The sequence below is a fragment of the Rhodococcus sp. NPDC055024 genome, from assembly GCF_053608585.1.
Map to the genome: position 1 here is coordinate 1 of NZ_JBSGVT010000014.1, position 57,360 is coordinate 57,360.

Here is a 57,360-nt window from a genome sequence, read left to right on the forward strand (position 1 = left end):
GGGAAGCATTGCTTCCCCGCCCCTCGGACGTTTTGCTGCGCTACATGTCAGGCGTTTGGACGCTTGCCATGGTTAGCGGCGTTGCCCTTACGGCTGCGCTTCTTACGACCACGCTTACCCATGATTGGTCTCCCTTCTGTTTCTTTCGCGTCATTGTTTCACGCCGATGCCGGTGTGGTTCCATTGGCAGGTCGATCGAGTAATCCGTCGACGTATTTTCGTGGTCAGAGTGCAGTTCCGACAGAAGTGAGGTTCACGATGGCAGAAGACGTGCGCGCCGAGATGGTTTCGACGGTCTACCAGGTCGTCGTGAGCGAGGGAGACGTCGTCGCGGACGGCGACACCCTGGTCATCCTCGAATCGATGAAGATGGAAATTCCCGTCCTGGCCGAGGTTCCGGGAACGGTGACGACGGTGGGCGTCAAGGTCGGCGACGTGATTCAGCAAGGCGATCTGATCGCCGTGATCTCCTAAGTAAGCCGATGTCCACTCTCAGTGACCTCCTCGCCGAACACACCGATCTGCCGGGTGCGGCGGTCGACCATCTCCAGCGCGTCGTGGGGGAGTGGCAACTGCTCGCCGACCTCTCTTTTGCAGACGTTCTCCTGTGGGTGGGCACCGAATCGGAGAAGAACCGATCCGAAGGGACGGTCATCTGCGTAGCGCACTGCCGGCCGACCACGGCATCGACGGCTTTCCCGGAGGACGCGGTCGGAACGGTCGTTTCCGAGTCCGAGCATCCGCAGGTCCTTCGCGCTCTTGTCGAGGGGCGCGTCGTGCGTGGGGAAGACGAGACGTGGCGTGAAGGAATGCCGCCGCGAAAGGAAGCGGTTCCGGTGCGTCTGGACGGGCGAGTCATCGCGGTTCTGAGCCGCGACACCAACCTGTCGCACCAGCGAGCGCAGAGTCCGCTCGAGCTCGCGTATCTCGATTGCGCCGAAGACCTGTGTCAGATGATCAGCGACGGAACCTTCCCGATCCGAGAATCGCGCTCCGACACGAACTCGAGCCCACGTGCCGGCGACGGTTTCATCCGCCTCGACACCGAAGGCACCGTCGTCTACGCGAGCCCGAACGCTCTCTCGGCGTATCACCGGATGGGTCTGAGTTCGGATCTGGTGGGACAAGATCTCGCGGCGTTGACCCGATCGTTGGTCACCGATCCGTTCGAGTCTCAGGAAGCTGCGGGTTACATCCGAGATACGTTGGCGGACAAGCCTGGCCGTCGGATGGAGATCGAGGCGCGTGGGGCGACCGTTCTGCTGCGCGCTCTGGTACTCAAGCCGGGTGGTCGGCATGTCGGTGCTGCGGTCGTGGTTCGCGACGTCACCGAGGTCAAGCGTCGTGATCGCGCGCTCCTGAGCAAGGACGCGACCATCCGCGAGATTCATCATCGAGTGAAGAACAACCTGCAAACCGTCGCGGCGCTCCTGCGTCTACAGGCCAGGCGAACCGGCAACGACGAAGCGCGACAAGCATTGACGGAATCGGTGCGACGCGTGACGTCCATCGCCCTCGTTCACGACACCCTGTCGATGTCGGTGGACGAAGAGGTGGATCTCGACGAGGTGATCGACCGGTTGGTTCCCATGCTCTCCGATGTCGCGGGAGTGGGTGTGCCGGTGACGATTCGGCGCGAGGGAAGTTTCGGAGTGTTCTCCGCCGAGCGCGCCACCCCGCTGGTCATGGTGCTGACCGAGTTGGTGCAGAACGCGATCGAGCACGCTTTCGATCCGGGACTCACCGGCACGGTCACACTCAGCGCCGAGCGTTCTGCGCGCTGGTTGGACGTGATCATCCACGACAACGGGCGCGGCCTGCCGGAGAACTTCGACCTCGAGAAGTCCGATCGCCTCGGACTCCAGATCGTGCGGACTCTGCTGGGTGCCGAACTCGGCGGCTCGCTCGGACTGCACCCGGGAAGTGGCGGCGGCACCGACGCGGTTCTGCGTGTGCCGCTCGGTAGACGTACTGCGCGTTACTGATTCGAGCAGCGCCAGTAATTCGAGCAGCGCTGTTAATTCGAGCAGACAAAAAGCCCGGCACCATGTGGTGCCGGGCTGTCGTCTTCGACTGTGTGGAGGGGCTGTACTCCGCCGCGAGTCGAACGTCTCGGTTCTACCTAGACGGAAGTGCGTGCACGGGTACGTGCGTTACGACGCTTGAGTGCGCGACGCTCGTCTTCGCTCATTCCGCCCCAGACGCCTGCATCCTGTCCGGACTCGAGGGCCCATGACAGGCACTCGGCGGTGACGGGGCAGCGGTTGCAGACAACCTTGGCATCAGCGATCTGAGCGAGGGCCGGTCCGCTGTTTCCCACGGGGAAGAACAGTTCGGGATCCTCGTCGCGACAGATTGCGTTGTGGCGCCAGTCCATCTTTTTTCGCTCCTTAATTGGGTGTGTATTCACACCATTTGGTACCAATGAGTTTGTGTGTGCGTCATCAACGTTTCCGCACTGTTACTTGTGAATGCTTTCACGAACTCGCGGTATGTCAATAGGTTTGAACGGGTTCGTGGGCCAACTCACTAATTTGTGACACACCTGACGGCCACCTGGTCGTCACCGGCATTTTACCCGATTTTGGCTATTCGGCACCAGAGTTTTTGCAGGTCAAACGTGTTGCCTGACTCACGTCGTAATCGGCGCGAACACTTCCAGTGCATCCGGGACCGAGGTGAATTCGACCTTTTCGCGAAGTCCGATGTAGTCGCCGTCCATCTGGAGTCCGATCGGTCGCGACGATTCGATGGTGATTGTCGGGACGTCGTCGGTGCGTAGGAGGACCTTCGATTTCGGCTCTGCGCCGCGTGCGAGGAGCTGCCGCACAACCCGTAGGGACGGTAGGACTTTGGTGCTCGTCATGGCGAAGATTCCGAGTCCGCTGTCGAAGGTGGTTCCCGGATTGGTGTGTACGGGACGCTCTTCCAGATATGTCCACGGGCTCGAGTTCGACACGAACGCGTAGTGGACTCCGGAGACGGGATCCTGATCGGGAAGGTGGACTGTCAGGGCTGGTTCGGCCCGCTTCGCGCGGAAGAACGCGGCGATCGCAGTTCGGACATATCGGGCGGGAGTGGCAGCGTCACCATTCTTGCGGCTGGCGTCGACGGCTTCGCACACGTCGGCGTCGAGGCCCATTCCGGCATTGAACGTGAACCAACGGTTGTCGCAATGTGCGAGCCCGATTCGGCGTCTCGTCCGCTCCGAGAGTAGGTCGACGAGTTGGTTTGTGGCGTCGATCGGGTCGGCGGCAATACCGAGTGAACGCGCGAAAACGTTTGCCGAGCCCCCTGGAACGACCGCGATCGTCGGGATCGGACCGACCGGAACCGATTTCATCGACGCGGGATGCGGTGCCCCGAGCAGTCCGTTGACCACTTCGTTGACCGTTCCGTCGCCGCCGTGGACGATGACCGAGCCGAAGCCGTCTTCGTGGGCTTCGCGCGCCAGTTCGGCAGCGTGTCCACGATGTGTGGTGTGCGCCACAGTAAGTCGCACCCGGCTCTCGAGGGCGTGTGCCAACAGGTCACGACCGGCAGCGGTGGTGGAGGTGGCATTGGGATTGACGATCAGCAGTGCGCGCACGGGGCATGAGCCTATCCGGTGTCGTGTTCTAGGCTGGCCTCGTGCCGAATACCGCCAGTCCGAACGCCCTGCCCAAGACAGTCAGATGGGCAGGTGCCCTCGTGACGCTGCAAGGGCTGGTTGCCGCCGGGTTCGCGATCGTCGCGGTGATTCGCGGCGCGACCGGGCACGATCAGAGCATCACCAACGGGTACGGCTTCGCTGCCTGGGTCGCGATTCTCGGCGGCGCGGTGTTGGCTGCCGGTATCGCTCTGCTGAACGGTCGCCGATGGGGCCGGGCAATCGCCGTCGTCGCCCAGTTGCTGCTCCTGCCTGTCGCCTGGTCGCTGTTGACCGATTCGCATCAGGTGCTGCTCGGCGTCGTTCTGGGTGTCGTCGTTCTCGGCGCTCTCGGTTGCCTGTTCTCGGCGCCGACGTCTCGGTGGATGGCAGCGGAGTACGGCGCGTACGCAGACGAGGTATCGCCGGAAGAGGGAAATCCCGGCGCTGACGAGCCCGAAGAGCCGCAGGACAAAAAAGGCTGACCGCCAACTCTGCTTCAGACCTACTCAGCTTCGGCGGCGAGAGCTCCGAGGTGGGTGCCGGTCAGGCGATACGTGGTCCACTCGGTTTTCGCGTCAGCGCCGAGTGACTCGTAGAACTTGATCGAGGGGGTGTTCCAGTTGAGCACCGACCAGGACAGCCGCGTGTAGTCGTTGTCGGCGCACTCCTTGGCAAGTGCGGCCAGAAGGGCCTTCCCGTGCCCTGATCCGCGCTGGCTGGGCTTGACGTACAGATCTTCGAGGTAGATGCCGTGCGCGCCGTCCCAGGTCGAGAAATTGCGAAACCACAGCGCCATGCCGACGACGTCGTCGGCTGAATTCACAGCTACGTGTGCGAAGGCCGTCGCGGCCGGCCCGAACAGAGCCTCGCCGATCTGTTCCGCCTTCACGGTGCACTCGTCGAGGGCCTTCTGGTAGTCCGCCAACTCGTAGATCATGTCGGTGATCGGCTGGACGTCTGCGGGCGTGGCGCGTCGAATCATGGAGAGAATCTTAAGCCTCGACCAGCGGCGGCACATTGTGATGAACGAGGTGGGTGGCGCCGTGCTCGTAGCCGAGAACCGTGTATGCACCCGGGAACAACGCGAAACGCTTTCCTTCCGTCACCGGGAGCTCGAGCCAGCGGGCGATGAGTGCGCGCGAGAAGTGTCCGTGCCCGATCAAGATCACGTCCCGCTCGGGTAGTTGTGACCGCACCATCGACAGCACCATGTCGGTGCGGGCATGGATCTGATCCGACTGCTCGCCGCCGGGGCACGGGTGTGTCCAGACGGTCCAGTCGGGCACTGTTGCGCGGATCTCGGGCGTCGTGAGGCCCTCGTAGTCGCCGTAGTCCCATTCGGAGAGCGCATCCCAGGTTCGCTCCTCGGGAAGGCCGGCGAGATCACCGGTCAACTGAGCGCGCAAGCGAGGACTCGTGAGAATCATGGGATTGCGGAGGTCGAGTGTCCGCAGGCGGTTTCCGGTCGCGGTGGCCTGCATCTCGCCGAGCGGAGTCAGCGGAACCTCGGTCCGTCCCGTGTGTTTCCCGGTGCGCGCCCACTCGGTTTCACCGTGGCGCATGAGTACGACGCGAGCGTTGAGGGGGATAGCCGAGGGGGCGGACTGGGAAGCCATGTGGACCATCATTGCAGGCTGCCTCGCGTGTGTAGCTCGCCTCCTGGCGCGAAGTGCGCAAGGATCTACGTGTGACGACGGTTCTCGCAGTGGCGAATCAAAAGGGCGGCGTGGCTAAAACCACCACGGTCGCCTCCCTCGGTGCGGCTTTGTCCGCGCTCGGACAGCGAGTCCTGGTGGTGGATCTCGACCCGCAGGGCTGCCTGACGTTCTCGCTCGGACACAATCCGGATCGCCTCGAGCGTTCGGTCAACGAGGTCCTGGCGGGTGATCTCGACGCGGTTGACGCCGTGCTGCAGACGGAAGACGGCATGGACCTCCTGCCGGCGACCATCGATCTCGCGGGCGCCGAAGCGCTGCTCCTGATGCGACCCGGTCGCGAGTTCGCGCTCAAGCGGGCGCTGTCTCCGCTCCTGGGTAGTTACGACGTCATCATCATCGACTGCCCGCCGTCGCTGGGAGTGCTCACACTCAACGGATTGACTGCAGCGCAGTCGGTTCTGGTCCCGCTGCAATGCGAAACCCTCGCGCACCGCGGCGTCGGACAGCTGCTGCGCACGGTTCGTGAAGTCCAGGCCATCACCAACCCGGATCTTGTTCTGCTCGGCGCACTTCCGACTCTGTACGACGCTCGGACCACTCACAGTCGCGACGTGCTCGCCGACGTCAGCGACCGCTACTCCCTGGCCGTTCTGGCGCCACCTATCCCACGCACCGTCAAGTTTGCGGAGGCCTCTGCTTCGGGTGCGACGGTCCTCGCGGGACGAAAGAACAAGGGGGCGGACGCCTATCGTGAACTCGCCGACAATCTTTTGAAGCATTGGGCTGGAAACGAAGTCGTGACTTTCGCGCCCGAACTGACGCTCTGAACGCAGCGAGAAAATCTAGCGCAGCGCGAACACGGTGTCGCCGCGCTGTTCCAGAATCGTCTCGCCCGCACTGGCGAGCACGATCGGTGTCGTCGTCTCACCTCGGTCGACGGCGATCATGCGCTGAACCGTTCCGTCCGAAGGGCTGACGGCCGCAATGCCGCCCGGAACGGGGATGAGCATCTGACCGGCGACCATGCTTCCGGGCCCGGACGTTCCGTTGACGATCCACGTCGGAGCGAGATCGTTCAGGCGCAGGTTGACGGTCTGCGAGCCGGTCCACCACGTGATCGAAGCCTTGTCGGCGTGGGTGCGGGCGCCTTCGGTCACCGTTCCCTCGATCGGATAGTCGACGATCGGATTGCCGGATCCGTCGAAAATGCTGATGCGAGAAACGGTTCCGTTGGCTGCGGGGAGATAGACCGCCGTCTTCTCGCCGGCCACGGCAAGCAGGCGGGCGCCCTCCGAGTCGAGGAGAATCGCGGATCCGTACTCTTCGGGTTCCTGGGCGTCCTTGGGTGCGGGATTCATCACCGTCAACCTGTTGGAGGCTTCACCGGGGCAGCGCTCGAGTACCGAGACTCGGTTGGCGCTCGACGCAGCATCGAGCAGCGTGCATCCGCTGCGGGGTTGCTTGTTGGGGTTGACCTTCGCGTCGACCCGGCCGTACTCGAGGGTTCGGACGAGGTCCGAGCGCCACAGTTCCATTCGCTCACTGCCGCGCGAAATCAGGTAGGTGCCGTCCGCTGAAAGGCTGACCGCGGAATCGGCGTCGCTGTTGCGTTGGTCCTTGCGGGCACCAGTGTCTGCGACCAGTGACGTGACCTGCGAGCAACCACGATTGTCTTGGTAGACACCGACGACGCGATCCCACGAACCGATCGCGCCGCACAGAGGGATGTTGCGCGCGTACCGCCACACTTCTTCGCCCGTAGCCGGATCGCGGCCGATCACTTCGGAACCGTCGGCGGTGACGACGGCATTTCCGACGGTGATGGGCGCCGTCGAGGCGGCGCTGGGGGATTCCCACGTCTGCTTCAGGATGTCGGGCAACAACACCGACGTCGACAGAGGTGGGAGTGACGTGTCAGCGGTGACCGAGGTGGTTCCGTGCGCATCACTGCGCAACCACACCACGGTCACCGCTACGACTACGGCCAGCGCGAGAGCCAGCGCACCGATCAGATCTGAGCGAGTACGCCTTTCAGGAGCCAGCACATCGGCAGCTTACTCTGCGGCGCCTGCCGTCGCGGTAGCCGCGGGGCGACGACGCCGACGTCGACGCGGCTTGGCTGCTCCGTCGTCGTCCGTGTTCTCGGCACCGGTTGCGGCGGGTGCCGAAGGGGGAGCGGTGGTCGCGGTAGCGGTGGTGCCGGTCGCGGCGTCGGCCGAAGCGCCGGCGCGGGTGCGGCGACGGGTCCGGTTGCGGCGGGGAGCGGCCTTCTCATCGGTGCCGTCCGAGTCGGTCGTCTTCGGTGCGTCGGCCTTGTCCGTTGCGGCCTTCTCGGGCGCAGGCTTCGCCTTGCGGACAGTGCCCTTGGCATCGGCCGGAATCGACAGCTCTTCGTAGAGGTGCGGCGAGCTCGAGTACGTCTCGACCGGGTCGGGGATTCCGAGGCTCAGGGCCTTGTCGATGAGCTGCCAGCGAGGGATGTCGTCCCAGTCGACCAGTGTGACCGCGATGCCGGTGCGGCCTGCACGGCCGGTACGACCGATGCGGTGGACGTAGGTCTTCTCGTCCTCGGGGCACTGGTAGTTGATGACGTGGGTGACGTCGTCGATGTCGATACCGCGGGCAGCGACGTCGGTGGCGACCAGAACGTCGACCTTTCCGTTGCGGAAGCCCTTCAGCGCCTTTTCACGGGCGATCTGTCCGAGGTCACCGTGGACGGCACCGACGGAGAAGCCGCGCTCGGCAAGATCGTCGGCAACCTTCTGGGCGGTGCGCTTGGTGCGGGTGAAGATCATCGTCGCGCCGCGGCCTTCGGCCTGCAGGACGCGCGCGACCATCTCGGCCTTGTCGAGCGCGTGTGCACGGTAGATGTGCTGGCTCGTGCGGTCGTGCACGGCGGAGGATTCGGCCTCTTCGGCGCGGATGTGCGTCGGCTGCGTCAGGAAGGTGCGCGCCAGGGTGATGATCGGGCCGGGCATCGTCGCGGAGAAGAGCATCGTCTGACGCTTGTCAGGGACCATGCCCATGAGGCGTTCGATGTCGGGCAGGAAGCCGAGGTCGAGCATTTCGTCGGCCTCGTCGAGGACGAGGACGCCGACCTTGCCCAGGATCAGATGCGACTGGTTGGCGAGGTCGAGCAGGCGGCCCGGGGTACCGACGACGACGTCGACGCCCTTCTGGAGTGCCGAGATCTGTGCCTCGTACGGCCGGCCGCCGTAGATCGGCAGAACCTGAAGACCACGATCGCCGACGCGGAGGTACTTGCTGGCGTTCTCGAGGTCGCGGGCGACCTGGATGCACAGTTCGCGGGTGGGAACGATGATCAGGGCGCGGGGCGTGCCGTCGAGGACTGCCGTGCCGTTCTCGGCGGTGACGATGCGATGCAGAAGCGGGACGCCGAAACCGAAGGTCTTGCCCATTCCGGTTCGTGCCTGACCGATGAGGTCGTCACCGGCGAGAGCCAAGGGAAGGGTGAGTTCCTGGATGGCGAAGGTGCGCTCGATGCCGATCTCGTTCAGTGCGCGGACGATTTCGTCGCGGACACCGAGCTCGGCAAAGGTCGGGGGTACGTGGGTGTCGTCGAGCTGGACGGAAACGGTGTTCTCGGTTGCTTCGTCTTCGTGGTCGACAGTGATCTTGCTCAGGGGACTAGCCTTTCCTCGTGGCGGTACGCACGCACAAGGTAAGGGGCCAGGCCGTAAGTCGGCCGATGTCGATGCCCTCTTTTTCTTCGGTCATGCCTACGCCTCAGCACTGAATTCCACTCGGACGAATTCGAACCGTCCGGAGATCTCGGCGAAGCGGGCAACAACCGTCGATGCAGGTGCGCGCACATTATCGGTGGGGTCCGCGTGATCACAGTCGTGTCGGCTGGTCTAAAGCAGCCGTCCCGGCTAACCATAAGAGCCGGGGGAACTGGCGAACTCCCAAGACCATTGTAGCTGCACGTTGTCCGCCCCTCGCGATGACATGTCGAAGATCACCGAATCGGACATGCGGTCCTTGGCGGTCGCGTCGGCCGTCGAAGCACTACAGTTCGTAGTCATGGGCGCACACGATCTTGATGCTTCGACGGACGCTGGAACCGGAGGCCGAGTCGCTTCCGATCACCCTGGCGTGATCGATTTGTTTGCCGTTCTCGCGTATGGCGAGATTTCGGCGTTCTACCGTTTGGCGGAAGACGCACAAATGGCACCGGACCTGCGCGGCAAGGTGGCGTTCGCCAGCATGGCCGCCGCGGAGATGGACCACTTCGAGACTCTCGAAACAGCGTTGACGGAACGTGGGCACGAGATCTTTGCCGTCATGGACCCGTTCGTTCGCGCTCTCGACAATTATCACGCCTCGACCACGCCGTCGACGTGGCTGGAATCGCTCGTGAAGGCGTATGTCGGAGACGGAATCGCTGCCGATTTCTACCGCGAGATCGGACATTCACTCCCGGCGGATGTGGCCGAGATCGTGGAGGACGTGCTCTCTCAAACGGGCCACTCGGAGTTCGTGGTGCTCGAGGTGAAGGCTGCAGTAGAGGCCAGTACCCGCGCCAAGGACCGGTTGATGTTGTGGGGACGCCGACTCCTCGGTGAGGCGATCACACAGGCGCAGTTCGTGTTGGCGCAGCGTGAGGACCTCACGGATCTGGTTATCTCGGCCTCCGGCGATCTCAACGGAGTTGTTGCGTTGTTCGACGGTATGCAGGCCAAGCATGCCGAGCGGATGGCGATCCTCGGACTCGTCTAGGTGCCTGTTCGCTCTGGGCACAGCGTGCAGAGGAGCGTGGGCGGTCGCTGCTGCATTAGCCTTGCGTCGACAACGGATGTAATTCACGAACAGTTCGGAGGTTGACCGTGGAGGTCAAGATCGGTGTAATCGACAGCCCGCGTGAGCTCATCGTCAACAGCGAACAGACCCCTGACGAGGTCGAGACACAGGTCGCGGCTGTCCTCGGTGGCCGTGAGCCGGTTCTGGCACTCGTCGACGACAAGGGCCGCAAGTTCCTGGTGCAGGCTGCTCGTGTGGCGTACGTGGAGATCGGCCCGTCCGATATCCGCAAGGTCGGGTTCGCGCCGACCGTCTGACGCGTAGCTGTAACAGCAGAATGGGCGGGCAGTCGTTACGACTGCCCGCCCATTCTCGTTCTGGGGTTCGGTTACTTGGTTTCGGCCTGCAGCGGCACGTGGGAGAGACCGCCCCATGCCAGTGCCACCGTGATTTCGACGGCTTCTTCCTTGGGAATGGGCCGGGCAGCTTCGAGCCAGTACCGCGCGGTGAACTGGCTGGCACCGACAAGCCCGACGGCAAGGATGCGTGCGCGATACGGATCGAGGCCGGAATCCTGGCTGACCAGGTCGAACACGGCGTCGACGCAGGCTTCGGTGGCTTGTTCGACGCGCGTCTGCACCTGGGGCTCGCCCATGATGTCGGACTCGAACACCAGGCGGAAACCCTGCGAGTCGTTGTCGACGAAGTCGAAGAACGCCTGGACTGCGGCGCGGACACGCTGTTTGTTGTCCGTCGTCGATCGCAGAGCTTGGCGCACTCCCGAGATGAGACTGTCGACGTAGCTCTGGAGAACCGCTACGTACAGCTCGAGCTTGCCTGGGAAATGTTGGTACAAGACTGGTTTGCTGACACCGGCGCATTCGGCGATCTCGTCCATACCGGCCGAGTGGTACCCGTTCGCGACGAAGACCTCGCTTGCAGCTGCGAGGAGCTGGAGGCGGCGCGCATCGCGGGGGAGTCGGGTGCTGCGACGTGTTCCGGCAGGCTTGCCGGCCGTTGTACCGCGATCGGAGTCTGTCCGATCCGCGAGTTCTGTCATGTCGCTTCCAATCTGAGCAAAAGTAAAAGTCGGTCGGCGCGCGGATCCGCGAGTCGCGTGTGCGTACCCGCCAGTATCCTCCGTCACACCGGTCGTAGCCGAATGAACGATACCGTGTGTCGCCCGGGCGAGTCGCGTGTGCCTCGGTGAGCGAGACCGGCGGTCTTTCTCGTTACACGAGGGGTCGTCATGACACGCCAGGACCAGCAGGTTTCGGTCAGCCTGGGCGAGCGACTTGCCGTGTGTGAGATTCTGGACGACGTGACTGACCCAGGGGGACCGCGCATGCGTGGACGAACTACGCAGAACCCTGATCGTGAGGAACTTCGAATGCGCAGCGGAACTGGAGCACCCCGCGACGAACGTCGGCCGGAGGTGCCGGACGATCGTGCCTACGGCGAACGCGACTATCGAGGGATTTCTTCCCATCAGCCTTTGCGTGCCCAATGGGATCCGACCAAACGAGAAGTGGGCCGAACCCCGCGCAATCCGCGGCCGGACCGGGCAGCGCGAAAGCAGAGCAAACTCGGCCGCTTCGTCTCGACGTACGGCTGGCGGGCCTACGCGATTCCGGTTCTCGTGGTGCTCACCATTCTTGTGATCGTCGATGCGGTACGTCCGGACACCACCGAGTCCGCGAGTAAGACCTCCGCCACCGCCGACCTCGCGCACAGCACCGACGGAACCGACGTCATCGGCGCGCCACCGGCCGGAGACGGAACTTTTGCGTCGTCGATTCCGTCCGGTGCACTTCCCGACGGTGGTCCGTTCACCGTCGCAGGCGGCGGTACGTGGCATGTCGTACCGGGTACGACGGGCAAGGTCGGACAAGGAACCGAACGCGAGTTCACGTACACGGTCGAGATCGAGGACGGCGTCGACACCACCGGCTTCGGGGGTGACGAATCGTACGGACGCATGGTCGATCAGACACTCGCCAATCCGAAGAGTTGGACCAACGATCCCAAGGTCGCGTTCCGGCGCGTCGACGCGGGCGAGCCGGACTTCCGTATTTCTCTGACCTCACAGATGACTATCCGCGAAGGCTGCGGCTACGAGATCGAACTCGAAGGATCCTGCTACAACCCGAGCATGGACCGAGTCCTGCTCAACGAACCGCGGTGGGTCCGAGGCGCCATTTCGTTCCAGGGTGACATCGGTTCGTATCGCCAGTATCAGATCAATCACGAGGTCGGCCATGCCATCGGTTACGCCGCCCATCAGCCGTGCGAGACCGAGGGCGGACTCGCGCCGATCATGATGCAGCAGACCTTCGGAACCGCGAACAACGACATCGCTAGGCTTGATCCCGAGGGCGTCGTTCCGATGAACGGCCTCACGTGCCGCTTCAATCCGTGGCCGTACCCCCGAGCGTGACCGGATCAAGAACCCCCTGATCTCGTCTTGAACTAGGAGTGTTTCGCGGTGTCTGCAACACCCGTCGTACTGCCACCACTGGTGGAACCGGCAGCCGAGTTGAGCCGTGAGGAAGTTGCCCGATACAGCAGGCACCTGATCATTCCGAACGTCGGCATGACCGGTCAGAAGCGGCTCAAGAATGCACGAGTCCTCTTCATCGGCGCCGGTGGATTGGGTTCGCCTGCACTGCTCTATCTCGCGGCTGCAGGAGTGGGCACGATCGGAATCGTCGAGTTCGACGAGGTCGACATGTCGAACCTGCAGCGTCAGGTGATTCACGGACGTTCCGATGTCGGACGCCCGAAGGCGGTCAGCGCGAAAGAGTCGATTCTCGAGATCAACGAACACGTCGACGTCCGGTTGCACGAGTTTCGCCTGGACAACTCCAACGCGGTCGAGTTGTTCTCCGAGTACGACCTGATCCTCGACGGCACGGACAACTTCGCGACGCGGTACCTCGTCAACGATGCCGCCGTGATCGCCGGAAAGCCGTACGTATGGGGCTCGATCTACCGTTTCGAAGGGCAGGTCTCGGTCTTCTGGGAAAACGCCCCGGACGGCGCGGGACTGAACTATCGCGACCTCTACCCCGAGGCGCCGCCGCCGGGCATGGTCCCCTCGTGTGCCGAGGGCGGTGTTCTCGGAGTCCTGCCGGCGACCATCGGTTCGATCATGGCGACCGAGGCGGTCAAGCTCATCACCGGTATCGGTGAACCTCTTCTCGGACGCCTGATGATCTACGACGCACTTGCGATGACGTTCCGGACGATCCGCCTTCAGCGTGATCCGACCAGAGTTCCGGTCACCGCCTTGATCGACTACGACGCGTTCTGTGGTGTCGTGTCCGAAGAGGCGAGCGTTGCCGCTGCCGGCTCGACGATCACGGCGCCGGAACTGGAGGCCATGATCGGCGAGGGTCGATCGATCGAATTGGTCGACGTACGAGAACCGGTCGAATGGGACATCATGCATCTGCCGGGGGCGGTGCTGATCCCGAAGGACCGCATCCTGTCCGGTGAAGCCCTGGCGACCTTGCCGCAGAACAAGCAGATAGTCCTGTACTGCAAGACCGGAATTCGTTCGGCCGAGGCGCTGGCCTTTCTCAAGAACGCGGGCTTCGCCGACGCAGTTCACGTTCACGGCGGCGCGATCGCCTGGGCGAACCAAGTGGATGCGAGTCTGCCGGTCTACTAGGCGCGCCTCGCGGGAGGCAGCGGTGCGCACCGGTAGCGTTGTGGTGTGAGCACAGGCCAACCTCCCCAGCACGTGTGCTCCACCTTTGGCCTACGTGAAGTCGACCCCATCCCACTCGGTGCGGATTGGGACGGCGGTTGGCTGTGTGGAGACGTCGTCCTTTCAGCAGTCGCGGATCATGCCCGCGCAGCGTGGTCGGCGAAGGTGCGAGAGAACCTCGAAGTCGACGGTGTTCGACTGGCTCGGCCGGTGCGTTCGACCGACGGTCGGTACGTCGTCTCGGGCTGGCGCGCCGACACATTCATCGTCGGATCGCCGGAACCGCGTCACGACGAAGTGGTCTCGATGTCCTGCCGACTGCATGCGGCGACGGCCTCGCTCGAGCGCCCGCGCTTCCTTGCACAACCGCCGGTGCCGCCGTGGGCCGAGGTCGACGTATTCGTCGCGGCTGATCGCGCGGCGTGGGAGACGGTCCCGCTGAGGATCGCGAAGGGCGTCGAGCAGCTCGAGACGCCTACGCCGGACGGCCGCAAGAGTTTGGAACTGATTGCCGGGCTCGCGACTTTGCGTAAGCCGGTGCAGAGTCCCGACCAGCTCGTGCACGGCGATTTGTTCGGGACCGTGCTGTTCTCGGGCAGTATGGCGCCCGGAATCACCGACATCACGCCGTATTGGCGTCCGGCAGCGTGGGCGGCCGCCGTCGCGGTGGTCGACGCGATCTCGTGGGGCGGTGCCGACGAGGCGCTGGTCGGCCGTTGGGAAGACCTACCCGAGTGGCCGCAGATGCTTCTACGTGCGGTGATGTTCCGCTTGGCCGTTCATGTTCTGCATCCTCGCTCGACGGCGGACGCGTTTCCGGGACTGGCCCGCACGTCCGACATCGTGCGCTTGCTGCTCTAGAGCGCCGCACCTGCACCGAAGTCCGAGACCAGGCCCTCGAACAATTCGCGTGCGGCGTTCGAGGCAGCCACCGTGTCCCCGTCGACGACAGCCTCGACGAGCTTCGCGTGCTGCGAGTGAAATCCCTCACCGGTCGCATCGATGTGCTGTTGAATCGTGGTTTCGATGACCGGGAGCAGGGAGTCGTAGAACTCCAGGTAGACCTCGTTGTGGCTGGCCGCGACTATCGCCCGGTGCAGGGCGACGTCCGCAGTGGTGGCGGCGTCGATGTCCTGACCCTCCCAAGACGCCGTGCGGAGCGCGAGTAACCGCGTCAGTTCGGCGATGTCGTCTTCGGTTCGGCGTGCGGCGGCGAGAGTGGCCGCGGTGATGTCGAGCGCGCGCCTCAGTTCGAGCACATCCCGCTGGTGGGCGCCGGCAAAGTAGTTGCCGAGAGTGCCGCCGAGGTCGGAGAGGGCAACGACATAGGTGCCCGATCCTTGACGACGTTCCAGCATTCCGGCGTGAACGAGCGCTTGGACCGCCTCGCGAACCGTGTTGCGTCCGGTGCCGGTCAGCTCCGACAGTTCCGGTTCGGTGGGGATTCTGGAGCCGATCGGCCAGGTTCCGCTCCGGATTTCGTTGCGGAGTTGTTCGGTGACCTGCGAGATGAGGCTTGCGCGTCGAACGGGTTGCACGTGGTGTTTCCTCGGGTCCGGGTTGTGACTCTGGGTCGTGGTGTGAATGTGACATTAGATTACCGCGCTTGTGCGAGTTCGTCCGGTCATCCTATGATTTGCCGGTGACTGCTCAACTGGAGAGAACCAAAACCCGTTCGTTGATACAAGGCCGTGTGCTCGTCTTCGCCGCTATTGCGATGTCTGCGCTCGTACTTCGACTTGCGGTGACCTCCTTCTCGCCGTTGGCGGCAGAGATTCGCGACGAGATCGGCTTCTCCGCCTCGATCGTCGGCGTCTTCGGCATGGTTCCGACCGCTATGTTCGCGATCTTCGGTCTCATCACCCCGGCGATTGCGAAACGGATCGGGCTCGAACGCACCGCCCTCGTCGCGATGCTCATGGCCGGCGTCGGAATGCTGTTGCGCGCCATGATGTCTCAGACGTGGTCGTTGCTGGCTCTGTCGGCTCTGGCACTGGCAGGCATGGGAATCGGTAATGTCGTGATCCCGCCGTTGGTCAAGCGGTACTTCTCCGATCGCCTCGCCACCATGAGTTCGGTCTACATCGTGGCCGTGCAGATCGGCACTATCGTTCCGGCGTTCGTCGCCGTTCCGGTTGCCGACGCCTTCGGGTGGAGGTTCTCGATCGGCTGGTGGTCGGCCTTCGGCTTCGCCGCCGCAGTGCCGTGGTTGATTACCCTCGCTCGCTCACGCAAGGCTCGTGCGAACGAAGCCGGGTCCGTCGAGAGTGCATCGGATTCTGTTGCGGCAGTGACGGAACAGCCGCGCGGTCAGGTCTGGCGTTCGCCCGTGGCCTGGGGGATGGCCGGCATGTTCGGCATGACTTCGCTGATCACCTATTCGATGTTCACGTGGATTCCCTCGATCCTTCGTGATGCCGGCGCCAGCGACGCATTTGGCGGAACCATGGTCGGTATGTTCTCGGTGATCGGGCTCGTCGCAGCGTTCGGTGCACCGACGCTGTGCGCCCGCATGGCCAATCCCTTCCCTGTCGTGATCGCGTGCGCCGTCTGCTACCTGGTCGGCATGGGCGGGCTGTACTTTGCCCCGATGGCGGCGCCGATCGTATGGGTTGTCGTACTGGGCCTCGGTCCGAGCACGTTCCCGATGTCGCTCACGCTGATCAACCTGCGTACTCGTTCGCACATCGGCTCCTCGGCACTGTCCGGTTTCACCCAGGGCATCGGCTACTCCGTTGCCTGCCTCGGTCCGCTCCTGTTCGGCGTTTTCCACGACGTGTCCGGTGGATACGCTGCGCCGTTCGGCTTGCTCGTCGTCGCGGTGGTCGTGGTGCTCCTGGGCGCTTACCAGGCATGTAAGCCTCGGATGCTCGAGGATTCCTGGCACGCACCTGCGAAAAACTAGCTCACACCCGGTCTTGTTGCCGGGTGAGGATCAATTGACTTCGCGGTCATCGCACGCAGCACCGGCGCAATAACCGTTTTCTACCTTTGGGTCTCCAACATATTCAGGAGGCCCTGGTGAGTCATTACATCGAGCATTGGGATGCAGAGGACGTCGACGCCTGGGAATCCGGCGGCAAGGACATCGCGAAGCGGAACCTGATCTGGTCAGTGGTAGCCGAACACGTCGGCTTCTCGATCTGGTCGATCTGGTCCGTGATGGTGTTGTTCATGCCGACGGATATCTACGGCATCGACGCGGCCGGAAAGTTCTTCCTCGTCGCAGTGCCCACACTCGTCGGGTCCGTCCTCCGCATTCCGTACACGGTTGCCACCGCACGGTTCGGCGGTCGTAACTGGACCGTCATGAGTGCGCTGTTCCTCTTCGTACCAACACTTCTCACGCTCTACCTGATGATGAACCCGGGTGCGTCGTACACCACGTTCATGTTGGTAGCGGCCACAGCCGGTATCGGCGGCGGCAACTTCGCGTCGTCGATGACCAACATCAATGCCTTCTACCCGCAACGCCTCAAGGGGTGGGCGCTCGGTCTCAACGCGGGCGGCGGCAACATCGGTGTGCCGATGATCCAGCTGATCGGCCTGCTGGTGATCGCCACCGTGGGTAACAGAGCTCCGTGGATCGTCTGCGCTGTCTATCTCGTGTTCATCGCGGCCGCTGCCGTCGGCGCTGCACTGTTCATGGACAACCTGGGCAACCAGAAGTCGGACCTGCGATCGATGGCCAAGGCGCTGAAGTTCTCCGAGTCCTGGGTGATCAGCTTCTTGTACATCGGTACGTTCGGTTCCTTCATCGGATTCAGTTTCGCCTTCGGTCAGGTTCTGCAGATCAACTTCCTCGCCGGCGGTGCCACTCCCGCAGCGGCGGCACTGCATGCGGCACAGATCGCCTTCATCGGACCGCTCCTCGGTTCGATCGCTCGCCCCCTCGGCGGAAAGCTGGCCGACCGCATCGGTGGCGGCAAGATCACGATGTGGACGTTTGTCGCCATGGCGTTCGCGGCATCGATCCTCGTGACGGCCGGAACGATGGACGACAACACCGCGGGCGTCGCGAGCGCCGGGATCATGGTGACGTTCGTTCTCGGGTTCATCGCTCTGTTCCTGCTCTCCGGCATCGGAAACGGATCCGTCTACAAGATGATCCCGGCAATCTTCGAAGCGAAGGCTCAGAGCTTCGACCACATGGATCGCAACGAGAAGGCAACGTGGTCGCGCAGCATTTCCGGCGCGCTCATCGGATTCGCCGGTGCGGTAGGCGGTTTGGGCGGTGTCGGCATCAACCTGGTCCTGCGCGCGTCGTACAGCAGCCCCGCGAAGTCGGCGACCATGGCCTTCTGGGTCTTCCTCGCCTTCTACATCGCCTGCATCGCGGTCACCTGGTTCGTCTTCCTGCGCAAGCCGTCGACGCTGACCACGGACGTCGACGACACGAAGGTCGCCGTCACGGCATGACGACCGCTCCGCAGAATCTCAGAACTCTCTCGTACCTCAGGAAGTAGGCGTCATGAGCAAGTCGGTTGTTGTCATCGGACACGGAATGGTCGGACACCGATTCGTCGAGGCACTGCGTTCGCGCGACGAAGTGAACAACTGGTCGGTGACCGTACTCTGCGACGAGCAGTACGCAGCGTACGACCGAGTCGGGTTGTCCTCGTACGTCGGAGCGTGGGACCCCAAGGAATTGGCACTGGCCGGAAACGACTACGTCGGCGACAGCCTGGTCGATCTCCGAGTCGGGGAGGGCGCGCTCTCGATCGACAAGGACGCCCGCACGGTCACGACAACCACCGGCAACACGATCTCCTACGACGCTCTGGTGATGGCGACCGGCTCGTACCCGTTCGTACCTCCCGTACCGGGACACGACGGCGAGGGGTGTTTCGTCTACCGCACCCTCGACGACCTCGACGGTATCCGGGCTGCCGCCGACAAGGCGGGCCCTGGCGCTGTCGGCGTCGTGGTGGGTGGCGGTCTTCTCGGACTCGAGGCGGCAAATGCGCTCTCGCTCATGGGAATGACGGCACACGTTGTCGAACACAATGCGCGACTGATGCCGATGCAGGTCGACGAGGGTGGCGGCGCGCTGCTCGCTCGGCTCGTCACCGAGCTGGGGCTCACCGTCCACACCGGTGTCGGCACAGCAGGAATCTCTCAGGCCGACAACGGAATCGTGGTCGAGCTGTCCGACGGTTCCACTATCGACGCGTCGTTGCTCGTCTTCTCGGCCGGAGTCCGGCCGCGTGACCAGCTGGCCCGCGACGCCGGCATCGCGGTGGGGGAGCGCGGTGGCATTCTGACCGACCTCGGCTGCGTGACTTCGGACGAGAACATCTATGCCGTCGGCGAATGTGCTGCGGTGGAGGGTCGTTGCTACGGACTGGTTGCTCCCGGTTACACGACGGCCGAGATCGTTGCCGACCGCCTGCTCGGCGGTGCTGCAGATTTCCCGGGCGCGGACATGTCCACGAAACTCAAGCTCATGGGTGTCGACGTCGCCAGCTTCGGTGACGCGATGGCGACCTCGCCGGGCGCTCTCGAAGTTGTCCTCAGTGACGCATCCAAGGGGACGTACGCGAAGCTCGTCGTCTCCGACGACGCGAAGATCCTGCTCGGCGGCATTCTTGTCGGTGATGCGTCAGCCTATGCGTCGCTTCGCCCGCTGGTCGGTCGCGAATTGCCCGGCGACCCGGCGTCATTGATCTCGCCAGCGGGGGAGAAGCCGGGTGCAGGATCGCTGCCCGACGACGCCGAAGTGTGCTCGTGCAACGCGGTGACCAAGGGCGCCATTTGCGACGCCATCGCCGCCGGCGCGTGCGACATCGCTTCGGTGAAAGCGTGCACCAGCGCCGGAACCACGTGTGGCGGTTGCCTTCCCACTGTCAAGCAGCTGCTGGCCGATTCCGGCGTCGTGATGTCGAAGGCGTTGTGTGAGCACTTCGCGCAGTCACGCGCTGAGCTGTTCCAGATAGTGCAGTCGACGCAGACCAGAACCTTCTCGGCTCTGATCGCCAAGTACGGCAAGGGCGCCGGCTGCGATATCTGCAAGCCGGTTGTCGCCTCGATTCTGGCGTCGACGGATTCCGATCACATTCTGCACCGCCAGCAGGCGTCGCTGCAGGACACCAACGATCACTTCCTCGCGAACATCCAGAAGAACGGTACGTACTCGGTGGTCCCGCGGATGCCCGGCGGAGAGGTCACGGGCGAGCAGCTCATCGTCATCGGCGAGGTGGCGCGCGACTTCGGCCTGTACACGAAGGTGACCGGCGGTCAGCGCATCGACTTGTTCGGTGCCCGCGTCGAACAGTTGCCCGCGATCTGGAAGCGCCTCGTCGACGCCGGGATGGAATCGGGTCAGGCGTACGGCAAGTCCCTCCGGACGGTCAAGAGCTGCGTCGGTTCGAGTTGGTGCCGCTACGGCGTCCAGGACTCGGTGGGCATGGCCGTCGACCTCGAGAATCGCTACCGCGGTCTGCGTTCGCCGCACAAGATCAAGTTCGGCGTCTCGGGTTGCGCCCGTGAATGTGCCGAAGCGCGCGGCAAGGACGTCGGCGTCATCGCGACGGAGAACGGTTGGAATCTGTATGTGGGCGGTAACGGCGGACAGTCGCCCAAACACGCTCAGTTGCTTGCCGGCGGCCTCGACGACGCGACCTTGGTCAAGTACATCGACCGCTACCTCATGTTCTACATCCGCACTGCCGATCGCCTGCAGCGCACGGCGCCGTGGGTCGAATCACTCGAAGGCGGACTCGATCACCTCAAGGCCGTGATTTGTGAAGACAGCCTGGGTATCGGCGAGGAACTCGAGGCACTGATGGCCAAGCACGTCGAGGGTTACCAGGACGAATGGGCCGGTGTGCTGGGTGATCCGGAGAAATTGTCGAGGTTCGTCTCGTTCGTCAACGCACCGGAAGAAGCCGACCCGACGGTTGTCTTCGACGAGACCGGAGTGCGCAAGGTTCCGGTCCTGATGGGCATGCCGAGCATCCCCACGCGCCGGTAATAGTCGCGTAACCCGTGGGAAACACGGGATCCGTAGAAACGTAGACAAGAACCCGCGCGACGTTGTCGCCGGATCGACAGGAGGACTTCGATGAGTGTCATCGATGCGCAGATCGCCAAGCTGGATTCGGATCGACTCGAATGGACGTCGGCCTGCCCGCTGAGCCATCTCATCCCTGGACGTGGGGTCGCCGTACTTCTTCGCGGCGGCGAGCAGGTGGCGCTGTTTCTGCTCGAGGACGGCACACTCCGGGCTGTCAGCAACTTCGATCCGTACGGCCGCGCCGCAGTGATGTCGCGCGGACTCGTCGGCGACCGGGACGGTGAACCGATCGTGGTCTCGCCACTGCTCAAGCAGGCGTTCTCGCTGGTCGACGGCCGGGCGCTGGACGACTCGTCAGTCGCGCTGCCGGTATACGGGGTCCGCGTCTGGGCCGGTGTGGTTCAGGTACACAGCCTACAAATGCAGGGCGTTCGCTCGACTGTCCCCGATGCAGTCTCGTGAGTGACGACATGCCGTTGGCTGGATTCACGGTAGGTATCACCGCTTCGCGCCGCGCCGAGGAGTTCGCGACGTTGCTGACTCGTCGGGGAGCCGATGTCGTTCACGCTCCGGCGATTCGAATCATTCCGTTGGCCGACGACCGTGAGCTCGAAAGGGTGACACAACAGATCATCTCGGATCCTCCCGAGGTGGTCGTCGCCACCACTGGCATCGGGTTCCGTGGCTGGCTGGAAGCCGCCGACGGATGGGGCGAAGCCGAAAATCTCGGATCCGCTTTGGGCTCGGCTCGTCTGCTTGCTCGCGGCCCCAAAGCCAAAGGCGCAATCCGTGCAGCCGACCTGCGTGAAGAATGGTCGCCGGCGTCCGAGTCGTCCGCCGAAGTGCTCGAACATCTTCTTGCAGAAGGTGTCTCGGGCAAGAGAATCGCCGTACAGCTGCACGGTGCAACCACCGAATGGGAGCCGATTCCGGATTTCTGTCAGGTGTTGCGCGAGGCGGGTGCGGAGGTCATAGCGGTGCCGGTCTACCGATGGGAACCGCCGGAGGATCCGACGCTGCTCGACCGGATGATCGACGCCATCGCTTCAGCCGGAATCGACGCCGTCAGTTTCACCAGTGCACCGGCCGTAGCCTCGATGTTGATGCGAGCCGACAAGACCGGCGACCTCGGCGACATCCTCGACGCGATGCGAGGTCCGGTGGCGGCAATGTGCGTCGGCCCGGTGACGTCAGCGCCGCTCGAGGCATTGAACGTGCCGACCACGGCTCCGGCGCGAGCGCGTCTCGGGGCGCTCGCGCGTCATATCGTCGACGAACTCCCGCAGCGAGCCAACAAGATTCAAGCCGGTGAACATGAAATCAGTATCCGTGGAGGATGCGTCGTCGTAGACGGTGAAGTGAAGCAGTTGCCGCCGGCGGCAATGTCATTGATCCGCACGCTCGGGGCCAGTCCCGGCCGAGTCGTCTCCCGCGACGAGCTCCTCGCTTCACTTCCCGGTGGCGGCGGCGACACCCACGCCGTCGAGACCGCCGTCGCCCGATTGCGCGCGTGCCTCGGCGCACCGAAAGCCGTTCAGACCGTGGTCAAACGAGGCTACCGACTTGCCCTCGACCCCGGCGACTACGTACAGAATTCAGGTGACTATGCAACGCGATGACGACGCACTCGTACTGGTAGCTCACGGCACGCGTAGTGCACGCGGCGTGGAAATGGTTGCCGCACTTGCCGAAGCCGTCGGCAAGCGCGTCGGGCGTACTCGCGTTGCCTTCGTCGATGTGCTCGGTCCGTCTCCTTCGGAAGTTCTCCGGGACACTCCGGGCCGAGCGATTCTCGTTCCCGCTTTCCTGGCGTCGGGCTATCACGTCCACACCGACGTTCGACGCGAAGTTGCGATCAGTGAGCACGCGGCCGTGACTGTGACGCCTGCTCTCGGACCCGATCCGGCCCTGGCGCGGGTACTGCTTGGACGATTGGCCGAAGCGGGGTGGAATCCGGGTGACGCGATAGTGCTTGCTGCTGCCGGGTCCTCCGATGCCCGCGCGTTGCGAGACGTCGGACGCGCTGCACTGATGCTCGCCGAAGTGGCGGGAAATCGCGTGGATATCGGGTACATCGCGACCGGAGAGCCGAAGGTAGCCGATGTTGTTGCAGCAGCACGCGTTCGCGGCGCGAAGCGAGTTTTTGTCGCCTCGTACCTCCTCGCGCACGGACTTTTTCACGAAAGGTTGCACGCTGCGGGAGCCGACGGTGTCACCGAACCACTCGGTGTCGACCAAGGAGTGGTGGACCTTGTCGTGAATCGGTATGAGAGTGCGCGAGGGGAACTAGTATCGCTGCATGACGTCTCACTCCGTAACACCGACGTATGCCGACCTGGTCGCAGCGGTTCGTGAATCCGACGTCAAGGCACAAGCTCTCATCGGTGAACTGACCGAAAAACAGGCGCGTGAGCCGTCCGGGCTACCCGGCTGGAGTCGGGGGCACGTCGTCACACACCTCTCGCGCAACGGCGACGCGCTGGGCAGATTCGTAGCCGGAGTGCACAGTGGCGAGTCGGGCGAGATGTACCCCGGGGGACCGGACGCGCGCAACGCCGCAATCGACGAAGGTGCCGATCGCCCGGCCGAGTTGTTGGCGCTCGACTATCGCTTCTCGGGGACGAGACTGGTCGACGCATTGGCTGACCTCCCGACAGATCGACTGGACACGCCGGTTCCGTGGCGCAAACCTGTCACTGCTTTCGATCTTCCGATCCTGCGCTGGAACGAGATCGAGATTCACTTGCTCGACCTCGACATCGGTTACACCTGCCACGATTGGCCGGCCGCGTTCGTGGAATTCACGCTCGCCAGTCAGTTGGGCGCACTCGAGTCGGCTGTTCCGGGTGTACGAGTGCCGTCACTGTCCGACGCGGAGACCTTGGCGTGGTTGGTCGGGAGGCCGACGAGAGTGGGGCTGCCTACCCTGCCTGCCTGGCCGTTCTGAGACACAGCCGTTCTGAGATACAGCCGTTCTGAGAGTTAGAAGAGGGTGGGGGCGCTGACGTCGTTGCGCGCTTGGGCCAGTCGCGCACTCCACCGCTTCACCAACCACATCTCGACGATCTCGGGTTGGGTGCCGGCGGCATAGGCCCAACTGTCGAGCAGTTCGCAGTACCGGCGGTAGCGGCGCGTCGTGAATCCGGTGACGGAAGGATCCTCGAGCCAGCCCTCGTGGATGAGCGTCGAGACGCCGTACTGGTCGATCATCTGAGCGCGTCGGCCTTCGTCTTGTACGCCCACCGCCCACATGAATGCGGCTATGAGCGATACCCCGACGCCGGGGGTGAGTGGCCAACCCGACCAGGTGTCACGCCGAACGACGGGCATGGACTTGTGTTTCGAACAGTGATCGAGAATGGCTGTGATCTGGGTCAGCGGATCCTCGTCCTCGCGGTGATGCGGGTTGAAGACGTTGGGGAACCGCCGCGTGAACCGTCTGCTCTCGTGCGAGCCCTGCCAGGCTGCGCAGAGGAACAGCAGTCCGAGTCCGTCGTGCTGGGCGACGACGAGATCGCTCGACGGGCGAAGGTCGTTGCGTTGAACGATGGCTCGGCCTTCGGTGATCACCTTGCCGTCCAGATCGCGCCCGCGCAGGCTGATCGTGTGGCCGGCATCCTCGAGGTGCGCGTTCCACCAGTCCAGGTCGACGGTCGCTTCGTCGTCGAGGACGTGCAGTGGAAAGGTGCGGGAGCGGCACCACTCGACCAATGCGTCCGGCGGTTCGAATCCTTCGTCGACACGATTCATGGCGCGATGATCCCACGAGTCGCCGACAGAAACCCCGTCGACCTGATCGAACCGGACACTCGCGGTACGCTCCGCTCATGAAATTGGCGTCCTCGCGGGTGCGGCCGGTGCTGTGGATTGCGGCCCTCGCCCTGACGGCCTCGAGTCTGAGCGGATGCATCGGTGCCGTCGACCGGATGGATTTCGAAGATCGGATGCGTGAACGTGGCGGTGGAATGACGTCGGATCTGGTGCGGAACGGGTTCGACAGCCTCGCAGAGCGATACGGCGTCGACGCGGTGTCCGTGACCAGCGTCGACATCAGTCCGATCGAGACGCTCGGCGTCACCGTTCGAGACCCGGGGAAGCCGTCGCAGCTCGACCGGTTCTCTTTCGACGGCGTCATTCTCGGCGAGCCGAGCCCTGTGCAAGTGAGCGTCACCGAAAATCTTGATGCACGATCGTTCACGTTGGATCAAGTGCCGGCATTGGCGAACGTCGAGAAGTTGGTCGACGACGCGCTGGCGAGCAGCGGCATCGACGAGGGTGAAGTCACCGGGATCTCGGTCGGTCGCACCGAGGCGATACACGCCTCCGTGATGGTGGAATCCCCACGCTCTCAGGTGCTGGTGGTCTTCGACCCGGACGGAACTCCCTTTCTGGTGCAGCCGCTGTGAGCCGCCGTATCGTTCCGCTGGTCATCTCGGTGGTGGTGATCGTGGTCGTGGGAATCTTTGCCGCACTGTTGTCTTCGGTGATCTGGCCCGGGCAGGTGGCTCACTTGGCGCCGATCTTCTGTGAAGATCCGACATCGAGCGCGATGGTCGTCTCGGATACCTTTACCGACGGCGACGGTACGTCCACCAATTTCACCCTGTATTGCGTCGGGCCGCGCGGTCAGACCGTCGATGCCGGTTGGCTGCTTCCGTTCGTGGTGCTGTGGGGCGTGTATTCGCTGGTACTCGCGGTGGGTGTCGCCGTGATCGTGCTGGCGGGCGTCGGCCGGCGTAGGCGCCGGAACAGTCTCGGGGTCAGCGATGCCCCGGCGGCGTCGTCCTACCAGGAGTTCTGACTGCGGGGTGTTGCCCCGATCAGTCTGGGAGGACGATCAATTCGGCAACGGCGCCGTTCTGTGCGTGTGCCGGCACGAGGGCAAACGCCGAGCGTCCGATCAACCCTGCAAGGTGCGCGGTACGCACGGACGGATCGGCTCGCCAGCCACCGTCGGGGGATTGTGTGACCGGAAGTAGGCGTACCGCATCGGAACTCACCGCAGCAGCGTTCTCGATGATGCCGAGCAGCGGCGGCGGCGTCTCGCGCCCGGTCAGGGCGGCCACGACGGTAGGCAGCATCGTCAACAGGGTGGTCACCGCGGCGTAGGGGTTGCCGGGGAGGCCGAGAACCACCCGACCGCTGGGCAGGACCGCCGATATCTGAGATCCGCCCGGGCGCGAGGCAACCCGGCCGACGATCGTGCGAGCGCCGAGTCGATCGAGTGCACTGCGCATTTCGTCGGCCGCGCCGCCACCCGTCGCACCGATGACAACAATCAGGTCCTGTTCGGTCGCATCCGCGAGCACACGCTCGAAACTGTCCGCCGTGTCGCGCAGGTGCGAATTCGACTCGCACCGTACGCCGTTGCGTTCGAGCAGATAGGGAAGAATTCCACCGACGGAGTCGCGGGTCTGACCTTCACGCAGTGGGCCTGTCTGCCGGATCTCGTCGCCGGTGACTATCAGGCGTGCCCGGACCGGACCACGGACGAGGGCGGCGAAGACTTCGCCGCTGGCAGCCGCCGAGATCACCGACGGGGTCACCGCGGTGCCAGTCGGGGCAATCGTGAATCCGGTGGTCCAGTCTTCCCCTTGCGGGCGAGCGTCGTTGCGGTACGGCGCATCCGGCAGTCGTCGCAGTATCCGAGTTGGCTCGTCGAGGGACAGATACTCGTCCCGGACCACCGAGGTGGCACCGGCGGGCAGGTGCGCTCCCGTGGCAATGCGGATCGCTTCGCCTTCGCCGAGCTCGAGTTGCCCGTCGGCGCCCGCGATGCGGATCTCGGTACGCACCCGCCACGGACCCTCGCCGGAGACGGCGTACCCGTCCATCGCCGAGACATCGGATCGAGGAAGATCACCCAGGGCGACGAGAGGCTGCGCGAGGGTCGCTCCCAGACTGTCGGCGAGGTCGGCCCGGTGCGGGGACAGCGGTGTCAAGGCGTTCGTGACGGCGATGCGGGCTTGATCGATCGTCAGGCGCGGATGCCTTCGCGCGCGATCGATGTCCGCCGGTGTGTCGCAGTCGGTGGTACCAGCCACACGCAGGGTCGAGAACGGTTCGGTGACAATTGCTTTCATCGGTTGGTTCTCGAGCCCTGAGCTTTCACGCAAAGTGGCGAGGCGCTTTCGGAGTTCACGAACAGTCCAGGCGGAGAACAGGAATTGGGCTCGGTTGGTCTCGTCCACCGCGCACGTCACCGGATTGTCCGTCGACGTCGCAGCGATCAACGCGTCGACCGATTCGGCCTCGATGTGCGGCAGATCGGACGCCAGGACCACCACCACGGCGTCGTCGGGTAATCGGGTCGCAGACAATCCGGCCCAGATCGCCGCAACGGGTCCGGCGCCGATCGGAGATTCCTGGGTCTGGGTGATGCGCGCATCCAGTTCGGGTCGATGCGGACCGACAACGACGACGGCGTCCAGATGCGCCGTCGCTGAAAGCGCGATGTCGAGGAGCCTGCGGCCGTGAACGAGCAGGCCAGGTTTGTCGACACCACCCATTCGGGTCCCGCGACCACCCGCCAGAATGACGGCGGCGGTCGGCGGCGTGACGGTCATACCTCCATGCTGCCCCATCGCCCGGGTCACGACGACCGGTGACACGTGAATCAGAAGTGATACCGAGCTTTCTTCAGGTCGATCCGACCGTCCTTGATCGGCACGCCTTCGAGTTCGAGCTTGGCGATCTGACGATGGGCCAGGTGCGCCGACGGTTTGCCGGAGGCACCGAGAACCCGATGCCACGGCAGATCGGCAGAGTCGGTCCGCATGATCCAGCCGACCGTGCGAGCACTGGAAAGTCCTGCAGCGTCGGCGATGTCGCCGTACGTCGCCACGAAGCCGGCGGGAATCGAGGCGATGAGTCGCCTTACCTCTTCGATCTGCTCTTCCGTGGTGGCTGCCATCGGGCCCTCGTCAGAGCACTGTCCGGACGAGGGTCGCCACCTCGTCGGCCCGCACGTGCGGGACCATGTGGTCACAATCGAATTCGACACTGGTCAGATTTTCGCCGAGGCGTTCGGTGAGCGCTGAGCGGAACTCGTCGGTGACATAGGGAGGCTGAACTTTCATTGCCTGAACCAGCACGGTCGGCATCGATGACGGTGGCAGCACGATCGGGCGAGCGAGTTCACCCCACCCCGTCACGATCGCAGGGGTGGACAGGCGCCAATTGACGCGCCCGTTGCCCAGTTGGATCAGGTGCTCGGCCATCTCGATGTCGAGATCCGGGGTGGGAACCTCACCCCACGAGCCGTGAATCTTCTCGGAGTAAGCCTCTGCCGCATCGGTGTAATCCGGTGAGCCGATTGTGAGCTCGGCCACTTCCTGCATGAAAGTCGGATCCAAACCGATCGCCGGGTCGAGCAGGACGAGCCCACGAACGCGTTCCGGTGCGGTGGCCGCGAGGTGCAGCGCCAGCATTCCGCCGAACGAATGCGCGAGGATCACCACCGGTCCGGTGGCATGTTCGTCGAGCGTCTCCAGCAGGCTGGCCACGTGGGATTCGATGTTCCACGGGGGAGCCCAGGTGGAGCGCCCGTGACCGCGCAGATCGGGCGAGATCCAGCGCGCTTCGGGCAGTTGGTTCTCGGCCATCGACTGCCAACGCCGGCCGTGACCGGTCAGGCCGTGCAGCGAAAGGATCTCCGGCGCCCCGACGGGTCCGTAGAGATACGTATGGAGTGCAGACACACGAGCAATCATGCCGGATGTGGGCGATGCATGAGTTGTCGGTGCGCTCTGGTGGAATGCCTGGGTGAGTGAGACGGCAACACGCAGCAAGGTCACCATTCCGCGGGCGCGGTTGGTGCACCGAACTGCGCCGTCTCCGATACCCCGAACGTGGGACGAAGGGACGGCGCGGCTGTTCGCTCCGCCGTCAGAAGATCCGTTTCAGCTCGCATTCGGCCCGGCGTCATTCGGCTCCGCGTCATTCGGCTCGGCGGCCGCCTGGAATCCCTGGCAGGTGCTCGGCAGCCCAGGAACCGGCAAGACGTCCCTTCTCGTGGATCTGGCAGTGCAGAAGATCTCCGGTGGCGAAGATCCTGAATCGGTCCTCGTGCTCACCCAGTCACGCCGGGCAGCGACGCAGGTCCGTGAGCAGATCACAGCCGGATTGCTCGGGTACGAACAAGAACGCGGACCGCAGGCAACTCGTGAGCCGTTGGTCCGCACCGTTCACTCCTACGCCTTCGCCGTTCTTCGGCTTCAAGCCGCAGCACACGGCAACGCGCCGCCGCGCCTGATCACCGGCGCCGAGCAGGATTCGGTGCTGCGCGAGATGTTGCGCGGCGACATCGAAGACGGTGCACTCCGGTGGCCGGAGCGCCTGCGACCCGCGCTGGGCTTGAACGGCTTTGCCGTCGAACTCAGAGACCTGATGCTGCGTGCCAACGAACGCGGACTCGGTCCCGAAGATCTGGTCAAGCTCGGTAAGAAGCGCGGCCGACCAGAGTGGGTGGCGGCCGGCCGGTTCGCCGAGGCTTACGAGCAGGGTGTGCTGCTGCGCGGAAGCGTCGGCGTCGAGGCTCCGGAGGCCACAGCGCCGGCACTGGACGCGGCCGAGTTGATCGGCGCCGCGCTGACCGCGTTTGCCACCGACCCCGAGCTGCTCCGCTCCGAGCGCGCCCGTATCCGGCACCTCCTGGTCGACGACGCGCAGCACCTGGATCCCCAGGCGGCGCAACTGGTTCGACTGATCGGAACCGGAACCGCAGGCACTGTCATCGCCGGCGATCCGGATCAGTCGGTCTTCGGGTTCCGCGGTGCGGATTCGGCGTTCCTGCTCGGACTCGCCGAGCGCGGAGACGAGCGCCAGATCGTCCTGCCCACCACGTTTCGAAACAATGCCGACGTCGCGTCGATCTCGGCCGAGATCGCTGCGCGGCTGCCCGGCAACCTCGCTCACCGCATCGCGGTTCCGTCCGATCTCACCGATGAGGACCCCGGACGGGCGTCGGTGCGTGTTCTCGGCACGACGGCCAAAGAAGCGGCAGTTGTCGCAGATACCTTGCGCCGTGCGCATCTGCTGGACGGGATTGCGTGGTCCGACATGGCAGTCGTCGTGCGGTCGGTCCCGCGCACCCTTGCCCCTCTCCGGCGGGCCCTGCTCGCAGCGGGGGTGCCCGTCACCACTGCTGCCACCGAATTGCCGCTCGCCAGACAACACGGCGTGTCCGGTCTGTTGCTGGTCCTTCGGGCGCTCGGCGGCGATCAGTTCACCGGGGACGACGCTCTGGCCCTGATGGCCGGCCCCATCGGCGGCGCCGAACCGGTCACCCTGCGCCGGTTGCGTCGTGGTCTGCGCCGCGTCGAGTTGGCGTCGGGAAGTGATCGGGACTCCTCGGAGTTGTTGCGGCTGATCCTGATCGACGAGGATCGCGCGCAGTCCAAGCGGCTCATGGGCAAACTGACGGACGTCGAGGCCGCCGCCCTGAATCGAGTGCTGTCGGTCCTTCGCAAGGCCCGGGTACCTCTCGAACGTGGTCTCGGGGTCGAGGAAGTTCTCTGGGCGGCCTGGCAGGCGACGGGACTGGAACGGCGCTGGGCGGCTGCGTCGGCGCGCGGGGGTCCTATCGGCTCACAAGCCGATCGCGACCTGGACGCCGTCGTCGCACTCTTCGACGCGGCCGCCAACTACGTCGACCGGCTGCCGCGTTCGCAACTCGCCGGTTTTGTCGACTACTTGACCAGCCAGGAGATACCGACCGACTCGCGGAGCCGATCGGTCATCGCTCCGGACGCCGTCACCGTGGTCAGCGCTCACGCCGCGGCGGGTCGCGAATGGGCGGTCGTGGCGGTGGCGGGTGTGCAGGAGGGGCTCTGGCCGAGTTTGCGGGCACGCGGATCGCTACTGCGTACCGAAGCACTGATCGACCTGGTCAACGGAGTCTCCGACGGCAGTGACTCGGCTGCTGAACGACTCTCGCGAACCGCGCCCCTGCTGGCCGAAGAACGCAGGTTGTTCCTGGTCGCCTGTAGCCGAGCTCGTCGCCGTCTGCTGATCACCGCAGTCGAATCGGCTTCGGGGGACACCGATCTGGTGCCTTCGCGGTTCGTGGACGAATTGATCCGTGGTGACGCGTACTCGGACGACCCGACTTCCGATCTCGACGTCGTTGCACCGGAGACCGGAGATACCCGGGTTCTGTCGCTGCCGGCGCTGGTCGCACAGCTTCGCAGCGTGGTGTGTGATCCCGACATCGCGCATTTCGACCCCGAGAAGCATTCCCGTGCCGCACACCAGTTGGCGCGTCTGGCTGCTGCCGGAGTACGAGGCGCTCATCCGGATCAGTGGTACGGCACAGCCGAGCCGAGCACCGCTGCTCCCATGTGGCAACCCGAGGACGGACCGGTATCACTCTCGCCGTCCACCATCGAGCTTCTCGAAACATGTCCTCTCCGATGGGTGTTCGAGCGTCATGGTGGCAGTGACGGAGACAACACTCACGCGATCGCCGGCACCCTGGTCCATACCTTGGTGCAGGCGCTGGCCGGCCGGATTCCACCGGACCAGGTCGAGAAGGCACTCGAAAATGCCTGGGAGTCGATCGATCTGGGTTCGCAGTGGTACTCGCGCCGCGAACTCAATCGAACGCGCGAGATGCTGGCGACGTTCACCGCCTGGATGAACGCGACTCGCGGTGAACTGACCGAAGTCGGCGTCGAGGTCGCGGTCGAGGGGGTCCTCGAACCGCGCGAAGAAGGAGCGCCTGCAGTCAAGCTTCGCGGCCGGATCGACCGGCTCGAGCGTGACACCGAAGGCCGCCCGGTGGTCGTCGACGTCAAGACTGCGCGAAATCCCGTCAGCAACGAGGCCGCCCAATCTCACGCGCAGTTGGCGGCGTACCAGGTCGCAGCGGCCGAAGGTGCGATAGCAGGCGAACCGGCGACACAACCCGGCGGCGCACGCCTGGTATTCGTGGCCAAGTCCAACAAGAAAGACGGTGCGGCGCAGCGAGTTCAGCCGCCGTTGACTGCCGAAGCAGTCGAGATGTGGCGGGACGTCATTCACAACGCCGCGGCAGCGACCCAAGGACCCGAGTACCTGGCCAGGGTCAACGACGGATGTAGACATTGCCCGGTGCGTTCGAGTTGCCCGGCACACGACGAGGGACGACAGGTGAGTAACTAAGTGGCTGCCGCGACGCAGAAGGCACGCCGACCGAAGATCGACCCTGTCGACCTCGCGGTCGCGCTCGGTCAGCACCCGCCGACGCCGGAACAGGCGGCAGTGATCGCCGCACCGCTCGGTCCGACATTGGTGGTCGCCGGTGCCGGTGCCGGCAAGACCGAGACGATGGCTGCTCGCGTCGTGTGGCTGGTGGCCAACGGCTTCGTCGATCCCGAGGCCGTTCTCGGGTTGACCTTCACGCGCAAAGCGGCGCAACAGCTCACGTCGCGAATCCGCAAGCGCTTGGCGCGACTGGCGGGTTCGGACGTGCTGCGGGCACTCGATCCGACCGGCGGAGTGCGTTCCCGGATTCTGGCCGGGGAACCCGAAGTCAGTACCTACCACGCTTACGCGGGACGGTTGCTGTCCGAACACGGACTGCTGTTGCCCATCGAACCCTCGGCGACGCTGCTGTCCGAGACCGAACTGTGGCAGGTTGCGCACCGCGTCGTGAGCGGCTGGGACAGCGATCTGGACACCGACAAAAATCCGGGGTCGATTACCGAAACCGTTCTGGCTCTTGCCGGTCAGTTGGCGGAGCATCTGGTCGATCCCGAGCAGCTGCTCGAGGCCCACACCGAGTTGGACAAGCTGATTCACACTCTGCCTGCCGGTCCGAAACAGCGAGGTGGGCCGAGTAAGGAGTTGCTGAACTACCTTGATGTGCAGCACAAACGCATCGAGCTTCTGCCCCTCGTCGCCCGGCTTGGCGAGACGTTGCGGCGCGAAGGAGCGCTGGACTTCGGAAGTCAGATGTCGCTGTCGGCGCGGGTCGCTTCCGAGCATCCCGAGGTCGGGCAGACCGAGCGTGAGCGCTTTCGGGTGGTTCTTCTCGACGAGTACCAGGACACCGGCCACGCTCAGCGAGTGTTGTTGTCGTCGTTGTTCGGCGGGGGAGCAGACGGCCGGTTGGCGTTGACGGCCGTCGGCGATCCGATGCAGTCGATCTACGGTTGGCGCGGCGCGTCGGCGGCCAACCTGCCACGGTTCGCAACCGATTTCCCGCTCGTCAACGGAAAGCCGGCTCCGACACTCGAACTGCTGACCAGTTGGCGCAACCCGCCGGAGGCTCTCGAGCTGGCCAACCTGTCTTCGGCGCCGTTGCGTCGACGCGGCGTGGCCGTCAGCACTCTTCGTGCGCGGCCAGGAGCCGTCGCCGGAGATGTTCGACTGGCGTTGCTCGGTGACGTCGAACAGGAACGTCAGTGGGTGGCGGAGAAGATCGCCGAAGAATACGAGGCGGCACGTGCCGAAGACCGCCCGACGCCCACGGCAGCAGTGTTGATCCGCCGAAACGCGGACGCTGCCCCGCTGGCCGAAGCTCTGCGGTCCAAAGGTCTGCCGGTCGAAGTGGTCGGCCTCGGTGGGCTTCTGCACACACCTGAGGTGGCGGACGTGATCGCCATGCTCCGAGTGGTCGCCGATCCACTGGCGGGCAGCGCAGCGGTTCGGCTACTCACGGGAGCGAGATGGCAAATCGGGGCGAAGGACCTCGCCGCACTCTCGCAACGCTCCCGCGAGCTCGCCATCTCCGCGGGATACGGAACGGCAGGTGCGGTCACCGACGCCGAGGCGCTCACCTCGGCGGTCCACGATGCATTGCCGGGGGAGAACGCCGAGCAAGCAGGTTTGGTCGACTCGATCTCCGATCCGGGTCCGGCGGAACGCTATTCAGCCCTCGGGTACACACGCATCAACGCGATAGCAGCAGAGTTGGCGTCGTTGCGCGAACGCATCGGCCAACCGCTCACCGAATTGGTGGCGGAGGTCGAGCGGGTGCTCGGTATCGGAATCGAGGCGGGAGCGCGGACCCGAGTCGGTGTCGTCGGCACCGCAGGCCGTGAGCATCTCGACGCGTTTGCCGACGTCGTCGCCAATTACGCGACGCGTCCGACGGCCAATCTGACCGGGATGCTCGCATTCTTCGCGGCCGCCGAACAGATCGAGAAGGGCCTCACCCCCGGCGAGGTGGAGGTGGCGCCGGATCGCGTGCAGATCTTGACCGTGCACTCGGCGAAGGGGCTGGAATGGGAAGTGGTCGCGATCCCGCATGTCAGCGACGGGGTGTTCCCCTCGTCCACCGCGTCCGGGTCCTGGCTCGGTGCGCTCGCCGAACTGCCACCGTCGTTGCGCGGTGACCGGGCGGTCGACGCGGATTCGGCGGACGGCGTGCCAGTGCTCGACCTCGAGGAGTTGTACAACCGCAAGGACCTCGAGAACGCGATAACGGCTCACAAGAAGGCACTGTCCAACCGTCGACTGGACGAGGACCGTCGATTGTTCTACGTCGCGTTGACCAGAACCGAACGGGCACTGTTCATCTCGGCTCATCATTGGGCGGAATCCGGTTCGGAACCGAAGGGGCCTTCGGAGTTCCTGGACGAGCTGCATCAGATGGTCACTGCCGAAAACGACGGCGGTGAAGACGGTTCACTCGGTGCGATCGGCGTTGTGGAGGAATGGGCGCCGGCACCGGAACCCGACACCGAGAACCCGTTGGCCTCCACGCCCCGGACGGCGCAGTGGCCACCCGATCCGCTGGGTGCGCGCCGCGGTGCCGTCGAGGCGGGAGCCGCGAGCGTCCTGTCCGCTCTCGCTTCGCTGCCGAAAGACAGCGAAGAGACGGAAGAACCGGAGGACGATCCGGAAAACTGGGCATCGGATGTCGACGTTCTCTTGGCCGAGCGCGAAGCCCGGGCAAAAGCGCGTGCCGAAGTGATTCTCCCCGCCCAGCTTTCGGTGACTCAGCTCGTCGACCTCAAAGCCGACCCGGACGAACTCGCGGCACGTCTGCGTAGACCACTGCCGTACCCACCGAATCCGCTCGCTCGGCGAGGCACGGCTTTTCACGCCTGGATCGAGCGAAGGTTCGGTGCGACCCGGCTGTTGGATCTCGACGAACTACCCGGCGCCGCGGATACCGGCGCGGGCCCCGAGACCGATCTGGTGAAACTTCAAGATGCATTCCTGCGGTCCCCGTGGGCCAATCGCAGCCCGATCGAAGTGGAGGTTCCCTTCGAGACTTCTATCGCGGGAACGGTTCTGCGGGGCCGGATCGATGCCGTGTTCGCCGACCCGGACGGCGGTTGGACGGTGATCGACTGGAAGACCGGTGCCGAACCTTCGGCCGCCAACGAGGACGCGGTTGTAATGCAGTTGGCCGCGTATCGAGTGGCCTGGGCCGAATTGATGTCTGCCAGAGCTCGTTCGGCGGGGCGCAACGAACAGTTCCCGGCAGACAAGGTGCGCGCGGCGTTTCACTACGTGCGATCGGGTCGCACCATCGCCCCCGAGAACCTGCCGGACGGTGAGGCTCTCGCGCACCTCATCCGAACGGCAGGCGCGCAGGACTAGCCGGCGTTTCGACGAGCCTTGAGCGCTTCGGTCACCAGCGGAACCTGCAGGGGGAGACGTGCGATCGAACCGATCTTCTGCGGTGTGGACGTCTTCGGGCTTCGGCACCAGTCGATCGCCATCTGAATGTTGGCGGGGAAGACGGCAACAAAGAGCGCGGCGGCAAGGCCCGCACCGAGCTTGCGAGTCTTCGGCACGGCCAAGGCCGCGCCGATCGCCAATTCCGCGACGCCCGACACCTGCGTGTAGGTGCGCGCCTGACCGGGAAGCTGGCGGGGAACGGTGCTGTCGAAGAAGGAGGGCGCAACAAAATGCATGGTCCCGGCGCCGAGAAGGATGGCCGACAAACGAAGAGCGGCTGCTTGGCTGGGAGTGGACGTCGAACTGGTGAAAGGCATTTGCCCAGCCTGCCTCACGGTGGACCTTCTTGCCAGTAACGGCACCACTACCGGTCCGCTATTCGGCGCCCGAGTTCCGAAGTCGATCTTCGAGGGTTACGCTGCCTGCCGATGTCCGTGTAGGTATTTCGTAAGTTCGAGTGAGAGAGTCGATGTATGGCCGGTAAGCTCCGGGCGCGTTTGACCAGGTCGGAAGCATTGACCGATCAACCTGACTTCGCCCTTGTCGGGGTGCTGCGAATTCCCCAGCTGCAGACCAGTCCAGCTCGGGCGATCTACAAGCGAGTTCTCATCGCATTGGGTGCTCTCGGCGCCGCCGTGTTGATCGTGTACATCGATCGTGCGGGCTACCGTGACGCTCAGGACAACGAACTTTCCCTGCTCGACTGCATCTACTATGCGACGGTTTCGCTCTCGACCACCGGCTACGGCGACATCACCCCGTTCACGCCGTCCGCGCGCCTGGTCAACGTCCTGTTGATCACGCCACTTCGAATCTTCTTCTTGATCGTGTTGGTCGGCACCACACTTTCAGCTCTGACCGAGAGTTCGCGTCAGGCGTTCAAAATTCAGCGTTGGAGGCAGCACGTGCGTAATCACACCGTCGTCGTCGGATACGGAACCAAGGGACGCACGGCAATCGAAGCCATGCTCGGGGACGGTGTGCCGGCCTCGGAGATCGTGGTCGTCGACACCGATCAGGCCGTGCTGGATTCCGCTGCCAGCAAGGGGTTGGTGACGGTATTCGGTTCGGCTACGAAATCGGATGTACTCCGGTTGGCGGGCGCGCAGAATGCGTCGTCGATCATCGTGGCAACCAACCGCGACGACACCGCAGTGCTCGTGACGCTGACAGCTCGGGAAATTGCGCCGAAGGCCAAGATCGCCGCAGCCATCCGTGAAGCCGACAATGCGCATCTCCTGCGTCAGTCCGGCGCAGACTCGGTGGTCGTCTCGTCGGAGACGGCCGGCCGACTCCTCGGCATCGCGACCACGACGCCGACCGTCGTGGAGATGATCGAAGACCTGCTGACTCCGGAAGCCGGATTCGCGATCGCCGAGCGTGCTGTCGAGCGTGACGAGGTCGGTGGCTCTCCGCGTCATCTCTCCGACATCGTGCTCGGAGTCGTTCGCGACGGTCGTCTGGTTCGCGTCGGTTCGCCCGAGGTGGACGCCGTCGAGGAGAACGATCGCCTGCTGTACATCCGCCGCGTCACGAACTGAGTGCTACCGAGCTTCGTGCGCGCAGTAATGTCGTGAGCGTGAACGACTTCCAGCTGACCGAAACACCTCTGCTCTCACGTTCGAGCGTCGGCCGCGCCGAGGAATTGCGGTCGGACGCCGCTGCACTGACCACGGGCTGGGCGGATGCGCTGCTTCTACGGGTGAATTCACGGGGGCAGGTCAAGGTGTCGCCGGAAGGTCAATTGGTCTTCGCCGAGGCAACCGAGTTGGGACCCGAACCGGTGCGCGGTGCGGTGTTCCTGGGAATTCGCGAGAATCGCCACGTGTGGGCAGTGCGGGTGTCGCTGCTGGCGGGCACGTTGTCCGAATTGCGGATGCTCGGCGGAACACTCGACGACGCGGACGCCGGCCTGTTGACCGGTGCCGTCGCGATTCTCAACTGGCACGACAGTGCCGGATTCAGCGCTATCGACGGCGCACCGAGTGAGCCCACCATGTCCGGCTGGTCTCGCATTTCCACGTCAACGGGCCACGAGGAGTTTCCCCGAACCGATCCGGCGGTCATCTGCCTGGTGCACGACGGCGGCGATCGAGTTCTGCTCGCGCGTCAGCCGACCTGGCCGCAGCGGCGTTTCTCGATTCTCGCGGGATTCGTCGAGGCCGGGGAGTCGCTCGAAACGTGTGTTGTCCGCGAGATCAAGGAAGAAGTCGGTATCGACGTGCACAGCGTCCGATACCTCGGCAGCCAGCCCTGGCCGTTCCCGCGCTCGGTGATGTTGGGTTTTGCCGCAATCGGCGATCCCGCCGCTCCGCTGCTGTTCGCAGACGGCGAGATCGCCGAGGGCACCTGGTTCACCAAGGACGAGGTGCGCGCCGCTCTCGAACTCGGCGACTGGGGTTCGGAAGCGGACGCGCCACTGCTGCTGCCCGGATCGATCTCCATCGCTCGCGGAATGCTCGAGAGCTGGGTCAAATAAGGGCTGGGTCAAGTAGCAGCCGGAGAAGACCTACAGACCCAGGGCCTGCTTGACCTGGTTGAGCGACGGGTTGGTCGCGACGCTGCCGTCGCCGTACTTCACGGTCGGAACGACATGATTGCCACCGTTGACGCTGCCGACAAAGTCAGCTGCTGCCGGATCGTTCTCGATGTCGATCTCGGTGTACTCGATCCCCGACGCGTTGAGCTGCGTCTTGAGGCGGCGGCAGTAGCCGCACCACGTGGTCGAGTAGATGGTCAGGGCAGGCGCGTTTTCGGTAGAAGTCACGGCCGATATAACACCACGACCGAGAGCGTTGTTCCGTATCGGCCCGTGTTCTCTTGCCCACATACCGTCGGGCGCGGCGATTGGAGTGTCGGAACGTCCTGCCATGATGGTGCCCATGCCTGCGGACACCGGACTGGATCCAGAACAATCGGCCGCCGTGCTCGCGCCACGCGGCCCGGTGTGCGTCCTCGCGGGCGCTGGAACAGGCAAAACCCGCACCATTACACGTCGGATCGCTCATCTGGTTGCCGACGGCCATGTGTCGGCCGGTCAGGTACTTGCGGTGACATTCACAGCTCGTGCGGCCGGGGAAATGCGTGGGCGTCTCCGTGAGCTGGGCGTCGGCGGGAGTGGGCCGCAGGTCCAGGCTCGAACCTTTCACGCCGCTGCTCTCCGGCAACTGAAGTACTTCTGGCCGCAGGTTGTCGGTGACACGCCCTGGCGTCTGCTCGACCGAAAGTTCGCAGTTGTCAGTAGCGCCGCAGCTCGGGTGGGATTGTCCACCAGCACGGAAAGCGTCCGGGACCTCGCCAGCGAAATCGAATGGTCGAAGGCTTCGCTGATCGCGCCGGAGGACTACCCACGAGCGATCGCCAAGATTCGCCGTGAGGCACCGGTCGACGCCACCAAGGTGGCCCAGGTTTATGCGGCATACGAAGAGCTGAAGGCGCGCGGCCAGGACGGCATGCTCCTGGACTTCGACGATCTCCTACTTCACACAGCGGCAGCTCTCGAAGAGCATTCGACGGTCGCCGACGAGTTCCGCGAGCGGTATCGCTGCTTCGTCGTGGACGAGTATCAGGACGTCACGCCGCTCCAGCAGCGTGTGCTCGACGCCTGGCTGGGGGACCGCGACGACCTGACCGTGGTGGGCGATGCGAATCAGACCATCTACTCCTTCACCGGCGCCACCCCGAACTATCTGTTGGACTTCTCCCGCAAGTTCCCCGAGGCGACTGTCGTCCGGCTCGAACGTGACTACCGCTCCACACCTGAGGTCGTGTCGTTGGCGAACCGCGTGATCGGTGCGGCGCGCGGGCGGATCGCCGGGACGCGTCTGCAGCTGATCGGGCAGCGCGCACCGGGACCCGAGCCGGAGTTCATGGAGTTCGACGACGAGCCGGCCGAGGCGCTCGGCGTTGCGCGGGCGATCAAACGGCTGATCGCGGCAGGCACCCCCGCCGCCGAGATCGCTGTTCTGTACCGGATCAATGCCCAGTCCGAGGCGCACGAGCAGGCGCTCACCAAGCTCGGCATCCCGTTCCAGGTGCGCGGTGGAGAGGGCTTCTTCACCCGTACCGAGGTCCGTCAGGCAGTGGCGGCGCTGCGCCAGGCTGCCGGACGCGACGACCTCCCCGAAGGTGCAGACAACGGCGAAGCGCTGGTCTCACTCGTTCGCGCCGTACTCGCTCCGCTCGGCCTGACCAACGAGGAGCCTTCGGGTACGCAGGCACGCGAACGCTGGGCGTCGCTCTCGGCTCTCGTGGCGCTGACCGAAGAACAACTCGTCCACGAACCCGAACTCACGCTCACCGGGCTCCTGCAAGAGCTCACGGCCCGAGCCGAGGCGCGGCACCCACCGACAGTGCAGGGCGTGACGCTGGCTTCGCTCCACGCGGCCAAGGGACTCGAATGGGATGCGGTGTTCCTGGTCGGCCTCAACGACGGCACCCTGCCGATCCAACACGTTCTCGGCGACGCCAATTCGGGCGCCGACGACGTCGCGGTGGAGGAGGAGCGTCGACTTCTCTACGTGGGGGTGACCCGCGCTCGTGAGCATCTGCAGCTGTCGTGGGCGCTGGCCCGCAACGAGGGTGGACGCAAGTCCCGTCGCCGGTCGAGGTTCCTCAACGGACTCATCCCGGAGGACTCGCCTGCCTCGCGCGTCGCCGCGCCGTCGTCGGGAAACAAGAAGCGTCCGCGCTGCCGCGTGTGCGGTAAACCGCTGATCGGGACGTCGGCGACAATGCTCGGACGCTGCGAGAAGTGCCCGTCCAATGTCGACCTGGAATTGCTCGAACATCTCAAGGCCTGGCGTCTGGACAAATCCCGTGAACTCAAAGTTCCGGCCTATGTCGTCTTCAGTGACAACACACTGATGGCTATTGCCGAACAACGACCACAAGACAATCGTGGACTGGTCTCGATTCCCGGAATCGGGCCGAAGAAACTCGACAATTTCGGCGAAGACGTACTTGCTGTCATTCGCGGTGAACTGCGAGCGGCAACACTCGATATCTGACAACACATCTGAATCGACAACCGTGAGTTACATAACCGCAGGTCAAAAATAGGTTGTGCAGATTCGAGAGATTCTCTACTCTGGTTTTCAGTGGTACGGGGCAACCTGTGCGCAGAAACTATCCGGACCGACACGAAATGGAGGTGGCAAATAAATGACGAACTTGATCTCTTACGAAGCGTGCGCAAGCGCAAAGTTCGCTGTTGCCGCCCCCATGCTGCCGCGTGCAGCGGGATGGGCGCAGCATGCGTTCCGCCTGCGCCCTCAAGCAGCAGCAAAGAAAGCAGCTGTCGAGTCCGTGTTCTTAAGCCATCGAGGTATTTCTCGGTAGGACACATCCGTTCACTTACGGCCACGGACCCGCAGCCCCTGCGGACCGTGGCCTTTGTGTTGGATACCCCTCTTGATCTGGTTTCCGACTCGGCTCAGGTTCGCACCCATCGAACCCATATCGTGCGACACAGTTTCGCATCCGAGCACTAGGAGACCGAGTTGTCTGCCCAGACAATCCGCGTGGAATCCGAAAACTCCACCACTGCAGCAACATCCACCGACGTCACTTCGGCTGCAGTGACATTCATCGAGGTCGCCTCCACCCGCCGCGACCTGCCGTGCCGGGCATCCAACCCCGATCTCTGGTTCGCCGAAGCTCCTGCCGAACTCGAGCAGGCCAAGGCACTGTGCGCGCAGTGCCCCATCCGTTCCCGTTGTCTCAGTGCGGCTCTCGACCGCGCCGAGCCCTGGGGGGTGTGGGGAGGCGAGATCCTCGATCAGGGGGCCGTCATAGCGCGCAAGAGGCCGAGGGGGCGCCCACGCAAGCAACTCGTGTGCGCGTGAGAGCTCTATTCGGCGGAGCTGGTTTCATCCAGAACCGGCTCCGCGAACCCTGGCAACCAACGAGTCAGGATTTCCATGTACGGGGCATATGCGTCCAACTGGGCGCATATGCCGACCGAACCGAGAAGAACACGGAAGATCATCAAATACTCGGCCGGAAGGTTGAGTGCACGGGCCGTTCGAAATTGCGCACTGTTGAAGTCAGTGGCGGTTCCGGCGGCCTTTTGCAGCCAGGACCGAGTGAAGTGAAATGACTCGGTCTGGATCGGGTCGGTGAACGGGCGCAGGTAATCTGCGATCTCCTTGTCGGTCACCGTGCGCCCGGGAATCACGAAACCGTTGGCGCGCAACAACTCCGTCAACTCGTCGAATTGTTCCTCGACCGCCAAGCGCACCATCGACCCGAGAACCCGTGGCAGTCCGTTCGGGAACGGCGCTGCAGCACCGAAGTCGATGACGCCGAGTCGGCCGTCCTCGAGAAGCATGAAGTTGCCGGGGTGCGGATCACAGTGGAGCAAGCCGACGCGTGCCGGAGACGCGAAGTGGAACTCGGCGAGTAGCGCACCGGCAGCATTGCGCTGATCCGGCGTTCCACTCTCGATGATTCTGGTCAACGGGGTTGCCGTCATCCATTCGGTCACGACTACTTTCGGCGCGCTCGCAACGACGTGCGGGATCACGAACTGCGGATCCCCGTCGAATTCTTTCGCGAACGCTCGCTGATTGTTCGCCTCGATCCGATAGTCGAGTTCTTCCTCCGTGCGGGCGGTGAACTCCTCGATCACAGGTCGCACGTCGACACCGGGCATGACCGAACCGAACAGGCCGGCAAATCTGCCCAAGGTCTTGAGATCGGCGCGAAGAGCTTCGTCGGCGCCGGGGTACTGAACTTTCACGGCTACGTCACGGCCGTCCGCCCAGACGGCTCGGTGAACCTGCCCGATGCTTGCCGACGCGGTCGGTTCGTCGTCGAACGACTGGAATCGATCGCGCCACTTGGTTCCGAGTTGCTGGTCGAGCATCTTGTGTACTTGCTTGGTCGGCAGCGGCGGGGCAGCGGCCTGGAGCTTGTTCAGCGACTCGCGGTACGGTTCCGCGAATTCCTCCGGAATAGCCGCCTCCATGACGCTGAGCGCTTGCCCCAGCTTCATCGCGCCGCCCTTGAGTTCGCCCAGCACCGCGAACAATTGCTCGGCAGCCTTCGCGCTCAACTGTGCGTCGATCTCTCCTTTGTCGCCGCCGGCGAGCTTGCGTCCGAAGCCCATGGCGGCGCGACCGGCCATCCCCAGGGGGATGCTCGCGAGTTTGGCAGTACGGGCAGAACTCTTACGTGGGATCTCGGACACCACACCATCATGTCTGACTGGGGCGTCCTTTGCCCGAAACAGGTGCCAGGTATTGGCAACTGCAGGATATTTGCCGAGGCCAGCGCCTCGTTGTGATTCGATACGGACGGAGCGCGATCTCGAGCGTCGACGACAGACTGGCTGCGGATGAAGCACCGCGCCGGTCCACCACACCGAGAGCCGCGTCGATCTCGGCCAGTGCCAGCGCGACACTTGCGTGGATCATCGCCGATTCCGCGTGGCCCGCGCTGCCGAGTAGCTGTGCGGACAGATGAAGCCAATGAGGGTCGAGTTCGGATCGGATGATGTCGGCGCACCGCAGGCAACTCGACTGACCCGGCAGGACTAGAGGGCCGACCACACCGTTGCCGTCCCGGATGCGGACGGAAAGGTGGGGGAGTCCGCATCGAACGAGATCGCTGACCAAGCGAGGATCTGTGACGACGTCGTCGGCCAAGACCACCAGTTGTTCGTTCCACGTGCGCACGACGTCGGTATTGCGATACCCGCGCGAACGTCGCGTGGTGATCCCGCCGGTGACGAGGGCGCGGTCGACGGCGTCCGAGAGCGGGCCGGCGCCGTGGATCCGGACGGACGCGGCGCTTGTGCCGGCAGTGCGGACGAATCCGGAATCGGCGAGTTGCTCGAGCAACGCCTCCGTCACCGACGTCGAAATCCCGCGCTTCGACGCTTCCCAGAGGATGGTGGCGCGGGATCTCGAGCCGTCCATCGTGCGAAGGATCGACTTCACCGCCCGCGCATCGACCCCGACAGGCAGCGTCAGCAGGACGGCGCGTCCGGGTGTCCATCCCAGCTGCAGCCGACCGTCCGGGCGTGACAGAACAGCGATCCGCGGATCCCATCGGGGTCCCACGGATCGCTGTGTGTTCTGGGTCGTGCTGTCGTGTATCGCGCTGTTCTGCGTGTCACCGGTCATCGCTCGATGCTGGCATGACGCGCGGCCGGCGAGTCCCCTTCAGCGGCAGTTATCCACAGGCCGTCAGCTTGGCTGAACTGCGAAAATGTATCGAGAAGGAATTACTTCTCTTCGTCGTCCTCACGGGTCTTGTCCATCGCTGCCTCAGCCGCACGCTCTTTTGCCTCGACGGCTTCGAGCTGGGCGATCGGGTCGTCGAAATTGCCGGCTTCGCCGCCGCCGAGGACACGGGCGACAAATCCGTCCGGTGCGTCGAGATCGCTCGAATCGGGCATGAGGTCGGGATGTGACCAGACGCCGTCACGAGTATCCATACCGGCTTCCGCAGTGAGCTTCTGCCACAATCCGGCCGCTTCACGGACCTTACGAGGACGAAGTTCCAGTCCGACGAGCGTCGCAAAGGTCTGTTCGGCCGGTCCACCGGTGGCACGGCGACGCCGCAGCGTCTCGCTCATCGCGGCGACACCGGGCAGTCGCTCGCCGAGTGCGGCGGTGACAACCGTCTCCACCCAACCCTCGACCAGCGCAAGCAGTGTCTCGAGACGCTCGAGAGCGGCCTTCTGCTCCGGTGTGTTCTGCGGCTCGAACGTGCCCTGCTGCATCAGCGCTTCGAGCTTGCTCGGATCGGTGAGAGCAGACGGGTCGAGGTCCTTGGCGAATTCTTCCATCGCCGAGAAGTCCATCGTGATCCCGCGGGCGTACTCCTCGACTGTCGCGAGGACGCGCTGGCGCAGCCACGGAACGTGACTGTAGAGGCGCTGATGAGCTGCTTCCCGCGCGGCGAGGAACACGAGAACTTCCTGATGCGGCTGTTCGAGACCCTCACTGAAAGCCTGAACCGCAGCGGGGAGGAGGGCCGCGGTGCCTTCGGGTCCGAGGGGCAAGCCGATGTCCGTGGAGGAGAGCACCTCGGTGGACAGTTGGCCAAGTGCCTGGCCCAATTGCGAGCCGAACGCGAGTCCGCCCATCTGGCCGAGCATGCCCAGCATCGGGCCCGCCATCTGCTGCGCTTCGGCAGGAAGTCCCTGGACCCACATGCCAGCTACCTTCTCGGCTACCGGATCACAGAGTCGCTTCCACGTGTCGATCGTGTTGTCGAGCCAGTCGTTCGGAGTCCAGGCGAGGGTGCGGCTCGCTCCGGCGGGGAGCGTTGTCGCGGCGTCCAGCCACATCTCTGCCAGATGCGCTGCGTCGGCGATCGCCTTGACGTTGCCCTCGGTGATCGGTGTGACCGATCCGATCTGTTGGCGTGCCAGCTTCTTGGCGATGTCGTAGTTCACCGGGCCGGACGAACCGCCCTGGCCCATCGACGAGCCCATTCCGCTCAGCATCTGACCGAACTGGGTGAGCATCTGGCCGAGTTGAGCCGGATCGAATCCCTCACCGCCCGCGCCGAACCCGAACGGCATGTCACCACCCCCGAACGGATTGCCACCCGCCGCGTTCTTGTCGCGATCGGGATCGTCGTCGGAGTTGGAGAAGCCGAACGGCATATTGCTCATACCTCAACGGTACAAGGCTCGAGCGGTCGGAGTCGCCCTCCGAGTCACGCTGACGGCGAACACGCACGGCGCTCAGGCGGTGCGATCGGTGCTCCGGCGCCTTCGCGCTTTACTCTGGATCAGGTGAATCGACGGATAGTGACGCTCTTGGCCGCACTCGCACCCATCGTCGTGTTGGGAGTCGTCGGAACAATGGTCACTGTTCCTTATGTCGCGCTCGGTCCGGGCCCCACCTTCAACACGCTCGGCGACGTCGACGGTAAGCCCGTTGTCGACATCCAGGGGGCCGAGGTCGATCCCACCGACGGCAACCTCAACATGACAACGGTGTCTGTTCGCGACGGCCTCAACATCTTCGAGGCATTCGGACTGTGGGCGAGTGGCAGCAACGGACTCGTCCCGCGCTCGGAGATCTATCCGCCCGAGAAGTCGAAGGAAGAGATCCAGCAGGCCAACACCGCCGACTTCCAGCAGTCCGAGGACAGTGCCGAGTTGGCCGCACTCCACTTTCTCGGCAAGCCGGTGGCACTGACTGTTTCGAAGGTGACCCCCGATGGTCCCGCTGCGGGTGCGCTGCAAGAAGGTGATGTCCTGGTCAAGATCGGTGACACTCCGGTCACCACGATCAGCGGCGTTCAGGACACGGTCGGGGCGATTGCTCCCGGCACTCCGATCAACGTCACCGTCATTCGCGCGGGCGTGGAGACCGTTGTGCCGGTCACCGTCGGGGCGCGGCCCAACAAGCCCGAATCGGGTTACCTCGGCGTCACGCCCAACGAGGTCCCGGACGTCCCCTTCACTGTGCAGTTCAACCTCGCCGACATCGGTGGGCCTTCTGCCGGACTGATGTTCACGCTGGCCTTGGTGGACAAACTGACTCCGGGGGAGCTCAACGGCGGAAAGTTCGTGGCCGGAACGGGCACTATCGACTCCGCCGGTGAAGTGGGTCCGATCGGCGGTATCAGGTACAAGTTGATCGCCGCGTCCGAAGCAGGTGCGGAGACGTTCCTCGTGCCGGCCCAGAATTGTGACGAGGCGAAACAGAATGCGCCGGACGGGCTTCGACTCGTCAAGGTCGACAACCTGCCCGGCGCAGTGGACTCACTGGAGAGCCTCAACACCGGCGGCGACGCGCCCCGCTGCTGAAAGCAGTCTCTGTCAGTCTTCTTCGACCTCGTCGAGCGTCGCGTACAGCGCGTGCACGAGGTGAGGCGCGAGACCGTCGTAGGTGAGCAGTTCCAGGTCGCCGTACGGATCCGCATCCTCGTCGGGACGCATTTGCAACAGCGACAGCGACGGACCGTCACGCAGCACGCCGACGAACAGTCGAGCTTCGCGTCGATCGGGATGCGCGTTGGCAGTCAGTCGAGCGACCTCGTCCGCCGCGTGCTGATCGGTCAACACCGGCGCTGTGGCGTGGTCGAGATCCGATTCCGCCTCGGGCGGTAGGACGACGATTTCCTGCACCAGGATGCAACCCTGCACAGACTCGGGCCAATGCGTCGTTGCCAGGAACTCGTCGAGTGCCCGTGAACCGCCGATGATGTCCTCGGGGAGCGATTCCTGCTCGATCGGTGTGTATTCGGCACCCTCGGCGAGTTGGTCCAGCAGTCCGGGTTCGGCTGCGGCGAGCATTTCGGTGGGTACCAACGCGTACAGCTTCGGCGGTTGATCCCAGCCTTCGGCGTCGATGTGGTCGACTACTTCATGAACGCACCGGGCGAGGGCACTCGGTGATCTGCTCATATTCTCTTCACTCACACGTTCATCCTCGCACCTTCTGCCTGGCTTCCCGCTCTCCGTGTTGTCAACCCGTGACCGTTGTTACGTAGAGTGGTCGGAAACGGCCAAGTCCACTCGGGCGTGGCCGCAGTGATCGATGCAATCGGTTGCGACGCCACGGCGTCGCCAAATCTTGGAGCGTGGCACGTGGGCATGCGGCCCCCCGCAGGTTTACCCTCTCTGTCCAGACGCAGTCGAATCTTGTTGGTGGTGGCTGTCGTTGTGGCGGCCTTGCTGCTCGTGGGGCCGCGACTGATCGGCATGTACACGGACTGGTTGTGGTTCGGCGAAGTCGGCTTCCGTGGTGTGTTCACCAAGGTTCTGCTGACGCGATTCGTTCTCTTCCTCGTTGTCGGAATTGTCGTCGGAGCCATCGTGTGGCTCGCGATGCTTCTCGCGTACCGTGCACGTCCGGTGTTCGTCCCGGTCTCCGGACCCAATGATCCGATCGCGCGCTACCGCACCACCGTCATGTCGCGACTTCGTCTGTTCGGCGTGATCATTCCGGTAGCGATCGGCATCCTGTCCGGTCTCATCGCGCAGGCCAACTGGGTCACCATCCAATTGTTCCTCAACGGTCAGCAGTTCGGCATCACCGATCCCCAGTTCAATCTGGACGTCGGCTTCTACACCTTCGATCTGCCGTTCTACCGTTTCGTTCTGAACTGGTTGTTCGTCTCGATCCTGCTGGCATTCGTGGCAAATCTGATCACCCACTACGTTTTCGGTGGTATCAAATTGGCCGGGCGCGCTGGGACATTCACCACTGCCGCTCGTATTCAACTCGCTGTTATCGCCGGAACCTTCGTGCTCCTCAAGGCGGTTGCGTACTGGTTCGATCGTTACTCGTTGATGTCGAGCAGTCGTAAGGAACCGACGTTCACCGGTCCGGGCTTCACCGACATCAATGCGGTGCTGCCGGCGAAGCTCATTCTGTTGTCCATCGCCGTCATCTGCGCCTTGGCGTTCTTCGCGTCGATCTTCACGCGGGATCTTCGGATACCGGCCATGGCAGTCGCTCTCCTGGTTCTCTCGTCGGTGCTTGTCGGTGCGGTCTACCCGATGATCGTCGAGCAGTTCTCCGTCAAGCCCAATGCGGCGCAGAAGGAGAGCACGTACATCGAGCGGAACATCGAAGCGACTCGTCAGGCGTACGGGATCACCGAAGAGAACGTCGACTACGTCGACTATCCGGGCATCGGCACCAAGCAGCCCCAGGATGTTCCGGCCGACCGGACCACGATCGCGAACACGCGATTGTTGGATCCGACGATCCTGTCGCCGACGTTCACCGCTCAGCGTCAGCTCAAGAACTTCTACGGGTTCCCGCAGACGCTCAACGTCGACCGTTACGAACAAGACGGACAGTTGCGCGACTTCGTTGTCGCCGCGCGTGAGCTGTCGCCGAACAACCTTTCCGGGAACCAGACGGACTGGATCAACAAGCACACGGTCTACACGCATGGCAACGGCTTCGTCGCGGCCCAGGCAAACGAAGTCACGGCCGTGCAGGGCGACAGTCAGAACAACACCGGTGGTTACCCGATCTACTCGGTGAGCGACCTGACGACCACACCCGAGAACGAGAACCTCAAGGTGGACAATCCTCGTTCGTACTACGGCGAGGTGATCAGTCAGTCGGACGCCGATTACTCGATCGTCGGTTCCGTCGACGGTGAGGGACCGCGGGAGTACGACACCGACACCTCGAAGTACACCTACACAGGCTCGGGTGGCGTTTCGATCGGCAACTGGTTCAACCGTCTTGCATTCGCGGCGAAGTACACCGAGCGCAATATCCTGTTCTCGAGTGCAATCGGCTCGAACTCCAAGATCATCTTCAAGCGTGATCCGAAGGAAAGGGTCGAGGAGGTCGCGCCTTGGCTGACGACTGACGGCGCTGCTTACCCCGCAGTGGTCGACGGCAAGATGCAGTGGATTATCGACGGCTACACCACAGCCCAGGACTACCCGTACGCGCAGCGCAGTTCGCTCGACGGTTTGGTCGAGGACAGTATCGACCAGACGACCGGGCGCCTCATTCCGCGCCAGGAGTTCTCCTACATCCGCAACTCCGTGAAGGCCACGGTCGATGCCTACGACGGCACCGTCACGCTGTACCAGGTCGACGAGCAGGATCCGGTTCTGAAGGCGTGGATGGGGGTCTTCCCGGACACGGTCAAGCCGAAGAGCGAAATTTCGGACGACCTGCAGGCGCACTTCCGGTACCCGGAAGACATGTTCAAGGTCCAGCGCGAGATGCTGGCGAAGTACCACGTCGACGATCCGAGTGAGTTCTTCACCAACAACGCGTTCTGGTCGGTTCCGAGCGATCCGACGATCGACACGACCGCCAACCAGCCGCCGTACTACGTGCTGGTGGGCGACAAGGACACCGCGAAGGCGGATTTCCGTCTGACCAGTCCGATGGTCGGGTTCAGTCGTGAGTTGCTGTCGGCCTACATTTCGGTGGCGAACGACAAGGAGAACTACGGCAAGTTCACGGTGCTGCAGTTGCCAACCGATACGCAGACTCAGGGTCCACAGCAGGCTCAGTCTGCGATGACGTCGGATTCGCGTGTTGCTTCGGAAGTGTCACTGCTCAAGCAGTCGAACAAGATTCAGTACGGAAACCTGCTGACTCTGCCGATTGCCGAGGGCGGAATCCTCTACGTCGAGCCCTTGTATTCGCAGCGAAACTCGCAGAACGCGTTCCCTCAGTTGGCGCGTGTGCTGGTGAGCTTCAGCGACACCAACGGCATTCGGATCGGTTATGCACCGACCGTCTCCGAGGCGATCAGTCAGATTTGGCCGGGCGCGGGTTCGGCAGCGACGGTCACCCAGCCGGCACCCGATCCGGATACCGGAGCGCAACCGGAAACGCCGACAACTCCGACGGCACCGGCCCCGCCGGCTTCTTCGGACGACGTCACGAAGGCACTCGCCGAGGTCAATTCGGCAATGGCGGCATTGAAGTCGGCGCAACAGAGCGGTGACTTCACCAGCTACGGTGCTGCGCTCGACCGCCTGCAGAAGGCTGTTGACGCGTACCAGGCGCTGCCGAGGTAAGCAGCGTCAGTTCGTGAACAGCAGAAGGCCCACCATCCGTTCGGATGGTGGGCCTTCTTGTGTGCTCAGGTGAAACTGTGCGAGCTGAATCAGCGCAGTGCTGCAACGATCGGTGCGTTGGCATCGGAGAGCTGCTGGAACTGTGCTGCGAAGCCGTACTGGCCGGCTAGGTCACGAGCGGTGTCGTAGGCCTGCTGTGCGGCGGGCTTGAGCTCGGCCGGGATCTCGAGGGCGGGTGCAACTGCGGGTGCCTCGGCGACGGGAGCCGGTGCTGCTGCGGGAGCTTCTTCGACTGCGGGCTCGCTCGCGACGGTCAGACGCTGGCCGCAGACGGGCCATGCGCCGGGGCCCTGGCTCTGCAGGGTGTTCTCGGCGACGCGGATCTGCTCTTCCTTGGAAGCGTTGGCGGGCGAGCCGCTGCCGCCGTTGGCGGTCCAGGTGCTCTGCGAGAACTGCAGGCCGCCGTAGTAGCCGTTGCCGGTGTTGATGTTCCAGTCGCCACCGCTCTCGCACTGTGCGACGCCGTCCCAGTTGTGGGTGGCTGCGGAAGCGGTGCCGGTGCTGATGGTGAGGGGCACTGCGACAAGTGCGCCGGCTACTGCCAATGTGCCGAGTGCACGCTTGCTGATGCTGGTGTACGTCATGTCGGGGTAAATCCTCTCCGCGCTTGCTGACATCGGCGGGCCTGCGGGTCGGCGGTGGTGCTGGCTTTCCCGGGCGCTTGTCTCTCCGTGTCTCTGCCCCTCGAAGGTTTCGGGGGTTCCGATCCCGCGGGGCAGAGTCGAGCAGCGGCGGGTCGGCGTTCGCCCGGTTGATTCGGGCCGGGACCGACCGTACGGGAGCGCTGAACGAGGGTCGATTCGCAAATTTCCGGACCTTCTGGTCTGCTCTCGCCGGCGAACTTCGGTGTTTATGCTGGTAGAGCCTTTCCGATGCGGTTTCGAGGTACGTTCGTTACATGCCTGTTATGTGTCGATGCTCACGGGCATTTTGTGAAGCCAGTCACTCGGATTTGCGACTTTCAGGCGTGTATTTCACTCCAGCGCAGGCGATTTGCGTTCCGTTCATCCGCTCGTGTAACTTTGTCCATGCATCGCGGGGTGGAGCAGCTCGGTAGCTCGCTGGGCTCATAACCCAGAGGTCGCAGGTTCAAATCCTGTCCCCGCTACTAGAAAAGGACCGCCGTACTGAATTCCAGTGCGGCGGTCCTTTTTTGCGTGCGGCCGTCGTAGGGTTGCGACGTGCGATTCTCGAAGGTGCCCCTGTTATCGGTCGTCACCGCTTTTCTGGCGATTGCGGCGTCGGTGCTCTCTGCGAGCAATGCTGCAGCCGGTGGATGGGTCGAGACGGGGAAGCGCGTGGTCTTCATCGTTCCGGGCCAGCAGCTCTACAGCTCAGGTGAAGCCCATCAAGCGCCTTACCGCGCCCTCGACGAGGCACTGCAGGATGCGGGCTACGAGACGCATTTCGTCGATGCACCCGGCAAAACGATTGCCGAAGATGCCGAACTGATCGCCGAGTCGATTCGCACCTACGCTGCTGACGCCGCATACGTCGGCGTAGTCGCGCACAGTGCGGGCGGACTGAGCGCCCGGTATTACGCGAAATTCTTCGGTGGCTCGGACATCGTGGATTCATACGTCGCTATTGGCGCTCCGCAGTACGGCAGCCCCGGTGGCTGCGTGCAGGGCCCCGCCGACGGCTACGACACCTGCATGTTCTCCGAAGTTCTCACCAAGCTCAATGCCGGAGAGGACACTCCTGATCCTGCCTACTATTCGGTGGTGCAGAGCTCGGGCGAGTGGGCGGACGGTCGGCTGGACGGGGGCCAGTGCCGGGTGTACGTCGATGGCGTTCCCGGTTCCGGAACCGGAGCAGACCACCTGACCGAGCTCGAGCACCCCGAGGTGATCTCGGGAGCGATCAGCGCGTTGGAGCGCGACTGTGTCGGCACTTTCGTGGACGAGAACGACGGCGACATCACGTGGCCGGACACGTTGTTCCCGTCCTTCCGGTAGCGCTTCGGGGTCCGTGATTCAGGTCCGCGTTTCAGGGTCTCGGCATCAGACTCGGGTCGTTCGGACGAGTAGCCCGGCTACGTGCGCGCTCGCGGCTGTTCTCGCTCCCAAGGCGTCACCCGATTCGATGGCCGCGACTATACGAGCGTGCTCGGTGACAGCAATCCGGCGATTGAGCTCGAGGCTCCACATGTCCGAACGGTAGAGATGTGACTGCCCATCCAGACGGTGTAGGGCTTCACTGAGTGGGTGATTGCATGCCGTCTCACGAATCAACGTGTGGAACTCGAGGTCCAGCTTCGAATCCCGACGCTGATCCGGCGGGCTCTCGAGAAGTTCGCGTTGCACCTGCACCATCTTGCTGAGCTGCGCCACGGTTTCGTGAGTGGCATTCGCCGTCGCGTTGAACGCTGCGAGACCGTCGAGTACCTCACGCACCTCGAAAACAGCGCGCAGCGACTCCGCGTCCAGCGAATCGACTTTTGCACCCGCATTTCGGGTGTGGACGGCGATGCCCTCGTAGATCAACTGCTGCACGGCCTCGCGGACCGGCGTGCGACTGACATTGAGTTTGCTTGCCAGCGCGGGAACACTCAGTGGTGTCCCCGGCGCCAGCTCTCCCGAAAAGATCAGTTCGCGAAGTGTCTCGTGCACGGACTCGGTGAGCAAAGCTCGTTCGGTGGTGGTCATCTTGTCCTCACTTCGATCCTGCACGATATCGACGGTACCCGGGAGCGCTACCCGGCACCGTCACCCGGCGGCGCGCACCCGGTCAGCGCTGCGACGGTCGACCTCGGGCGCCGTCGTGCCTTTCAGTCCGGCCACCTTGGCCGCGATGTTCTCAGCGATCGTGATCGGCGGGTATCCCACTTCGCCCGGTGCGAGAGTTCCTGGCAGTGCTTCGATGACCGCGTCGTAGTTTCCGTCGAAAAAGAATGCGGCAGAGCGACGTCGGATGATCTGGCCGTCGACGATCGGCGGGTCGACTCGGTGCACTGTCGAGCGCCATCGGTCGTTCGTCCAGCGCGCCATCGCGTCACCGAGGTTGATCAAGAGTGCGCCGTCGGCAGGTTGGACGTCGTGCCACACGCCGTCGGTACTCAGAACTTGTAGGCCCGGAACCTGATCTGCCCACAGGATGGTCAAGATTCCGAAGTCGGTGTGAGCGCCCATTCCCGTCATGTCGCCGGAGATCCGGATCTCGCCCTCGGGAAGTGCGTAGTTGTTCATCTTCATCGCGTCGATCGAGTGGTCGAGCATCGAATCGAAGTACCCGGGCTGCAATCCGAGGGCGTCGGTGAAGGCGCACATCAGGATTCGTGCCAAACTCTGTGCCTGGCGGAAATACTCTTCGATTGCCGGTCGGAAGCCGGGCGCAGCGTCGGGCCAGGTGTTGTCGGCGTAGCTGGCCTCGGGTAGGTCGACGCCCGGATAGTCGCTCACCTCTGTACCGACGACTATCGCTTCGTAGAAGTCGTTCATCTGGTTCGCAGACGCGACGCCCAGGCTCATACTGAGTGATTCCGACTTCGGTGGTGAGTAACCACGGTTCTCGGACGAGGAGCGGCGATAGTCGTTTTTCACCGCAAGTGGGAGAGCAAAGAACTCGTCGAGAGCGTCGGCCAACCCCTCGGTCGCTGATCGTGGAATATTGTGCCCGACAATCTGTATGAAGCCGACGTCCCGGCACGCGCGATCGAGTTGAGCTGCGACCTCAGCACAGGCAGTGCTGTTGGTGGCGTTCGCAAGAGTTGGCTCGCCGCGACGATACGGGCTGATGTCGATGGTGGGGATTTCGAAGGCGGGAAGTTCGAAGGTCATTTAAAGTCCTTGCGGCCGGACGTGTGCCACTTGCCGACGAGCACACGTGAGAGGAATCCAAAGGCAGAGAAGACGAGGACGCCGAACACCGACGCGATCACGATCGCGGCGATCAGGTCCTCGGACTGAAGGCGGCTTCGGTAGACGTCGAGCAGAGTTCCGATCCCGGGTTGTCCTTTGGCGAAGAACATGTCGCCGATGATGGCGCCGACGACAACAAGGCCGGATGCGGTACGGATACCGGTGAGAATGGCCGGCATTGCCGCTCGCAGTTCGAGTTTCACCAGTCGATCCCAACGCGACGCTCGTCCGAGGGTGAAGAGTTCGTGCAATCCGCGATCGACCGACTGCAATCCGAAGTGTGTGTTGGTGATGATCGGGAAGGCTGCGATGAGAACACACACCAGAGTACGAGCGGTCATGCCGTAGCCGAACCAGAGGCCGATGAGGGGCACGATGGCGAGGATGGGAATGACTTGCAGCACAACGGCGTACGGATAGACGATCCGCTCGATCCACTTGGCTTGGCTCATCAACACGCCGGTTCCGACGCCGACTGCCACAGCGACGACGAAGCCGACCAGCGCAACCTGCGCCGTCACGGCGAGGGCTTCGAGCATGGGAGAGAGGTGTTTCCAGTCGAGCAGTGACTTGGTCAGCACCTGACTCGGTGGCGGGAGGAGAAACCGACGTTCAGGGGAGAGGACGAGGTAGCTTACGATCGACCAGGCAGCGACCGCGCCGGCAAGGGAGAGCAGCGGATAGAGGACGAGGGCACCGAGCGCTCTCATTCGCGAGTTCCGTCCGGTCTGTGCCTCTGCTTGTATGGTGGGCGCAGAATCAGAGCGAACCGCGGTCGTGCGTGTGGTGTTGCCTCGCCCAACTGCAAGAACTTCGGTCATCGTAGGCTCCCGTGCAAACTGGCCGAGATATCGGCGACGTATTCGGTGTAGCGGGCGTCGTAGCGCAGTTCCGGGCTACGTGGGTAAGGGAAATCGATGTCGACGATTGAATGTATTCGTCCGGGCCTGGCGGTCATCACAACCACCTTGCTTGCGAGGTACACGGCCTCGGATACCGAGTGCGTGATGAACATCGAGGTGAATCCTTTGTCGGTATACAACCTTTGAAGCTCTACCTGCATCTCCAGGCGGGTCATCTCGTCGAGTGCGCCGAAAGGTTCGTCGAGGAGCATCACAGCAGGTGCGAGCGTGAGGGCGCGAGCCAACGACACACGCATCTTCATTCCGCCGGACAACGCATTGGGCAGTTGCTGTGCAAAGTCCGCAAGGCCTACCGCGCGGATTGCCTCGTCGGCGCGCAACTTTCGCGCTGCTTTGTCGCCGCCACCGAGTTCGGCTGACAATTCGACGTTGGCCTGCACATTCCGCCAGGGGAGGAGAGTCGGCTCCTGGAAGATGAAGCCTACTGATTCGGTGTCGAGGGCAACGGCACCGCTCGTCGGTCGTTCGAGGCCGGCCGCCATGCGCAACAAAGTCGACTTGCCACAGCCGGAGGGTCCGACCACGACGACAAACTCTCCCCGCTCCACGTCCAGATCGATGCCGTCCAGCGCAACTGTGCCGGTGTCGAACTTCTTGACGACGTCGGAAAAGACCATCTGCATCGGCGCGGTGAGTTTGCGAGCGTCGACATCCTGCATCGTGTTCGCGAGTTCCATCTGAGCCTCCGGTTCAATAATGCATGCAAAAGTTCTTCAAGATCTACGACATATCTTGGATTGCATGTATGTCATCGAGATTGCTGAATGTAAATGTGAGGTGACATTGCAGGTAAGGAGAGAATCGTGGCCTGCGTTACCTGATGGAAACAACCAGGCGATTGCATGTAATCCAAGTGCTGCAGAGTGTGCTCATCGGATCACCCTTCTTGGTTCGCCCCCATCCCATTTGTTTTCACGAAGGAGACGCTGTGTATTCGAATCGCAAGGTGTATTCCAATCGCAAGAGTGTGGGAGTGGCCGGCGTGGCACTGGCCATGTGTGCGGCCATCGGATTGACTGCTTGCAGCTCCAGTGAAGCCGAAACGGCCACAGCCGAATCGCTCGAACCCGCCGCCGAGGCTCAGAACCTGGCGGGGCTCTGTCCGGAAAACGTTGTGGTTCAACTTCAATGGCAGCCACAGTCGGACATGGGAGCACTGTTCGAGATGCTGGGTCCCGGGTACTCGGTCGACACCGATGACAAGTCGGTCAGTGGAACTCTCGTTGCGGGAGGGAAGGACACCGGAGTCGACCTGACCTTGCGAGCCGGGGGACCGGCAATCGGGTTCCAGTCCGTGAGCTCCCAGATGTACGTCGACGATTCGATCACCCTCGGACTTGTGCACGGCGATCAGGTGATTGCGGCAGCAGCAAGTCAGCCCGTCGTGGCCGTTACTCCACTGCTCAAATACAGTCCGGCAATCCTCATGTGGGACAAAGAGTCTCATCCGGACTGGACGAGTGTTGCCGATATCGGTAAGTCCGACGCGAGTGTCGTCGTTTCCAAGGAGCAGCTTTTCCCACAGTGGCTCGTGGCAAAGGGACTACTGAAGCAGTCCCAGCTCGACACGAGCTACGACGGAGCTCCCTCGCGATTTGTCGGTGACCCGACGATTGCTCAGCAAGGATTCGCGAATTCGGAACCGTACACGTACGAGAAGGAGACGCCGGCATGGGACAAGCCGGTTTCCTATGACCTGCTGAAAGATTCGGGTTTCGACATCTATGCCTCCAATGTTTCCGTCCGAGCCGACAAGGTCGAGACACTCTCGCCGTGCTTGAGCAAGCTGGTTCCGATTATTCAGCAGGCCACGGCCGACTACATCACCGCGCCGGATGCTGCGAATGCCGCCATTGTCGACGTCGTCTCGCAGGACGTGTCGTTCTCGCCGTACACCGAGGGTGAGGCGGCGTTCAGTGCCCAGCTCCTGAAAGAGAAAGGCCTGATCGCGAATGAGTCGGACGGCTCCGTCGGGACGTTCGACATGACCCGAGTCGCCCATACCGTCGAAGAACTCAAGCCCATCCTGATCGCCGGAGGTGCGGCGATACCGCAGTCACTGACCGCGGAAGAGATCTACACCGACAAGTTCACCGATCCGTCCATCGGAATCCGCTGAAGGAGCTGACAGTAAATGACTTACGACATGACAGAACTCAACCGCGAGACCCGCATGGGTGGACTGGGTACCGAAACGACCGACCGCGAGGTCCGAAGAATCGATCTCGCGGACTTCGAGAACCGGCGCAGCGAGATCGCCGAGGAGTTGTGGTCGGCAGCGACCGACATCGGGTTCTTCCAAATCGTCAATCACGGAATCGATCTGGACCAGGTTCGCGAGGCTTTCGCGGCGGCCGAGGGATTCTTTGCGCTCCCCGCCGAGGTCAAAGCGCAGTATCCGCTCAAGAAGGGTTTCAACTCCGGCTGGGAGAGTATGACGCAGGTGCGTCCGTCCATCGGAACACCTGATCAGAAAGAGTCCTACCAGGTGACCCGCCCGCATATGGAAGATCTGTGGCCCACAGCAGACGAATTAGCCGGGTTCCGCGAGACGATCCTGGACTTCGAAGCCAAGTGCTGGGGCATTGCGATGGCTCTGCTCTCGTGCTTCGCCGAGAAGCTGGGATTCGAACGAGACTTCT

General features: G+C 63.6%; 53 protein-coding genes and 1 tRNA gene (1 of these 54 only partly in view). 30 read left to right on the plus strand and 24 right to left on the minus strand.

What is annotated here, in order from left to right; all coding sequences use genetic code 11:
* Nucleotides 1-47: 47 nt before the first annotated feature.
* A complete protein-coding gene (locus ACWF6P_RS25105) occupies nt 48-122 on the minus strand; it encodes a 50S ribosomal protein bL37 (RefSeq protein ID WP_022597109.1) in 75 nt (24 codons plus the stop codon).
* A gap of 136 nt (nt 123-258) precedes the next feature.
* Here ACWF6P_RS25105 and ACWF6P_RS25110 point away from each other — a divergent pair, with 136 nt between their 5' ends.
* Together ACWF6P_RS25110 and ACWF6P_RS25115 are read left to right on the plus strand one after the other, a co-directional pair.
* Nucleotides 259-474, plus strand: coding sequence for a biotin/lipoyl-binding carrier protein (locus ACWF6P_RS25110; protein ID WP_007731208.1), 216 nt, complete (start codon nt 259-261; stop codon nt 472-474).
* An 8-nt stretch (nt 475-482) separates the two neighbouring features.
* The gene (locus ACWF6P_RS25115; protein ID WP_452622916.1) at nt 483-1,985 is read left to right on the plus strand and encodes a sensor histidine kinase; all 1,503 of its coding nucleotides are present in this window, start codon (nt 483-485) and stop codon (nt 1,983-1,985) included.
* A gap of 137 nt (nt 1,986-2,122) precedes the next feature.
* Here ACWF6P_RS25115 and ACWF6P_RS25120 read toward each other — a convergent pair whose 3' ends face one another.
* Together ACWF6P_RS25120 and ACWF6P_RS25125 are read right to left on the minus strand one after the other, a co-directional pair.
* Nucleotides 2,123-2,377 (minus strand): WhiB family transcriptional regulator, encoded by a 255-nt coding sequence (locus tag ACWF6P_RS25120; RefSeq protein WP_003940950.1) that lies wholly within the window; start codon nt 2,375-2,377, stop codon nt 2,123-2,125.
* Nucleotides 2,378-2,632: 255 nt separating this feature from the next.
* The gene (locus ACWF6P_RS25125; protein WP_230812617.1) at nt 2,633-3,589 is read right to left on the minus strand and encodes a diacylglycerol/lipid kinase family protein; all 957 of its coding nucleotides are present in this window, start codon (nt 3,587-3,589) and stop codon (nt 2,633-2,635) included.
* A gap of 41 nt (nt 3,590-3,630) precedes the next feature.
* Between ACWF6P_RS25125 and ACWF6P_RS25130 the strand changes: the two genes are divergently transcribed.
* Complete coding sequence (locus tag ACWF6P_RS25130; RefSeq protein WP_452622917.1) at nt 3,631-4,113, plus strand: hypothetical protein; 483 nt, start codon at nt 3,631-3,633, stop codon at nt 4,111-4,113.
* Nucleotides 4,114-4,133: 20 nt separating this feature from the next.
* Here ACWF6P_RS25130 and ACWF6P_RS25135 read toward each other — a convergent pair whose 3' ends face one another.
* Both ACWF6P_RS25135 and ACWF6P_RS25140 read right to left on the minus strand, forming a co-directional pair.
* Nucleotides 4,134-4,613: a GNAT family N-acetyltransferase gene (locus ACWF6P_RS25135; RefSeq protein WP_065455520.1), complete on the minus strand. Its 480-nt coding sequence runs from the start codon at nt 4,611-4,613 to the stop codon at nt 4,134-4,136.
* 10 nt (nt 4,614-4,623) lie between these two features.
* Nucleotides 4,624-5,247 carry an acid phosphatase gene (locus ACWF6P_RS25140; protein WP_230812622.1) on the minus strand — a complete coding sequence of 208 codons (624 nt, stop codon included), beginning with the start codon at nt 5,245-5,247 and terminating at the stop codon, nt 4,624-4,626.
* 71 nt (nt 5,248-5,318) lie between these two features.
* On the opposite strand from ACWF6P_RS25140, the gene ACWF6P_RS25145 reads away from it, so the two are divergent.
* A complete protein-coding gene (locus tag ACWF6P_RS25145; RefSeq protein ID WP_378534032.1) occupies nt 5,319-6,116 on the plus strand; it encodes a ParA family protein in 798 nt (265 codons plus the stop codon).
* Between the two features lie 15 nt (nt 6,117-6,131).
* On the opposite strand, the gene ACWF6P_RS25150 is transcribed toward ACWF6P_RS25145, so the two are convergent.
* Nucleotides 6,132-7,334, minus strand: coding sequence for an Rv3212 family protein (locus ACWF6P_RS25150; protein WP_452622918.1), 1,203 nt, complete (start codon nt 7,332-7,334; stop codon nt 6,132-6,134).
* Nucleotides 7,335-7,343: 9 nt separating this feature from the next.
* Nucleotides 7,344-8,933 carry a DEAD/DEAH box helicase gene (locus ACWF6P_RS25155; protein ID WP_452622989.1) on the minus strand — a complete coding sequence of 530 codons (1,590 nt, stop codon included), beginning with the start codon at nt 8,931-8,933 and terminating at the stop codon, nt 7,344-7,346.
* Between the two features lie 400 nt (nt 8,934-9,333).
* On the opposite strand from ACWF6P_RS25155, the gene ACWF6P_RS25160 reads away from it, so the two are divergent.
* Both ACWF6P_RS25160 and ACWF6P_RS25165 read left to right on the plus strand, forming a co-directional pair.
* Complete coding sequence (locus ACWF6P_RS25160) at nt 9,334-10,029, plus strand: ferritin-like fold-containing protein (RefSeq protein WP_029255047.1); 696 nt, start codon at nt 9,334-9,336, stop codon at nt 10,027-10,029.
* Between the two features lie 107 nt (nt 10,030-10,136).
* Entirely contained in the window at nt 10,137-10,367 is a 231-nt protein-coding gene (locus ACWF6P_RS25165; RefSeq protein WP_230812632.1) for a DUF3107 domain-containing protein, read from the plus strand.
* Nucleotides 10,368-10,438: 71 nt separating this feature from the next.
* Here the strand turns inward: ACWF6P_RS25165 and ACWF6P_RS25170 are convergent, their stop codons facing one another.
* A complete protein-coding gene (locus ACWF6P_RS25170) occupies nt 10,439-11,110 on the minus strand; it encodes a TetR/AcrR family transcriptional regulator (protein WP_230812633.1) in 672 nt (223 codons plus the stop codon).
* A 330-nt stretch (nt 11,111-11,440) separates the two neighbouring features.
* On the opposite strand from ACWF6P_RS25170, the gene ACWF6P_RS25175 reads away from it, so the two are divergent.
* The 3 genes from ACWF6P_RS25175 to ACWF6P_RS25185 are packed head-to-tail and all read left to right on the plus strand — an operon-like array spanning nt 11,441 to nt 14,623.
* Nucleotides 11,441-12,487 carry a DUF3152 domain-containing protein gene (locus ACWF6P_RS25175; protein WP_374227984.1) on the plus strand — a complete coding sequence of 349 codons (1,047 nt, stop codon included), beginning with the start codon at nt 11,441-11,443 and terminating at the stop codon, nt 12,485-12,487.
* Nucleotides 12,488-12,535: 48 nt separating this feature from the next.
* Complete coding sequence (gene moeZ / locus ACWF6P_RS25180) at nt 12,536-13,723, plus strand: adenylyltransferase/sulfurtransferase MoeZ (RefSeq protein ID WP_452622919.1); 1,188 nt, start codon at nt 12,536-12,538, stop codon at nt 13,721-13,723.
* A gap of 45 nt (nt 13,724-13,768) precedes the next feature.
* The gene (locus ACWF6P_RS25185; protein WP_007731227.1) at nt 13,769-14,623 is read left to right on the plus strand and encodes a TIGR02569 family protein; all 855 of its coding nucleotides are present in this window, start codon (nt 13,769-13,771) and stop codon (nt 14,621-14,623) included.
* Here ACWF6P_RS25185 and ACWF6P_RS25190 read toward each other — a convergent pair.
* Nucleotides 14,620-15,300, minus strand: a complete 681-nt coding sequence (locus ACWF6P_RS25190) for a FadR/GntR family transcriptional regulator (RefSeq protein WP_378636042.1) — start codon at nt 15,298-15,300, stop codon at nt 14,620-14,622. The two genes, ACWF6P_RS25185 and ACWF6P_RS25190, sit on opposite strands and share 4 nt — an antisense overlap.
* Before the next feature lie 104 nt (nt 15,301-15,404).
* Here ACWF6P_RS25190 and ACWF6P_RS25195 point away from each other — a divergent pair, with 104 nt between their 5' ends.
* The 7 genes from ACWF6P_RS25195 to ACWF6P_RS25225 all read left to right on the plus strand — a co-directional run bounded on the left by ACWF6P_RS25195 (nt 15,405) and on the right by ACWF6P_RS25225 (nt 23,724).
* Nucleotides 15,405-16,667: a CynX/NimT family MFS transporter gene (locus ACWF6P_RS25195; protein ID WP_452622920.1), complete on the plus strand. Its 1,263-nt coding sequence runs from the start codon at nt 15,405-15,407 to the stop codon at nt 16,665-16,667.
* A gap of 113 nt (nt 16,668-16,780) precedes the next feature.
* Nucleotides 16,781-18,181 (plus strand): MFS transporter, encoded by a 1,401-nt coding sequence (locus ACWF6P_RS25200; protein ID WP_452622990.1) that lies wholly within the window; start codon nt 16,781-16,783, stop codon nt 18,179-18,181.
* A gap of 52 nt (nt 18,182-18,233) precedes the next feature.
* Entirely contained in the window at nt 18,234-20,735 is a 2,502-nt protein-coding gene (gene nirB, locus ACWF6P_RS25205) for a nitrite reductase large subunit NirB (RefSeq protein WP_452622921.1), read from the plus strand.
* A 90-nt stretch (nt 20,736-20,825) separates the two neighbouring features.
* Entirely contained in the window at nt 20,826-21,239 is a 414-nt protein-coding gene (gene nirD, locus ACWF6P_RS25210; protein WP_230812643.1) for a nitrite reductase small subunit NirD, read from the plus strand.
* Nucleotides 21,236-22,396 (plus strand): uroporphyrinogen-III synthase, encoded by a 1,161-nt coding sequence (locus ACWF6P_RS25215; protein ID WP_378544857.1) that lies wholly within the window; start codon nt 21,236-21,238, stop codon nt 22,394-22,396. The genes nirD and ACWF6P_RS25215 overlap by 4 nt, the downstream gene beginning before the upstream one ends.
* The gene (locus ACWF6P_RS25220; protein ID WP_452622991.1) at nt 22,383-23,132 is read left to right on the plus strand and encodes a sirohydrochlorin chelatase; all 750 of its coding nucleotides are present in this window, start codon (nt 22,383-22,385) and stop codon (nt 23,130-23,132) included. Before ACWF6P_RS25215 ends, ACWF6P_RS25220 begins: the two co-directional genes overlap by 14 nt.
* On the plus strand, nt 23,077-23,724 hold the full coding sequence (locus ACWF6P_RS25225) for a maleylpyruvate isomerase family mycothiol-dependent enzyme (RefSeq protein ID WP_452622922.1): 648 nt from the start codon (nt 23,077-23,079) through the stop codon (nt 23,722-23,724). Before ACWF6P_RS25220 ends, ACWF6P_RS25225 begins: the two co-directional genes overlap by 56 nt.
* 35 nt (nt 23,725-23,759) lie before the next feature.
* Here ACWF6P_RS25225 and ACWF6P_RS25230 read toward each other — a convergent pair whose 3' ends face one another.
* Complete coding sequence (locus ACWF6P_RS25230; RefSeq protein ID WP_378449202.1) at nt 23,760-24,527, minus strand: 8-oxoguanine DNA glycosylase OGG fold protein; 768 nt, start codon at nt 24,525-24,527, stop codon at nt 23,760-23,762.
* Nucleotides 24,528-24,604: 77 nt separating this feature from the next.
* Here ACWF6P_RS25230 and ACWF6P_RS25235 point away from each other — a divergent pair, with 77 nt between their 5' ends.
* Both ACWF6P_RS25235 and ACWF6P_RS25240 read left to right on the plus strand, forming a co-directional pair.
* Complete coding sequence (locus ACWF6P_RS25235; protein WP_452622923.1) at nt 24,605-25,183, plus strand: hypothetical protein; 579 nt, start codon at nt 24,605-24,607, stop codon at nt 25,181-25,183.
* Complete coding sequence (locus ACWF6P_RS25240; protein WP_378534013.1) at nt 25,180-25,578, plus strand: hypothetical protein; 399 nt, start codon at nt 25,180-25,182, stop codon at nt 25,576-25,578. The genes ACWF6P_RS25235 and ACWF6P_RS25240 overlap by 4 nt, the downstream gene beginning before the upstream one ends.
* A 19-nt stretch (nt 25,579-25,597) precedes the next feature.
* Here ACWF6P_RS25240 and ACWF6P_RS25245 read toward each other — a convergent pair whose 3' ends face one another.
* The 3 genes from ACWF6P_RS25245 to ACWF6P_RS25255 are packed head-to-tail and all read right to left on the minus strand — an operon-like array spanning nt 25,598 to nt 28,489.
* Complete coding sequence (locus tag ACWF6P_RS25245; RefSeq protein ID WP_452622924.1) at nt 25,598-27,343, minus strand: NTP transferase domain-containing protein; 1,746 nt, start codon at nt 27,341-27,343, stop codon at nt 25,598-25,600.
* Nucleotides 27,344-27,393: 50 nt separating this feature from the next.
* A complete protein-coding gene (locus ACWF6P_RS25250) occupies nt 27,394-27,690 on the minus strand; it encodes an MGMT family protein (protein WP_003942322.1) in 297 nt (98 codons plus the stop codon).
* Between the two features lie 10 nt (nt 27,691-27,700).
* Nucleotides 27,701-28,489, minus strand: a complete 789-nt coding sequence (locus tag ACWF6P_RS25255; protein ID WP_378449198.1) for an alpha/beta hydrolase — start codon at nt 28,487-28,489, stop codon at nt 27,701-27,703.
* 52 nt (nt 28,490-28,541) lie between these two features.
* Here ACWF6P_RS25255 and ACWF6P_RS25260 point away from each other — a divergent pair, with 52 nt between their 5' ends.
* On the plus strand, nt 28,542-31,919 hold the full coding sequence (locus ACWF6P_RS25260; RefSeq protein WP_452622925.1) for an ATP-dependent helicase: 3,378 nt from the start codon (nt 28,542-28,544) through the stop codon (nt 31,917-31,919).
* Nucleotides 31,920-35,312: an ATP-dependent helicase gene (locus tag ACWF6P_RS25265; RefSeq protein WP_452622926.1), complete on the plus strand. Its 3,393-nt coding sequence runs from the start codon at nt 31,920-31,922 to the stop codon at nt 35,310-35,312.
* Here ACWF6P_RS25265 and ACWF6P_RS25270 read toward each other — a convergent pair.
* Nucleotides 35,309-35,710 carry a DoxX family protein gene (locus ACWF6P_RS25270; protein WP_378449195.1) on the minus strand — a complete coding sequence of 134 codons (402 nt, stop codon included), beginning with the start codon at nt 35,708-35,710 and terminating at the stop codon, nt 35,309-35,311. The two genes, ACWF6P_RS25265 and ACWF6P_RS25270, sit on opposite strands and share 4 nt — an antisense overlap.
* Nucleotides 35,711-35,866: 156 nt before the next feature.
* Between ACWF6P_RS25270 and ACWF6P_RS25275 the strand changes: the two genes are divergently transcribed.
* Nucleotides 35,867-36,934 carry a potassium channel family protein gene (locus ACWF6P_RS25275; RefSeq protein WP_378449194.1) on the plus strand — a complete coding sequence of 356 codons (1,068 nt, stop codon included), beginning with the start codon at nt 35,867-35,869 and terminating at the stop codon, nt 36,932-36,934.
* 38 nt (nt 36,935-36,972) lie between these two features.
* Complete coding sequence (gene nudC / locus ACWF6P_RS25280) at nt 36,973-37,872, plus strand: NAD(+) diphosphatase (protein WP_007731249.1); 900 nt, start codon at nt 36,973-36,975, stop codon at nt 37,870-37,872.
* A 30-nt stretch (nt 37,873-37,902) separates the two neighbouring features.
* Here the strand turns inward: nudC and ACWF6P_RS25285 are convergent, their stop codons facing one another.
* Entirely contained in the window at nt 37,903-38,160 is a 258-nt protein-coding gene (locus ACWF6P_RS25285) for a mycoredoxin (protein WP_003942350.1), read from the minus strand.
* Between the two features lie 103 nt (nt 38,161-38,263).
* Here ACWF6P_RS25285 and ACWF6P_RS25290 point away from each other — a divergent pair, with 103 nt between their 5' ends.
* Both ACWF6P_RS25290 and ACWF6P_RS25295 read left to right on the plus strand, forming a co-directional pair.
* Nucleotides 38,264-40,402 (plus strand): ATP-dependent DNA helicase UvrD2, encoded by a 2,139-nt coding sequence (locus ACWF6P_RS25290; RefSeq protein WP_003942300.1) that lies wholly within the window; start codon nt 38,264-38,266, stop codon nt 40,400-40,402.
* A 570-nt stretch (nt 40,403-40,972) separates the two neighbouring features.
* The gene (locus ACWF6P_RS25295) at nt 40,973-41,239 is read left to right on the plus strand and encodes a WhiB family transcriptional regulator (RefSeq protein ID WP_269590699.1); all 267 of its coding nucleotides are present in this window, start codon (nt 40,973-40,975) and stop codon (nt 41,237-41,239) included.
* A gap of 5 nt (nt 41,240-41,244) precedes the next feature.
* Here ACWF6P_RS25295 and ACWF6P_RS25300 read toward each other — a convergent pair whose 3' ends face one another.
* From ACWF6P_RS25300 to ACWF6P_RS25310, 3 genes are all read right to left on the minus strand, one after another.
* Complete coding sequence (locus ACWF6P_RS25300; RefSeq protein WP_452622927.1) at nt 41,245-42,588, minus strand: ABC1 kinase family protein; 1,344 nt, start codon at nt 42,586-42,588, stop codon at nt 41,245-41,247.
* Between the two features lie 4 nt (nt 42,589-42,592).
* Nucleotides 42,593-43,522, minus strand: coding sequence for a hypothetical protein (locus tag ACWF6P_RS25305; RefSeq protein ID WP_452622928.1), 930 nt, complete (start codon nt 43,520-43,522; stop codon nt 42,593-42,595).
* A 101-nt stretch (nt 43,523-43,623) separates the two neighbouring features.
* A complete protein-coding gene (locus ACWF6P_RS25310; protein ID WP_387404105.1) occupies nt 43,624-45,024 on the minus strand; it encodes a zinc-dependent metalloprotease in 1,401 nt (466 codons plus the stop codon).
* 123 nt (nt 45,025-45,147) lie between these two features.
* Here ACWF6P_RS25310 and ACWF6P_RS25315 point away from each other — a divergent pair, with 123 nt between their 5' ends.
* Nucleotides 45,148-46,170, plus strand: coding sequence for a YlbL family protein (locus ACWF6P_RS25315; RefSeq protein ID WP_452622929.1), 1,023 nt, complete (start codon nt 45,148-45,150; stop codon nt 46,168-46,170).
* A gap of 12 nt (nt 46,171-46,182) precedes the next feature.
* Here ACWF6P_RS25315 and ACWF6P_RS25320 read toward each other — a convergent pair whose 3' ends face one another.
* Nucleotides 46,183-46,785 (minus strand): PPA1309 family protein, encoded by a 603-nt coding sequence (locus ACWF6P_RS25320; RefSeq protein ID WP_019747831.1) that lies wholly within the window; start codon nt 46,783-46,785, stop codon nt 46,183-46,185.
* Between the two features lie 174 nt (nt 46,786-46,959).
* Between ACWF6P_RS25320 and ACWF6P_RS25325 the strand changes: the two genes are divergently transcribed.
* On the plus strand, nt 46,960-49,875 hold the full coding sequence (locus ACWF6P_RS25325) for a UPF0182 family protein (protein WP_378449221.1): 2,916 nt from the start codon (nt 46,960-46,962) through the stop codon (nt 49,873-49,875).
* Nucleotides 49,876-49,964: 89 nt separating this feature from the next.
* Here ACWF6P_RS25325 and ACWF6P_RS25330 read toward each other — a convergent pair whose 3' ends face one another.
* Nucleotides 49,965-50,519, minus strand: coding sequence for a transglycosylase family protein (locus ACWF6P_RS25330; RefSeq protein ID WP_347872101.1), 555 nt, complete (start codon nt 50,517-50,519; stop codon nt 49,965-49,967).
* A gap of 450 nt (nt 50,520-50,969) precedes the next feature.
* Here ACWF6P_RS25330 and ACWF6P_RS25335 point away from each other — a divergent pair.
* Together ACWF6P_RS25335 and ACWF6P_RS25340 are read left to right on the plus strand one after the other, a co-directional pair.
* Nucleotides 50,970-51,043, plus strand: a tRNA-Met gene (locus tag ACWF6P_RS25335).
* Nucleotides 51,044-51,116: 73 nt separating this feature from the next.
* Nucleotides 51,117-51,893, plus strand: a complete 777-nt coding sequence (locus tag ACWF6P_RS25340) for an esterase/lipase family protein (protein ID WP_452622930.1) — start codon at nt 51,117-51,119, stop codon at nt 51,891-51,893.
* A 45-nt stretch (nt 51,894-51,938) separates the two neighbouring features.
* Here ACWF6P_RS25340 and ACWF6P_RS25345 read toward each other — a convergent pair whose 3' ends face one another.
* From ACWF6P_RS25345 to ACWF6P_RS25360, 4 genes are read right to left on the minus strand one after another with little or no spacing between them, the layout of a single operon-like run.
* Entirely contained in the window at nt 51,939-52,583 is a 645-nt protein-coding gene (locus ACWF6P_RS25345) for a GntR family transcriptional regulator (RefSeq protein WP_452622992.1), read from the minus strand.
* A 60-nt stretch (nt 52,584-52,643) separates the two neighbouring features.
* Nucleotides 52,644-53,714, minus strand: a complete 1,071-nt coding sequence (locus ACWF6P_RS25350) for an isopenicillin N synthase family dioxygenase (RefSeq protein WP_452622931.1) — start codon at nt 53,712-53,714, stop codon at nt 52,644-52,646.
* The gene (locus ACWF6P_RS25355; protein WP_452622932.1) at nt 53,711-54,616 is read right to left on the minus strand and encodes an ABC transporter permease; all 906 of its coding nucleotides are present in this window, start codon (nt 54,614-54,616) and stop codon (nt 53,711-53,713) included. The genes ACWF6P_RS25350 and ACWF6P_RS25355 overlap by 4 nt, the downstream gene beginning before the upstream one ends.
* On the minus strand, nt 54,613-55,395 hold the full coding sequence (locus ACWF6P_RS25360) for an ABC transporter ATP-binding protein (RefSeq protein WP_452622933.1): 783 nt from the start codon (nt 55,393-55,395) through the stop codon (nt 54,613-54,615). The genes ACWF6P_RS25355 and ACWF6P_RS25360 overlap by 4 nt, the downstream gene beginning before the upstream one ends.
* A gap of 251 nt (nt 55,396-55,646) precedes the next feature.
* Between ACWF6P_RS25360 and ACWF6P_RS25365 the strand changes: the two genes are divergently transcribed.
* On the plus strand, nt 55,647-56,837 hold the full coding sequence (locus ACWF6P_RS25365) for a nitrate ABC transporter substrate-binding protein (protein ID WP_452622934.1): 1,191 nt from the start codon (nt 55,647-55,649) through the stop codon (nt 56,835-56,837).
* A gap of 15 nt (nt 56,838-56,852) precedes the next feature.
* Nucleotides 56,853-57,360: the 5' portion of an isopenicillin N synthase family dioxygenase gene (locus tag ACWF6P_RS25370; protein ID WP_452622935.1), read on the plus strand. It continues 470 nt past the right edge of the window; only the first 508 of its 978 coding nucleotides appear in the window; it begins with the start codon at nt 56,853-56,855; its stop codon lies beyond the right edge, outside the window.

What these genes read in the sequence shown, in the direction of transcription:
- ACWF6P_RS25355 (WP_452622932.1), bottom strand. Translation starts at nt 54,616, where the DNA reads ATGACCGAAGTTCTTGCAGTTGGGCGAGGCAACACCACACGCACGACC.
- ACWF6P_RS25350 (WP_452622931.1), bottom strand. Translation starts at nt 53,714, where the DNA reads ATGACCTTCGAACTTCCCGCCTTCGAAATCCCCACCATCGACATCAGC.
- ACWF6P_RS25235 (WP_452622923.1), top strand. Translation starts at nt 24,605, where the DNA reads ATGAAATTGGCGTCCTCGCGGGTGCGGCCGGTGCTGTGGATTGCGGCC.
- ACWF6P_RS25175 (WP_374227984.1), top strand. Translation starts at nt 11,441, where the DNA reads ATGCGCAGCGGAACTGGAGCACCCCGCGACGAACGTCGGCCGGAGGTG.
- ACWF6P_RS25275 (WP_378449194.1), top strand. Translation starts at nt 35,867, where the DNA reads ATGGCCGGTAAGCTCCGGGCGCGTTTGACCAGGTCGGAAGCATTGACC.
- ACWF6P_RS25325 (WP_378449221.1), top strand. Translation starts at nt 46,960, where the DNA reads ATGCGGCCCCCCGCAGGTTTACCCTCTCTGTCCAGACGCAGTCGAATC.
- nirB (WP_452622921.1), top strand. Translation starts at nt 18,234, where the DNA reads ATGAGCAAGTCGGTTGTTGTCATCGGACACGGAATGGTCGGACACCGA.
- ACWF6P_RS25255 (WP_378449198.1), bottom strand. Translation starts at nt 28,489, where the DNA reads ATGATTGCTCGTGTGTCTGCACTCCATACGTATCTCTACGGACCCGTC.
- ACWF6P_RS25220 (WP_452622991.1), top strand. Translation starts at nt 22,383, where the DNA reads ATGCAACGCGATGACGACGCACTCGTACTGGTAGCTCACGGCACGCGT.
- ACWF6P_RS25110 (WP_007731208.1), top strand. Translation starts at nt 259, where the DNA reads ATGGCAGAAGACGTGCGCGCCGAGATGGTTTCGACGGTCTACCAGGTC.
- ACWF6P_RS25330 (WP_347872101.1), bottom strand. Translation starts at nt 50,519, where the DNA reads ATGACGTACACCAGCATCAGCAAGCGTGCACTCGGCACATTGGCAGTA.
- ACWF6P_RS25345 (WP_452622992.1), bottom strand. Translation starts at nt 52,583, where the DNA reads ATGACCACCACCGAACGAGCTTTGCTCACCGAGTCCGTGCACGAGACA.
- ACWF6P_RS25160 (WP_029255047.1), top strand. Translation starts at nt 9,334, where the DNA reads ATGGGCGCACACGATCTTGATGCTTCGACGGACGCTGGAACCGGAGGC.
- ACWF6P_RS25290 (WP_003942300.1), top strand. Translation starts at nt 38,264, where the DNA reads ATGATGGTGCCCATGCCTGCGGACACCGGACTGGATCCAGAACAATCG.
- ACWF6P_RS25310 (WP_387404105.1), bottom strand. Translation starts at nt 45,024, where the DNA reads ATGAGCAATATGCCGTTCGGCTTCTCCAACTCCGACGACGATCCCGAT.
- ACWF6P_RS25170 (WP_230812633.1), bottom strand. Translation starts at nt 11,110, where the DNA reads ATGACAGAACTCGCGGATCGGACAGACTCCGATCGCGGTACAACGGCC.
- ACWF6P_RS25250 (WP_003942322.1), bottom strand. Translation starts at nt 27,690, where the DNA reads ATGGCAGCCACCACGGAAGAGCAGATCGAAGAGGTAAGGCGACTCATC.
- ACWF6P_RS25305 (WP_452622928.1), bottom strand. Translation starts at nt 43,522, where the DNA reads ATGACCGGTGACACGCAGAACAGCGCGATACACGACAGCACGACCCAG.
- ACWF6P_RS25225 (WP_452622922.1), top strand. Translation starts at nt 23,077, where the DNA reads ATGACGTCTCACTCCGTAACACCGACGTATGCCGACCTGGTCGCAGCG.
- nirD (WP_230812643.1), top strand. Translation starts at nt 20,826, where the DNA reads ATGAGTGTCATCGATGCGCAGATCGCCAAGCTGGATTCGGATCGACTC.
- ACWF6P_RS25120 (WP_003940950.1), bottom strand. Translation starts at nt 2,377, where the DNA reads ATGGACTGGCGCCACAACGCAATCTGTCGCGACGAGGATCCCGAACTG.
- ACWF6P_RS25230 (WP_378449202.1), bottom strand. Translation starts at nt 24,527, where the DNA reads ATGAATCGTGTCGACGAAGGATTCGAACCGCCGGACGCATTGGTCGAG.
- ACWF6P_RS25360 (WP_452622933.1), bottom strand. Translation starts at nt 55,395, where the DNA reads ATGGAACTCGCGAACACGATGCAGGATGTCGACGCTCGCAAACTCACC.
- ACWF6P_RS25135 (WP_065455520.1), bottom strand. Translation starts at nt 4,613, where the DNA reads ATGATTCGACGCGCCACGCCCGCAGACGTCCAGCCGATCACCGACATG.
- ACWF6P_RS25245 (WP_452622924.1), bottom strand. Translation starts at nt 27,343, where the DNA reads ATGACCGTCACGCCGCCGACCGCCGCCGTCATTCTGGCGGGTGGTCGC.
- ACWF6P_RS25115 (WP_452622916.1), top strand. Translation starts at nt 483, where the DNA reads ATGTCCACTCTCAGTGACCTCCTCGCCGAACACACCGATCTGCCGGGT.
- ACWF6P_RS25270 (WP_378449195.1), bottom strand. Translation starts at nt 35,710, where the DNA reads ATGCCTTTCACCAGTTCGACGTCCACTCCCAGCCAAGCAGCCGCTCTT.
- ACWF6P_RS25140 (WP_230812622.1), bottom strand. Translation starts at nt 5,247, where the DNA reads ATGGCTTCCCAGTCCGCCCCCTCGGCTATCCCCCTCAACGCTCGCGTC.